The organism is Demequina iriomotensis, from assembly GCF_000971395.1.
Classification (GTDB): Bacteria; Actinomycetota; Actinomycetes; order Actinomycetales; family Demequinaceae; genus Demequina; species Demequina iriomotensis.
Genome location: NZ_BBME01000017.1, coordinates 56,980 through 114,650, shown reverse-complemented (window position 1 = coordinate 114,650; position 57,671 = coordinate 56,980). Strand labels below are relative to the sequence as shown.

The following is a 57,671-nucleotide window of genomic DNA, read 5'->3' as shown; positions in this document are numbered from 1 at the left end:
GCGAGATGGTGTACTCGTTCCCGCCGCAGTCGGTGATCACGTCCGACAACCTGGTGGTCGACATCGACACGGTCATCTACTTCCAGGTGACGGACCCGAAGTCGGCGGTCTACGAGATCGCCAACTACATCACCGGTGTCGAGCAGCTCACGGTGACGACGCTCCGCAACATCGTCGGCACCATGGACCTCGAGCAGACGCTCACCAGCCGCGACCAGATCAACGGCCAGCTGCGCGGCGTCCTCGACGAGGCGACGGGCAAGTGGGGCATCCGCGTCAACCGCGTCGAGCTCAAGTCGATCGAGCCGCCCGTGTCCATCAAGGACTCGATGGAGAAGCAGATGCGCGCCGAGCGCGACCGCCGTGCCGCGATCCTGACCGCGGAGGGCGTCAAGCAGTCGGCGATCCTCACGGCGGAGGGCGAGAAGCAGTCGGCGATCCTCAAGGCCGAGGGCGAGGCGCAGTCCAAGATCCTCAAGGCTGAGGGTGAGGCCCGCGCGATCCTCCAGGTGTTCGACGCCATCCACGAGGGCGACGCGGACTCCAAGCTGCTGTCCTACCAGTACCTCCAGATGCTCCCGGAGGTCGCGAAGGCCAACAACAACCAGATGTGGTTCGTCCCCACCGAGTTCACCGGGGCGCTCAAGGCGGTCGCGGCCGGCTTCGGCGTCACCGACCAGGCCGAGCCCCTCGAGCGCGACGCCGAGCGTGCCCGGCAGCGCACGTCGCGCATCACGTCCGCGCTCGCGGACCCGCGCGCGGCTCTCGAGGAGGCGCGGCGTCAGGCCGAGGGCATCTCGGGCGAGGCCGAGCAGGCCGGCTCCGGTTCCGGCAAGCCGTTCGACCCGGACGCCGAGAAGGGCCAGTAGGGACCACGCATGAGCCCCGGAGGAGCGATCCTCCGGGGCTCTGCCGTTCCCCGTGGCGCGTGACGGCCCGCCGCGAGGAGGTCTCTAGGGGCTGAGCAGGATGTCGTCGTCCGCGTCTGTCGCGGGGTTCGGATCCGGGCGGCGCCGCTCGCGGACCATGCGCAGCGCGACCACCACGAGCGCGACGCCGGTGACCATGACCGCGAGCCACGTGACGATCGCGTCGCCGACCAGGTGGTCGATCAGCTGCGGCACCGCGATCAGCAGCCCGACCGCTCCCGGCACGATGAGCGGCAGCAGCGTCCGCCGGGTCACGGCGGCGGCGACCATCCACGCCCCGAGCACGATCGCGAGGCCCAGCAGCCATCCGCGCAGGTCTCCCGTCGCGGCGATCTGCAGGCCCAGCAGGGAGAGCAGCCCGCCCGAGACGAGCGCGCTGCCGGTAGGGATCAGCACAGGCGTGATCGCGAGCGCGAGCCAGCCCGCGCCGAGCGCCGCCCACGCGAGGCCCATGGAGGTGCCCGCATCGTCCTCCGCCCACGGCGTGGTGACGGTCGCGACCGCGGCCGCGAGGCCGGCGAGCAGCGCGACCTGCGCCAGCGTGCGTCGGCGCAGGGCGTAGACGATGCCGGCGCACACGGCCATCGTGCCGGTGACGGCGCGGGCGAGGGGCTCGTCGGCGAGGCCCGCCGCATCGTGCAGGACCACCCAGGCGAGCCAGCCGGTGAGCGCGACCGTCGCGAGCAGCAGCACGGAGGCGAGGCGTTGCGCGGAGGGCGCGGCGAGCCGTGCCGCGCGGGCGCCCGCGAACGCGACCGCGAGCGTGAGGGCCGCGACCACGGCGATCCGGCCTGCGGTCGCGAGATCGTCCCACGTGCGCCCCAGGATGAACGCGACGGCGGAGAGCGCGAGCGCCGCGCCCAGGTAGCCGAGCACCTCGCCGACGAGCGCGAGCGTGCGTGCCTGCGGGGGCGCCTGGCCGGTGTCCTGTGCCTCGAATCGGCGCAGGTCGGCCGCGGTCTCGGGGCTGATGAGCCCCGCCTCGACCCACCGGTCGAGCCTCGTCTCGAGCTCGTTCATCGCCGCTTCCCTCCAGCGACGTCGACGCCTGCGTCGACACCTCCAGGGTACGCCGACGGCGCCGCGACGGCGCGGGCGCTGGGATGATGGGCGTCATGCCCGTCATCCATGTCGAGGATCCCGCCGACCCGCGTCTCGCCGACTTCCGCGACCTCACCGATGTCGCGCTGCGGCGCGCTCTCGAGCCCGCGCGGGGCCTGTACATGGCCGAGGGTGCGAAGGTCATCGCGCGCGCGGTGGCCGCGGGGCATCGTCCCCGGGCGGTGCTGCTGAGCGAGCGCTGGCTCGACTCGGTCGCGACGGTGCTGCCCGCCGAGGTGCCCGTGTACGTCGCCCCCGCGGCCCTGCTCGAGGACGTGACCGGCTACCAGGTGCATCGCGGCGCGCTCGCGTCCATGGAGCGGCCCGAGCTGCCCGCGCTCGCGGATCTGGTGCGCGACGCGCGACGCATCGTGGTCCTCGAGGGGATCGTCGACCACACCAACGTCGGCGCGATCTTCCGCTCGGCCGCGGGCATCGGCGCCGATGCGGTGGTGGTCGCGCCCACGTGCGCCGATCCGCTGTACCGGCGCTCGGTGAAGGTGTCGATGGGCACGGTGTTCCAGGTGCCGTGGACGCGGGCCGAGGCGTGGCCCGACGCGCTCGACGAGCTGCGCGGGCTCGGCTTCACGGTCGCGGGCCTCGCGCTCGCGGACGATGCGGCCGACCTGGACGACTTCGCCGCGCGCGCGGGTGAGAAGGTGGCCCTGGTCATGGGCGCCGAGGGTGACGGGCTCACGCGCCAGGCGCTCGCGCACGTCGACGAGGCCGTCATCATCCCGATGCATGGGGGAGTGGACTCGCTCAACGTCGCCGCGGCCTCGGCGGTCGCGATGTGGGCGCTGCGCGCGCGCTGACGCGTCCCGCCGTCGCGTCCGGTCCTGATCGGCGGTCGTGTCTGGCCCTGATCGGCCGTCCTCCCTGGTCCCGTCCTCCTGACCCCGGAATGGGGCGCTCGTGGTCGCTTGCGGCGCCCTCGCGCGCGCCAGGGGGCGCTCGCGGTCGTCCCGTGCCCGGCTCCTCACACCGTCTTGCTCACTGTCGGAGGGCCGCGTCATAATCGAACATATGTTCGAACGGATGTTCGAGCCGATGGACGATGCGGGAGGTGCGCGGCGATGGAGACGGCCGAGGCGAGGCTCGCCCGGGCGCGCGAGGCGCTCGCCGGGGTGCAGCGGCGGGTGGGCACCACGCGTGAGCGCTGGGAGGCGCCCACGCTGCCGCTCACGCCCGTGCTGGACCAGCTGCTGCCGCAAGGGCTGAGGCGCGGGCAGGTGGTCGCCGTCGCCGGCTCCACCTCGCTCATGCTCGCGCTCGCGGCGGCCGCCTCGGAGGCGGGCTCGTGGACCGCGGCCGTCGGGATGCCGTCGCTCGGGGTGGTCGCGGCGGCGCGCCGCGGGCTCGACCTCGCGCGCCTCGCGCTCGTGCCGCATCCGGGCCCGCAGGCCGCGGCCGTGGCGGGGGCATGCGTCGACGGCATGGACGTGGTGCTGCTGGGCCCGCGACTCGCGCTGTCCGAGCCGGACCGGCGCAGGCTCGCGTCCCGGGCGAGGGAGCGGGGATCCGTCATCGTCGCGGAGGGTTCGTGGACGGGAGCGCACACCACGCTGACCGCGGTCGCGTCCCGCTGGCATGGTCTCGGCGCGGGGGACGGCCGCCTGCGGGGGCGGGATCTCACCGTGCGGATCGAGGAGCGTCGGGGAGGCACCGCGCGGTTCGTCACGCTGCCGCTCGACGCGGATGCGCCGCTGCGGCGCGGAGCATCGGCGCCGGCGGTGACGTCCCGAGCGCTCGGGGGTGCGGCATGAGCGTCGTGACCGTGGTGAGGCGCGCGGTCCTGTGGGTGCCGGACTGGCCCGTCGTCGCGGCGATGACGGAGGCGGGGCTCGGTGCCGACGCCCCGGCCGCGGTGCTGCATGGGCGCGGGCTGGTCGCGGTGTCCGCCGCGGCGCGGTCCGCCGGGGTGCGGCGGGGGAGCACCCGTCGCCTCGCGCAGCGCGCCTGCCCCGAGATCGCGATCCTGTCCCATGACGAGGGCCGGGACTCGCGCCTGTTCGAGGCCGTCGCGGCCGCCGCCGAGCAGGCGGTCTCGGGCGTCGAGATCACGCGTCCGGGCCTGCTCGCGATCCCCGCGGACGGCGCCGCGCGCTTCCACGGCTCGGAGGAGGCGCTCGCGGAGGCTCTCGTCACCGCCGTGGCCGAGCACGCCGGCGTGGAGTGCGCGGTCGGCGCTGCCGACGGGCTGCTCGCGGCCGTGCTCGCGGCGCGGTCCGCGGAGCTGGTCCCCGCGGGTTCCTCGAGGGCGTACCTCGCTCCCGCCCCCATCGACTCGCTCGCGCTCGCGGTCATGGAGCGGGTCCAGCGCGAGGAGGTCGAGCGCCTCGTGAGCGTGCTGACCCGGCTGGGCATCGTCACGTTGGGGGACCTGGCGGCGCTGCCGTTCGCGGACGTGCTCGCGCGCTTCGGCCCCGTCGGGGTGTGGGCGCATCGGCTCGCGTCGGGGGAGGACCTCGCGCCCCCGGTGCTGCGCCGCAGCGAGGAGGACATCGCGGTCGAGCATGTGTTCGAGGACCCGGCCGAGCGGATCGAGCAGCTCGTCCACGTCGCCACGGAGGCCGCGAGCGCGCTCGATCGCGCGCTGCTCGACGCGGGCGTGCGGTGCGGGCGCGTGCGCATCACGGCACGCACCGAGAAGGGGCAGGAGCTCGAGCGCGTGTGGCGCACGGACGTGGGCTCCCGCGCCGGTGCGTTCGCCCGTCACATGACGGACCGGGTCCGCTGGCAGCTCGAGGGCTGGCTGTCGGGCACCGCGGGAGCCGCGGCCGCGACCGGCGCCGCGCCGGAGCCGTCGCCGCTGGTATCGCTCGGGCTCGTGGCGGAGGACGTGGTCGCGCTCGGTGCCGAGCAGGCCTATCTGTGGGGCGGGGTGTCGGGCGCGGACTCGCGCGCGCATCGTGCCCTCGAGCGCGTCCAGGGGCTGATCGGCCTCGAGGGCGTGCTCGCGGTCGCCGAGCAGGGCGGGCGTTCTCCCCGCGACAGGGCACATGCGGTGCCCTGGGGCCAGGAGGCGCCCCCCGCTCGCGCGATCGCGCATCCGTGGCCGGGACGCATCCCCGACCCGCCGCCGGCGACCGTGCCCTCGGTGGTGCGGCCCGCGCTCGTGCTCGACGCGGGCGGGAGCCCGGTCACCATCAGCCGACGTCTCGCGATCAGCGCGCCGCCCACGTGGGTGCGGCTCGAGGCGGACCCCTCCGACGAGCGCGCCCGCGCCGCGAACCGGCACCCCTCCTCCGGCCACGTCGGTCACGTCGAGAGCCCGGTGTGGGACCGTCCGCGTCCCGTCGAGTCGTGGGCCGGGCCGTGGCCGGTGTCGGAGCGCTGGTGGTCCGAGGACGCCTCCCGACGTGCGTACGTCCAGGTCGCGCTGCGAGACGAGGAGGACACCGTGACCGCGGTGCTGCTCGCCTACGGCGGCGGGGAGTGGGGCCTGGAGGCCGTCTATGACTGACCTCCCGGAGTACGCGGAGCTGCACGCCCACAGCGCGTTCAGCTTCCTCGACGGCGCGAGCCAGCCGGAGGAGATGGCCGCGGAGGCCGGGCGGCTGGGACTGACCGCGCTCGCGATCACCGATCATGACGGCCTCTACGGCGCGGTGCGCTTCGCCGGCGCGGCACGGGAGATCGGGCTCCCCACCGTGTTCGGTGCCGAGCTGAGCCTCGCGGTGGACGGGCCCGGCGGGCGGCCGGTGCTCGACCCGCCCACCGGCGTGCCCGACCCGCGCGCCTCGCACCTGGTCGTGCTGGCGCGCGGCGCGCGCGGCTACTCCCGGCTCAGCCACGCGATCGGGATGGCTCATCTCGCGACCGGCGAGAAGGGGCTGGCCCGTTACACGCTCGAGACGCTCGCCGAGGCGGGCGGCGGGGACCTGCTGGTGCTGACCGGCTGCCGCAAGGGGGCGGTCCGCTCCGCGCTGGTCGGGCCCGGCGGCGCCGCGCTCGGCGGAGGGGTCTCGCGCGAGGGCTATGCGGCGGCGACGGCCGAGCTCGATCGGCTGGTCGCGCTGTTCGGGCGCGAGGGCGTGGCCGTCGAGATCACCGATACCGGCTCGCCGTACGACTCCGAGATCAACGCCGCGCTGGCCGACCTCGCCTTCGAGGCCTCGCTGCCCCTCGTGGCGACCACCAACGCGCACTACGCGACCCCGCGCGACGCCGACCTCGCGGGCGCCCTCGCCGCCGTGCGGGCGCGGTCCTCGCTCGACGACATGGACGGGTGGCTGCCGGGATCCCCGGGCCAGCACCTGCGCAGCGCGGGGGAGATGGCCTTCCGGCATCGGCGTCACCCGCAGGCCGTCACCACCGCGGCACGCCTCGCCGCCGAGTGCGCGTTCGACCTCGACCTGGTGGCGCCGCACCTGCCTCCGTACCCCGTCCCGGCCGGCCACACCGAGGCGACCTGGCTGCGCGAGCTCACCTACCGGGGTGCGCGGGAGCGCTACGGCCCGCCCGACGCCGAGCGGGTGCCGGGGGCGTGGAGACAGATCGAGCACGAACTCGCGGTGATCGAGGCGCTCGACTTCCCCGGCTACTTCCTCATCGTCCAGGACATCGTGGCGTTCTGCCGTCGCGCGGACATCCTGTGCCAGGGGCGCGGCTCCGCGGCCAACAGCGCCGTGTGCTTCGCGCTCGGGGTCACCGCGGTGGACGCCGTCACGCACGGTCTGCTGTTCGAGCGCTTCCTCGCGCCCGAGCGCGACGGGCCGCCGGACATCGACGTCGACATCGAGTCCGACCGCCGCGAGGAGGTCATCCAGTACGTCTTCCAGCGCCACGGCCGCATCAACGCGGCGATGGTGGCGAACGTCATCCAGTACCGGCCGCGCTCCGCGGTGCGGGACGCGGCGCGAGCGCTCGGCTTCGACGTGGGCCAGCAGGACGCGTGGTCCAAGTCGATCGACCGGTGGAGCGCGCTGCGCGTGCCCGCCGAGAAGCAGGAGGAGTGGGCGGCCCAGCAGCGCGACGCGATGTGGCCGGAGCCGCCGCCGACGCAGGATCTCGAGCACATCCCCTCCACCGTGCTCGACCTCGCGGACCGCCTCATGCGCCTGCCCCGCCACCTGGGCATCCACCCGGGAGGCATGGTGCTGTGCGACAGGCCGGTCATCGACGTGTGCCCGGTCGAGTGGGCGCGCATGCCCGGGCGCACCGTCCTGCAGTGGGACAAGGACGACTGCGCCGACGCGGGCCTGGTGAAGTTCGACCTGCTGGGCCTGGGCATGCTCTCGGCGCTCAAGTACGCGTTCCGGTACATGCATGAGGTGCGCGGCGAGGACCTGGGCCTGCACTCCCTGCCGCAGGAGGACCCCGCGGTGTACGAGCTGCTGTGCGCCGCCGACACGGTGGGTGTGTTCCAGGTCGAGTCGCGCGCCCAGATGGCGACCCTGCCGCGCCTGCGGCCGCAGAAGTTCTACGACATCGTCGTGGAGGTCGCGCTCATCCGGCCCGGACCCATCCAGGGAGGCTCGGTGCATCCGTACATCAACCGGGCCCGCGGGCGGGAGGAGGTCACCTACCTCCATCCCCTGCTGGAGAAGTCGCTGGGCAAGACGCTCGGGGTGCCGCTGTTCCAGGAGCAGCTCATGCAGATGGCGATGGACACCGCGGGCTTCGACGGCGCCCTCGCGGACCAGCTGCGCCGCGCCATGGGCTCCAAGCGCAGCCCCGAGCGCATGGAGGCGTTGCGGGCCCGCTTCATGGTGGGTGCGAACGAGCGCGGCATCACCGCCGACGTCGCTCACCAGATCTTCGACAAGCTCAAGGCGTTCTCGGACTTCGGCTTCCCGGAGTCGCACTCGTTCTCGTTCGCCTACCTGGTCTACGCGTCGAGCTGGCTCAAGGTCCACCGGCCGGCCGCGTTCTACGCCGGCCTGCTCGCGGCGCAGCCCATGGGCTTCTACTCGCCGCAGTCGCTCGCCGCCGATGCGCGACGCCACGGGCAGGCGATCCTGCGTCCCTGCGTGGTCCGCTCCGAGGCGCTCGCGCGCGTCGAGGAGCTCGAGCGGCCGTTCGAGGCGCCGGGGGAGCGGCGCGAGGAGATGGCACAGCTGGTGAGGGTGGACCCGCTCCTCGGGGTGCGCATGGGCCTCGGCGCGGTGCGCGGCCTCGGGGACGATGCGGCGGCGGCCATCGTCGCCGCGCGCGCCGAGCGCCCGTTCGCGGACCTGCACGACATGGCCCGGCGGGTGCGCATCCGGCCCACGGGCGTCTTCGGCAAGGCCGGCCTCGCCCCGGAGAAGGGGCTGTCGACGGCGCAGTGGGAGGCGCTGGCCACGGCAGGGGCGCTCGAGGCGCTCGGCGTCACGCGCCGCGAGGCGCTGTGGGCCTCGGGCGTGCTGTCGCGCGAGGGACCCGACACGTTGCCCGGCACCGTGCCGGGCGCGCAGGCGCCCACGCTGCCGGGCATGAGCCTGGTCGAGGAGGCCGTGGCCGACGTGTGGGCCTCGGGGGTGTCGGTCGAGGGCTATCCGACCATGTTCGTCCGCGAGGGGCTCGACAAGGCGGGCGTGCTGCGGGTCGCGGACGTGCTCACCCACGAGGCGGAGCGCCGCGTCACCGTCGCGGGGGTGGTGACGCATCGTCAGCGGCCGGGCACCGCGCGCGGCGTCACCTTCATCTCGCTCGAGGACGAGACGGGCTTCCTCAACGTCATCTGCTCGGTCGGCGTGTGGAAGAGGTTCCAGGCGGTCGCGCGTCGCTCGCCCGCGCTCATCATCCGCGGCCGGATCGAGCGCGCGGACAACGCGACCAACCTGGTCGCCGAGCACCTGTCGCCGATGTCCCTCAAGGTGCCGTCGCGCTCGCGGGACTTCCGGTGAGCCGCAGCCCCCGACACCGCCTCATGCCTGGACGTTCGAGCGGCGCCGTGGTGACAATGCACTATGGCCGCCGGCCCGATCACGGTGACGTTGCGCTTCGCGCGAGGGGACGACCTCGACGCTGAGCGGGTCATGCAGGCGCTCGAGGACGTGGGAATCCGGGCACGCACGCGCCCCGATCACGAGTCGCCCGAGCCGCCGGATTCCTCCGCGGACGCCGACGGTCCCATCGACCTCGTGCTGTGGTCGATCATGGCCGAGCTCGATGACCGGCTCCTCATGGAGGCCCGCATCGCGCTGGCCTCGGGGCACGGGCTGGTCGCGCTCCTCGGCGACGGGGCGGAGCTCCCGGCCAGCCTGCGCGCCAGCGATCCTGTCGACCTCAGGGGCTGGCTCGACGGTTCCGATCCCCAGGGGATCGGTCGCCTGGTCACCCGCCTCCACGAGCTCGCCGCCTCGCCCGCGGAGGCCTCGTCGGAGACGCTCTCGGGGATCCTCGACGAGCTCGAGACGCAGATGGACGCGCGTGACGCGGAGCCACCCGTGATGGCCCCTCCGCTGCCGGACGCCATCGCGGTGCGGCCCGGCGCGCTCGAGCTGCTCGCGATCGCCGCGCAGATCGCACGGACGCGCGGTGATCCCGCGGTCGATCGGCTGCACCTGCTGCTCGCCGCCATCGTGCGGCCCTCCGTCACGCGGCTCGACCGCCGCAGGCTGCCCGAGGGGATCACGTACGCCCTGCACGAGGCGGCGGGCTCGCCCAGCCGGTGGCGCGCGATGCCCGAGCAGTTCGGCGTGACGATCGACGACGTCGAGAGCCGCGCGAACGTCGCGGCGACGGATCCGCTCGTCGCGCACGTCGTCGCGGAAGCGGACTCCGTCCGTCGCGAGGTGCGCGGTCAGGAGCTGTGGTCGCATCATCTTGCGGCCGTCGCGGTGAGGGACGATGCGCTCTCGAGGGACGTGCTCGCGGCGTTCGGGGTCGAGGCGGACCTGCGGACCGTGCTGTACCAGGCGCTGCTCGACAAGCCGCACCGCGAGGACCTCGTCGCCTGGGCGCGGGTGCTGAGCGTCGGGTCAGGCAAGGCTCGTGCGACCGCGACCGCGACCACCGCGGCGGACGCGCCGGCGACCGGACCCGTGACCGCCGGCTTCGCCGCGGACGCGCCGAACGCCACCGACACCCTCGGGCGCTCGCGTGCCGACGTGGAGGCCATGGCCGCGCTGCTCGCCTCGCAGGAGTGCACGCCGCCGCTCGCGGTCGCCGTGTTCGGCGAGTGGGGGGCCGGCAAGTCCTCCTTCATGCGTCAGCTCGAGTCCTCGGTGCGGGGCTACGAGGGACGCCCCGGCTTCGTGTCGCGCATCCGTCAGGTGACGTTCAACGCGTGGCACTACGCCGAGACGGATCTCCTCGCGAGCCTGCTTCACGCGCTCTGGGTCGAGCTCGCCGACGTCGACGGACTCGCGCGGCCCATCGTCCACGACGTCGACAGGCGCATCGCCGAGCTCCAGCGCGAACGGGACGACATCGTCAAGGACCCGGCGGTGCGCGTCCTGCCCGAGGTCGCGCACATCCTCGCCGGCAACGAGCACCTCAAGTCCCTCGACCTCGCGACCTTGGGCACCGAGGTCACGGGCGCGAAGGCGTTCGCGAGCCGCTGGCGGGTGCTCCGGGCGCGCGAGCGCGCCGCGCTCGTCGCCGGCGCGCTCGTCGTGGCCGCCGCCGCGACGTGGGCGATCGTCTCCGGCCTCACGCAACCCCTCGCGCAGGCCGCGGCCGGGGTGGTGGGCGCGCTCGCATTCGCCGCGCCCGTGCGTGCCGCGCTGCGCCGCGTCGGTGAGGTCAAGGAGGCGCGCGACCGACGCCTGGCGGCGATGGATGCCGAGCTCACGGCCCTCGAGCTGCGGCGCGAGAGGCTCGCTACCGCATCCGCGGTCGAGCTCGCGCGCGAGTTCATCGGCGATGCCGCGCTCGTGGACCGGTTGGGCCTGCACGCGGTGGCGCAGGATCAGCTGCGGCGGCTCTTCCGCTCGCTCGCCCGCGTGCCGGGCACCGAGCGCATCGTGCTCTACGTCGACGATCTCGACCGGTGCCGGCCGGACCGCGTGATCGAGGTGCTCGAGACCGTCCACCTACTGCTCGCCGAGTCCTCGTTCGTGGTGATCGTGGCGGTCGATCCGCGCTGGCTCGAACGCTCGCTCGTGCGCCAGTTCCCCGACCAGTTCGCGCGCGCGGGCGAGGCCGCCGCGGCCGCGACCACCGTCGAGTACCTCGAGAAGATCTTCCAGATCGCCTACCGGATCCCTGACTTCCGTGCGGTCGACGACTACGACGTCTTCGTGCGGGACCTCGTGGGGCCGCTCGTCGCCGAGGGCGAGCCCGCCACCGGCGCCGGGGAGGACTACGGCACTCCTCCCGAGGAGCGGAGGCGGGACGATGGAGGGGGCGAGGCGGCGCGCAAGGCACCGTCCGCGGCGCCTACGCGGCGCCCCAGGCGGGCGGGCGTGGACGCGGTGCCGCGCGTCCCCGCGCCGGAGCTCGCGGCGCGCGCCTTGCAGCTCACACGGCGCGAGGTCGAGGCGCTCGCCACCGTGATGCGCCACCTCGGCTCGCCTCGCAACGCCGTGCGCCTGGTGAACCTCTACCGGCTCATTCGTGCGACGGCCGACCCGAGCGGCACCGACTCGTCCGACTCCGAGCGCGGATGCCTGGTGCTGCTGCTCGCCGCTCAGGTGGCGCTGCCGGAGCACGCGGGCGCGCTGTTCGCGCGCATCGAGGCGGGAGGCGACGCCGTGACGCTCGCGGCCATCGCTCACGACCTCGCGGACGGCCCTCGCGGACTGGTGGAGGCGGCGGGCGGCGGGCGCCTGACGTGCGCCGACGCCGGTCGCTGGCTGGGCACCGTGCGCCGGTACGCCTTCCACACGGCGGGCGTCACGATGCAGGCGCCGCCGGCGTGACCAGATGCCGCACGGTCGCCATCAGCCACGTCACGCCGACCACCGCAGCGAGAGCGACCACCGCGGCGGTGGCGCCCGTGGCCAGCGCCCACACGAGCGCGGCCACAGCCACGAGGCCGAGCGCTCCGCCCACACGGTGATACCAGCGCCGGCGTCCCCTTTCGGGCTCCCACGAGTCGGCGGATCCCGTGGTGCACGCGCCCAGGCCGAAGACGAAGATCAGGGCCGCGGTCGCCCGCGCCGATCCCGTGAAGGGGAGATCCGCGGCGGTCGCGTGCGCCCAGGCGAGCGCCGCGGCACCGGCGACGAAGAAGGTCGCGAGCACGTCCCTGGTCGACGCGATCATGGTCCACCCCCTGCCGCTGTGCAGACCCCGGGGACCTCCTTTCACGCTACGCCCGCACCCTCCGCACGCGAGGGTCCAAGGTCCCCCGGGTCGCCGCGCGGGAACGCGGGATCTGAGCGACCATGGGCAGGGGGCGCGGAATACCTGGGGCGTCGCCGACGGTTGTCCCCAGTGCATGACCTGACATCGCATGTCCGATCGAAAGGAAAGAGCAATGGCCTTCATCCTGTGGATCCTCGCCGTGATCCTCGTCGTCGCGGGGATCATCCGCCTGTTCCAGAAGCAGATCCTGTGGGGCGTCGTCCTCATCGTCGTGGGGCTGCTGGTGGGACCGGGAGGCGTCAGCATCTTCACATGACGGAGGTATCACGGCGTCATACGCGAAAGTGGTCAAGAGCCGTCTCCATGCCGTGCTAAAGTTCTTCTCGCGCTGAGGAGCTCGGAAGAGCACCTCGGACCACCTGTCCGGGTGGCGGAATTGGCAGACGCGCTAGCTTGAGGTGCTAGTGCCCGTATAGGGCGTGGGGGTTCAAGTCCCCCCTCGGACACCACACGAAGGCCCCGACCGCAAGGTCGGGGCCTTCGGCGTTCCCGGCCACCGATCGCGACACCCTGGGACCGCTCGCGCCGCGCATCGTCCCCGGTAGCGCGGATACGATGCGTGCATCGCGCCTCGCCGGCGCCATCCCCTCACGCTAGGAGCGCCGTTGTCCGTCACGCACGCGAAGAGGGCTCCGTTGCCCTCGGAGTGGCTCGGGATCGCCGAGGAATGGGCGGCATCGTTCCGCGACTCCCGGCGCTCGCGGCTCGCCGTGCTGGTGCTCTACATGGTGGTCGCGACGGCGATCGTGGTGCCGGTGGTGCTGGGGCCGGGCACGGCGATGTCACGCATCGACGAACCGACCCATGCCGACTACGCGTGGCAGGCCTCGCACTTCCAGATCCCCTACGCGGGCGCGATCATCGCGCCGGAGATCCGCGAGACGTGGGCGTGCGTGGGGCAGGAGCGCTACGCGCTCCCCGCATGCGGCGCGGACGCCGACGCGTGGGAGTTCCCCTACGAGGGCCAGCAGTACAACTTCTCGCACCCGCCGCTGTACTACGTCGCGGTCGGCCTGCCGGCGCGCGCGATCGCCGCCGTGCTCCCGTCGGTGGACTTCCTCACCGCGGCGCGGCTGCTGGGCGTCCTGTGGCTCGGGCTCGGCATGCAGATGATGTTCGTGGCGCTGCGCCGGTGGCGCGTCGACCCGGCCGCGGCGATCATCGCGCCGCTGCTGCTGCCCGCCTTCCCGCGCGTGCTCCACGCGGTCACCACGGTGAACCCCGACGCGGCCTCGGTGGTGATCGGTGCGGCAGCGGTCTGGCTCGCCGCGCGCATCTTCGTCGACGACGATGCGGACTGGCGGCTCGCGGCCGTCCTCGCCGGCATCGCGGGCATGACCAAGACCATCGCGGCGATCCCGTTCATCGCGCTCGGGGCGCTGCTCGCCTTCCGCATGGTGCGCGACTGGGCGCGCAGCCGCCCGCGAGCACGCGATGCGGCGATCGTCGGCGGGATGGCCGGCGCCATCCTCGTGCCCTACGCGCTGTGGCAGGCCTGGCAGGGGGGACGGGGCGACCCGAACTGGCAGAACCCCCTCGTGGGGCTCAACACGCGCGATGTGCTGGGTCTGCCGGGCTCCGAGTGGCTCGAGACGGCCTTCAACGGCCTCAACCTGTCGTCCGACTACTACCTGCAGGAGCCGCTCAACGTCGCCCTCATGGTGTCGTGGACCCGCCTGCTCAACGTGCTCGTCATCGGCGCGATCTTCGCGGTGATCGTCGCCTGCGCGAAGGAGCCGGCCCGGCGGTCGCTCGGGTGGATGGTGCTCGCGGGGACGCTGCTGTATCCGACCGTGGTGCAGATCCAGGCGTACCTCAGCACGGCGGTGCCGCAGTACTTCCCCAACCCCACCGGCCGGTACGGCCTCGCGCTCATCCCGGGCACGGTCGCCTGCATCGTCATCGCGGCGCACAAGGCCGGCTACCGCTGGCTCGTGTACCTGCTGTCGCTCGTCGGGCTCATCGTCCTGGGTGTGGTGATCTCGAACGGCTGGATGGTGATGTGAGGCCGCTAGCCTGGTCCGCATGACCGAGTCCGACGTGGTCCGCCTCGCGCGAGACCTCATGCGCATCGACACCTCGAACTACGGCGACGCGGAGGGCCCCGGCGAGCGCGCCGCAGCGGAGTACGTCGCGACGTACCTCAGCGGCCTGGGGCTGGAGCCGGTGATCCGCGAGTCCGAGCCCGGGCGCGCCTCGCTCACCGCGCTGTGGGAGGGCGCGGACCGCACCCGTCCGCCGCTCGTGCTGCACGGCCACCTCGATGTGGTGCCCGCCTTCCCGGAGGACTGGACGGTCGACCCGTTCGGCGCCGAGGTCAAGGAGGGCATGATCTGGGGGCGCGGCGCCGTCGACATGAAGGGCGTCGACGCGATGTACCTGGCGGCGGTCGGACGCATGGTCGCGGCCGGCGTGAAGCCTGCCCGCGACGTCGTCCTCGCGTTCTTCGCCGACGAGGAGCACGGTGGCCATCGCGGCGCCAAGTGGATGGTCGAGAATCACCCCGACGACTTCCGCGGCGCCACCGAGGCGGTCTCCGAGGTCGGCGGCTTCTCGATCCAGGTCGCCGGGCGGCGCGTGTACCTGTTCCAGACGGGGGAGAAGGGCATGCAGTGGCTGCGCCTCGCGGCCTCCGGCGTCCAGGGTCATGGATCGCTGGTGCACCACGACAACGCGGTCGCCCACCTCGGCGGCGCCATGGCCCGCATCGGCGCGTACGAGTGGCCCATGGAGATCTCGCCCACCTCGGAGCACCTCCTGCGGGGCACCGCCGACCTGCTGGGGATCGACTACGCCGACGATCCGGCGACGGTCGACGCGCTGGTGGCGGGCCTGGGCGCCGTGGGCAGGATGGTCGAGGCGTCGCTGCGCAACACCTCGAACCCGACGATGATGGACGCCGGCTACAAGGTCAACGTCATCCCGGACACGGCCGGCGGCTTCGTCGACTCGCGCTTCCTCCACGGCCAGCAGGAGCAGGTGCTGCGCACCATCGAGGAGCTCGCGGGCACGCACGTCAAGGTCGAGCAGTACATCACCGAGCCGTCGATCGAGCTGCCCTTCGACGTGCCGCTGGTGCACAAGGCCATCGAGGCCGTGACGTTCGACGACCCGGACGCGATCGTGCTCCCGTACACGATGATGGGCGGCACGGACAACAAGCACCTCGCGCAGCTGGGCATCGCGGGCTACGGCTTCGCGCCGCTGCGTCTGCCCCCCGAGCTCGACTTCCCCGGGCTGTTCCACGGGATCGACGAGCGCGTGCCGATCGACTCGCTCGAGTTCGGCACCGACGTGATGGTGAGGTTCCTTGCGGACTGCTGACGTCCTGGTCGCGCGGGAGGACGATGCGCGGGTGGCGGACCGCCTCGCCGACGGTTGGACGGTGGTGGCACGCTCGTGGGGCGCGCGGCTCGATGCCGGTCGGGTGGACCTCGATGCGTTGAGGGTGCTGGCTGGTGGTGCGCGCGGCCTGGGCGACCTGCGTGAGCTCGGCCCCGGCGACGTCGACGCGGTCCTCGCGCTCGATGCGGCGACCCGCGAGGACTACCCGGGAGGCGTCGCCACCCGGCACGTGCCGCTGACCCGCGAGGCCGCAGGGATCAGCGCGGCGCGACGGGCATGGGGGGTGATCGACCCCGCGGACCGGTTGGTCGCGCTCACCTATGTGGACGTCGACGGGTCGCGCGCGGAGACCGACTTCACCGTGGTCGCCCGCGCGCATCGGGGGAGGGGGCTAGGTGCGGCGGTCAAGGCCGCATCGGTGCTCGCGCTCACGCACGACGGCGTGGCGACCTTCCGCACCGGAGGTGCTGCGGAGAACGCAGCGATCCTCGCCGCGAACGCGCGCATCGGATACCGCGTCGACGAGCGCTGGGCGACCCTGGCCCCGCCCGTCTGACCCGCGCATCGTCCCGCCGCGGGAGGACGATGCTCAGGCCGCGTCGTCGGTGCGGCGCACGTTCATCACGCGGCGGCGCAGCCACACGCGTCTTGCCCCGCCCACGAACCGTTGCGAGCGGATGAGCTCCCACCGGCCGTACTCGGCCTGCTCGGTGAGCAGCGCCCGTTGCTCCGCGCGGGTGATCTCCACCGGGATGTCGACCACGCGCCAGTCGTAGCGGCTGTCCGCCGACGGCACGCGGCGCGTCGGAGTGACGATGTGGGCGGTGCGGTGTGAGTCGTGGTTCATCTCGCCTCCCATTCAACCTGCTCCGCAGGTAACGTCATAGCCATGGACTCGAACGCGCATGAGGCGCTGAGGCTGTTGGTCGCGGCATACGAGGAGCACCTCGCCGCGATCCTGGCGCGTCGCGGCGACGAGGACGCCTCGGTCGACGACGCGTACGACGCGCTCGCGGACGCGTTCGACCGGTACGAGGCCGTCCTCGACGTGGAGTACGGCGAGACGCTCCCGATGCTGCTCGACGACGTCGAGCTCGAGGAGCCGGACGACGACGAGGACGATGCGCTGGACGCCCACGCGGGCGAGGACGAGGACGTGCTGGACGACGACCTCGACGACTTCCAGCTCCGCTGACGGTCCCCGCGCACGATCGCGCGGCGCGCGCACGGTCCGGTCTCGACGAGGCCCGTGCGCGCCGTGATCATCGGCGCTCCGGGTATCCGAGCTCGATGGCGGAGACCTCGTCGAGCGCGTCGACGATGGCGGGTGGCAGCGTGAGCGAGGCGGCCGCGAGCGACGCGTGGAGCTGCTCCGCGGTGCGGGCCCCCACGACCGCGGTCGCGATGAACGGCTGGGCCAGGACCCACGCGAGGGCGGTCTCCTGCGCCGTGACGCCGAGCCCCTCGGAGGCGATCGCCAGCGCCTCGACGATCGCGCCGGCCCGCTCGTCGAGGTAGGGCTCGACGAATCCCGACAGGTGCTCGGAGGCCGCGCGCGAGTCCGCCGGGATCGCGGTGCGGTACTTGCCCGTGAGCACGCCGCGTCCCAGGGGCGACCAGGCCATCACGCCGAGCCCGAGCGCGGCGGCCGCCGGAGCGACCTCGCGCTCGATGCCGCGCTGGAGCAGGGAGTACTCGACCTGCGTGGCCGCGAGCGACGGCCGGCGGTCGGCCAGCGTCGCGATGCGCGCGGTCGCCCAGCCGGGGAAGTTCGAGACGCCGACGTAGCGCGCGCGGCCGCTGTTGACCGCGATCTCGAGCGCGTGGAGGGTCTCGTCCAGGGGCGTCGCCGCATCGTGCTGGTGCACGAGCCATAGGTCGACGTGGTCCGTGCCGAGCCGCCGCAGCGAGGCGTCGAGGGTGTCGAGCATCGTGTCGCGCGAGGCGTCGACGACGCCGCCCAAGGCGGTGCGGCGGATGCCCGCCTTGGTGCAGATCTGCACGTCCGCGCGCGACACCGAGCCGCCGAGCAGCCGACCGATGAGCGACTCGGAGCCGCCGTCCGCGTACGACGCGGCCGTGTCGAGCAGCGTGCCGCCCGCGTCGAGGAAGGCGTCGAGCTGGCCGCCGGCCTGCTCCGCGTCGGTGTCGCGGCTCCACGTCATGGTGCCGAGCGCGACGCGGGACACCTCAAGACCCGTGGTGCCGAACCGAGCGCGCTGCATGGGGAGACGCTATCGAAGGTGCGCCGCCAGACCGGGGCGCGACGCGCGGGCGCTAGTGTTGCCGCCATGGGTTGGTGGGAAGCGGTCATCCTCGGGCTGGTGCAGGGTCTCACGGAGTTCCTGCCGATCTCCTCGAGCGCGCACATCCGCGTCATCGGCGCGCTGCTCCCTCACGGCGAGGACCCGGGAGCCGCGTTCACCGCGATCATCCAGATCGGCACCGAGGCCGCCGTGCTCGTCTACTTCTGGAAGGACATCACCCGCATCATCGCGGCGTGGTTCCGCGCGCTGCTCGACTCGACGGCAGCGGGCTGGAAGCAGCGCACCATCCTGGCGCCCGATCACGATGCGCGCATGGGCTGGTACGTGATCCTCGGCTCGTTCCCCATCGTGATCCTGGGCGTGCTGTTCAAGGACGTCATCGAGACGAGCCTGCGCAACCTCTACATCACGGCGTTCGTGCTCGCGGCCTTCGCGGCCGTGCTGTGGTTCGCGGACCGCATCGGCTCCAAGCGGCGCAACCTCGAGGACCTCACCATCAAGGACGGCATCCTGCTCGGCTTCGCGCAGGCCATGGCGCTCATCCCCGGCGTCTCGCGCTCGGGCGGCACCATCTCGATGGGTCTGCTGCTGGGCATGACGCGCGAGGCGGCGGCGCGCGTGTCGTTCCTGCTCGCGATCCCCGCGGTCCTCGGCTCCGGCGTCTTCGAGCTCCTCACCGAGTGGGACACGCTCAACGAGCCCGGCGCTGCGGGCCTGATCAACACCGCGATCGCGACCGTGGTCGCCTTCGGCGTCGGCTACGCGGTGATCGTGTGGTTCCTGCGCCTGATCTCGCACCACAGCTACACGCCGTTCGTGATCTACCGCTTCGCCTTCTCCGGCGTGATCGTGGGCCTGCTCGCGGCGGGGGCCATCAGCGCGACCTGACCCGCGCATCGTCCCGGCCCGACCGGACGATGCGGCAGGCGGCTACGCCTTGCCGTTGCCCAGATCGCGGCGGCGCAGGAACTTCTCGAACTCCGCGGCGATCGCGTCGCCCGAGGCCTCGGGCAGGCTCGTCTCGTCCATGACGGACTCGAGCTGCTCGACGTGCGCGGCGATCTCCTCGTCCTCCTCCGTCAGCTCGTCGGCGCCGTGCTGCCACGCCTCGAGCTCCTCCGGAAGATCGTCGAGGTCGATGGGCTCGCCCAGGAACCGCTCGAGCTGGGACAGGATCGCGATGGTCGCCTTGGGGCTCGGCGGGTGCGCGATGTAGTGGGGCACGCCCACCCACACCGACACGACGGTGATCCCGCGCAGCGCGGCCTCATGGCCCAGCACGCCGAGCACGCCGATCGGGCCCTCGTAGTCCGAGCGCTCGAGGTCGAACGCCTTGCCCGCGCGGTCGTCCTCCGTGGTGACGAACGTGGGCAGCGGGCGCGTGTGCGGCGCATCGACGAGCAGCGCCCCGCACGTGATGAGCGTGTGCACGTCGAGGTCCTCGGCGTAGTCGAGGATCTCGCGGCAGAACCTCCGCCACCGCATCGAGGGCTCGATGCCCCGCACCAGCGCGATCTCGCGGTCGCCCACCCACGGTCCCGTGGCGGTCGACACCACGGTGCCCGGCCACGAGATCACGCGGTCGCCGCCGCCCACCGACTGGATGGTCGGGCGGCTCACCTGGAAGTCGTGGTACTCCTCGGGGTCGAGCGTCGCATACTCCCGCGCCTTCCACATCCGCGCGAGGTGGTCGAGCGCGGAGGAGGCCGCGGAGCCGGCATCGTTCCAGCCCTCGAACGCCGCGATCATCACGGACTGGTCGGCGGCCAGGGCGGCGGGATCGCTCTCGTGCGTCATCCGGCCAGCCTAGACTCGGCCCATATGAATGAGAAGGCGACTCTCCCGGACGCCGTGCTGTGGGACATGGATGGCACGCTCATCGACTCCGAGCCCTACTGGATCGCGGCGGAGACCGAGCTGTGCCGCAGCTTCGGCGTCGGCTGGACCCACGAGGACGGGCTCCAACTCGTGGGCAACCCGCTGCTCGTCTCGGCGCAGCTGCTCATCGAGCGCGGCGTGGACCTCGAGCCCGACGAGGTCATCACGTACCTCCTGGGGCGCGTCACGGCGCAGGTGCGCGAGCGCACCCCGTGGATGGACGATGCGCGGGCCCTCCTGGACGCCGTGGTGACCGCGGGCATCCCGTGCGCCCTGGTGACGATGTCCTACTCGATGCTGGCCGACGCCTTCGTGTCGCGCGCCCCGGACGCCTTCGCGGTGGTGGTGACGGGGGACCAGGTCACGCACGGCAAGCCTCATCCCGAGCCGTACCTCACCGCGGCCGACCGCCTGGGCGTCGACATCACCCGGTGCGTCGCGATCGAGGACTCGCCCGCGGGAATCGGCTCGGCGCACGCCGCGGGCGCCGCCACCATCGGCGTGCGCCGGCTCATCCCGGTCGAGAAGCGGCCCGGGCTGTCGCGAGTCTCGTCGCTCGCCGGCCTCGACGTCGAGACGCTCGGCCGGTTGGTCGACGGTCACGTGATCGACGAGTTCGGCGCGACCGCCTGAGCCCACCCGGGACCAAGGTCCCGGTCCCTCCTCACACGTGCGGGGCGCCTGCCGATGGGGTCCGCAACGTTCACGTTGAGGGAAGGAACCACGGCAATGGCGCTCATCAAGGGCCTCTCCATCCAAGCGAGGATCCTCGCGATCGTCGCGATGATCGCGGTCGGCATGGTCATGCTGATCACGCTCGGCTCGGTGACGATCGAGAACCGCATGCTCAGCGAGCGCCAGGACGCGACCCAGCAGGTGGTCGAGCTCGCCGTGCAGATCGTCGACTCCTACGTGGGGGAGGAGCAGGCGGGGAACCTGCCTCGCGAGAAGGCGCAGGAGCTCGCCGCGGCCAAGCTGCGCGACCTGAGGTACTCCGAGGACGACTACTTCTGGATCAACGACGAGACCCCGACGATGATCATGCACCCCGTCAAGCCCGAGCTCGACGGCACGGACGTGAGCGGCATCACCGACACGGACGGCACGGCGATCTTCGTCGAGTTCGTCGACCTGGTGCAGGCGGACGGCGCCGGCTTCGTCGACTACAACTGGCCCAAGCCGGGCCAGGAGGACCCCGCGCCCAAGGTCTCGTACGTCGCGGGCGTGCCGGAGTGGGGCTGGGTGGTCGGTTCCGGCATCTACGTCGACGACGTCGAGTCCGCCGCGATCGCGGAGGCCACGCGTCTCGCCGCCTGGGGCCTGGCGATCCTCCTCGTGGTCGCGGGCCTCGCATGGCTCGTGGGACGGTCCATCGTGCGGGCGATCGGCTCCGCGACGTCCGCGCTCGCCTCGGGCGACCTCGACACACGCCTCGACACGGGCCGGGGCGCCACCGAGCTCGAGCGCCTCGCGGTCGCGCTCAACGGTACTCTGGACCGTGCCTCGGCGATGGCTGCGGGCGTGCGCTCCGCCGTCGCGGAGCTCGACGAGGCCGCGAGCTCGCTGGCCGCCACCTCCGAGGGCATGTCGCGGGACTCGCACGGTGCGACCGATCGCACGGCCGAGGTGTCCGGGGCCGCCCACGAGGTGAGCACCGGGATCGACACCATCGCGTCGGCCACCGGTCAGATGGGCAGCTCGATCGCCGAGATCGCGGAGAACGCGCAGCGCGTCGCGCAGATGGCGCACGAGGCCGTCGCGGTGTCGGAGGCCACGAGCAGGACCGTCATCGAGCTCGGCACCTCGAGCGAGGAGATCGGCTCGGTGGTCAAGGTGATCACCCAGATCGCCGAGCAGACCAACCTGCTCGCGCTCAACGCGACCATCGAGGCGGCCCGCGCAGGTGAGGCCGGCGCAGGGTTCGCCGTCGTGGCGGGCGAGGTCAAGGACCTCGCACAGGAGACCGCGCGCGCGACCGGCGGCATCTCGGAGCGCGTCCAGGGCATCCAGGCGACCGTCGAGCGTGCGTCGGACGAGATCACCCGGATCGGCGAGATCATCCGGCAGATCTCCGACTACCAGGCCACCATCGCGGGGGCCGTCGAGGAGCAGACGGCCACCACCGCGGAGATGGCGGCGAGTGCCGAGCGCGTTGCCGGCAGCAGCCGCGAGATCGCTTCGGCGCTCGAGTCCGTCAACGAGACCACCGTGCGCACCACGGCCGGCCTGCTCGAGGTCAACGCGGCCGCCGAGGCCCTCGCGTCCACCTCGCGCCGGCTGAGCTCCGCGGTCGCGGGCGTCGAGGCGTAGCGCCTACGCCGTCAGTGGCCGCACCCCGAGCGCCCGTTCGACCGCGTCCGGGTCGAGCGGGCGCTCGGCGCCGCCGAACTCGGGGCAGGCGTCCTGGAAGCTGCACCAGCCGCACAGCTTCGACTTGCGCGTGCGGAACCTGCCCGCCTCGGCCGCGGCGGTGATCTCGCCCCAGATCTCGCGGATCTCGAACTCGATCTGCTGGAGGTCGCCCTCGGTGGGCCGGATCTCGAGGCGGCCGCCGTCCTTGAGGAACAGCAGCTGCAGCAGGGCCGGGCGACGCTGGCGGAGCCGCTCGATCACCAGGGCGTAGAAGCGCATCTGGAAGCGCTCCTTCTTCTCGCCCCAGCGCGGGTCCGGCGTCTTGCCCGTCTTGTAGTCGACGATGCGGATCGCGCCGTCGGGCGCGATGTCGATGCGGTCGACGATCCCGCGCAGCAGGGGCCCGTCCTCGAGCTGGAGCTCGACGAACTCCTCGCGGCCCGCCGGCTCGAGCCGCTGCGGGTTCTCGAGGGTGAAGTAGGTCGCGATGCGGTCGCGGCCGTCCGCGAGCCACTCGCGCTCGAGGAACGGGTCGGCGTGCAGCTCGGCCAACCGCGGATCCTTCTCGAGCATCTTGCGCCACGCGGGCTCGAGGCGCGCCTGTGCGGCCTCGACCGTGCGGTCCGCGGCGGGAAGGTCGTAGAGCTCCTCGAGGACGGAGTGCACGAGCGTCCCGAGGGTCGCGGCGGCCGACGGCGGTTCCGGCAGCCGGTCGATGACGCGGTACCGGAACATCAGCGGGCACTGCTGGAAATCGCCGGCGCGGGAGGGCGAGAGGGCGGGCGGTCGAGGCATGGCCACCACCCTAGGCGGTGGGTCCGACAGCGGCCCGCGCCGTCCACAGCGGCACGATGCGCGCGTCCCGGACCTGTCGGCGGCGCGCACTACCGTGGAGCCATGGACAGGCCGCCCCCGACCCGGACCACGCGAGGCATCACCCTGGGCCGCGTGCTCGGCGCGCGCATCGTGCTCACCCCGTCGACGCTCGTGATGGCGCTCGTGCTCGCGGCGTTCTACGGGACCGGCGAGGACGGGCTCACCCGCCACGGGTTCGCTCTCGGGCTCGCCGTCGCGATCCTGCTCTTCGTGTCGGTCTTCCTGCACGAGCTCGCGCACGCCGCCGCGGCGCGCGCCTTCCGCCGCGAGGTCGAGGAGATCGTGCTCACGTTCTTCGGCGGGCACACGCAGTTCCGTGCGGCGGACCCGCGCCCGGTCGAGACGGGAGTGATCGCGGCGGCCGGCCCGGCGGCGAACGCGCTCATCGGCGCCGTCGCGATCGTCGCCGCGGGCGCGCTCGACGGCACGGCAGGCGAGGTGCTCTGGTACGCGGGCCTCCTCAACTTCCTGCTTGCGGGCTTCAACGCCCTGCCCGGCTCGCCGCTCGACGGCGGTCGCGTGGTCAACGCGATCGTGTGGGGCGTGTCCGGCGACCGCTGGAAGGGCCACCGGTGGGCGGCGCAGGGCGGCCGCATCGTCGCGATCGCCGTCATCGTCATCGCGGTCGGGTGGCCGCTCCTGCAGGGCCGCGGGGTGGATGTGGTCGCCGCGGTCTGGGCGATGTTCCTCTTCTCGGTGATCTGGCCCGCCTCGAGCGCGGAGCTGCGCGCCGCGACGGTGCTGGGCCGTCGGGAGAGCGTCACGGCTCTCGCGGTGGCATCGCCCGCGGTAGGCGTGACGTACGACGCCACGGTCGCCGAGGCGCGCGAGCTCGCGGCGGCCGCGGGCGCGCGGGAGGTGGTGGTCCTCGCGGCGGACGGGCAGGCGGCGGGCCACTTCCCGATCAGCCTCACCGACGTGGTGCCCGAGGACGCGCGCGGCACCACGACGCTCCTGTCGGTGACGATGCCCATCGTCCGCGGCGCCGTCATCCCGGCGGCGGCGACCGGCGAGGGCCTGGTGCAGGCCGTGGTGCCGTGGTTCGGACGCACCGACGTGCTCGTGGTCGCCGACGCCGAGGGGATGCCGGTCGGCGTCGCGCGCCTCGAGGATCTCAAGGCCGCGCTGAGCTGACGCGGGTCACCCTGCGAGGGCGAGCGCGGCGCCAGCACGGCCGCGTTCGGCACCAGGCGCTCGCCCTAGACTGACCGCATGACCCAGACCCCCGAGCCCGTCGGCGCGTCCGAGCGGCGTGGCCCGCTCCGCGCGGGCGACCGTGTCCAGCTGACCGACCCCAAGGGCCGCCACCACACCATCGTGCTCGGCGCCGGCAAGCAGTTCCACACGCATCGCGGCCTCTTCCACCACGACGACGTCATCGGCCAGCCCGAGGGCTGCGTGGTCCGCAACACCGCCGGCATCGAGTACCTGGTGCTCCGCCCGCTGTTGAGCGACTTCGTGCTGTCGATGCCGCGCGGCGCGGCCGTGGTCTACCCCAAGGACGCCGGCCAGATCATCCAGATGGCGGACATCTTCCCCGGCGCGCGCGTGGTCGAGGCCGGCGTCGGCTCGGGCGCGCTCACCATGTCGCTGCTGCGCGCGGTCGGCGACTCCGGCCGCCTCGTCAGCATCGAGCGCCGGGAGGATTTCGCGGACATCGCCCGCGCCAACGTCGAGTCGCACTTCGGCGGGCCGCACCCGGCGTGGACGCTGGAGATCGGCGACTTCGCCGACCGGGTGGGCGACGCGTTCGAGCCCGGCACCGTCGACCGCATCGTGCTCGACATGCTCGCGCCGTGGGAGAACATCGACGCGGCGGCCGATGCGCTGGCCCCGGGCGGCGTGTTCCTCGCGTACGTCGCGACCACCACGCAGCTGTCGCGCCTCGCCGAGGATCTGCGCGAGCACGGCGGCTACACCGAGCCGCGCGCGTGGGAGACCATGGTCCGCACGTGGCACCTCGAGGGCCTCGCGGTGCGTCCCGACCACCGCATGGTGGGCCACACCGGCTTCCTCATCACCGCGCGCCGCATGGCGCCCGGTGTCGACGCCCCGCTGCGCCACCGCCGGCCGGCCAAGGGCTCGTACCCCGCCGAGGAGCAGTGGACGCCCGAGGACCTGGGCGAGCGTGGCGTCTCGGACAAGAAGATCCGCAAGGTGCGCCGCGACGCGACCGCCGTCGCCGACATCGTCCTCCACCGCGACGGCGAGGAGGGCTGATGGTCGCCGAGGCTCAGGACGTCATCGCCCGGCTCGAGCGGCAGAACGCGGAGCTGCAGCGCCTCCTCACGCTCGCCCGCGACCAGCTGGGCGAGATGCGCACCAAGCTCGCGGAGGCGTCGCAGCCGCCGCAGACCTTCGCGACCTTCGTCGAGTGGAACGGCCGCAACGCCGACGTGGTCGCGAGCGGGCGCCGCCTGCGCGTCGCCGTGCTGCCCACGCTCGAGGTCGACCTCGCGCCCGGCGACGAGGTCCTGCTCAACGCGATGAGCGTGGTGGTCGACGTCGCCAAGCCCGAGCGCACCGGCCAGGCCGCCATCGTCCGCGAGGTGGTCGACGCCGATCGCATCCTGGTGGTGTCGCGCGGCGAGGACGAGCGCGTGGTCACCCTCATCGGCGGCGACGCCGCGCGCCGCGTCCACGAGGGCGACACCGTCATCATCGATCCGCGCACGGGCTTCGCCTCGGAGAAGGTCGAGCGCACGGGCGTCGAGGCGCTGCTCCTCGAGGAGGTGCCGGACATCGACTACTCGTCGATCGGCGGTCTCACCCCGCAGATCGAGCGCATCCGCGACGCGATCGAGCTGCCGCTCACGCACCCCGAGCTCTACCGCGAGCACGCCCTGCGCCCGCCGCGCGGCCTGCTCCTCTACGGCCCTCCCGGCTGCGGCAAGACGCTCATCGCCAAGGCCGTCGCGCACTCGCTCGCCGAGGCCGTGGGCGCGGACCGCTCCTACTTCCTCTCGGTCAAGGGTCCCGAGCTGCTCAACAAGTACGTGGGTGAGACCGAGCGCTACATCCGCACCATCTTCGAGCGGGCCCGCGCCAAGGCGCACTCCGGGGCGCCCGTGGTGGTGTTCTTCGACGAGATGGATGCGCTGTTCCGGGCGCGCGGCTCCGGCGTGAGCTCCGACATGGAGACCACGATCGTCCCGCAGCTCCTCACCGAGCTCGATGGCGTCGAGGCGCTGGGCAACGTCATCGTCATCGGCGCGAGCAACCGCGAGGACATGATCGACCCGGCGATCCTGCGCCCCGGGCGCCTCGACGTGAAGATCGAGATCTCGCGTCCGAGCCCCGCGGCGACCGCGGACATCTTCGGCAAGTACCTGCGCGCGGACCTGCCGCTCGCCGACGCCGAGCTCGCCGCCCACGGGGGCGACCGCGACGCGACCGTCCGCTCGCTCATCGACGCGGGCGTGGGGCGCATCTTCGCGCACCACGACGCGGACCGTCACGTCTCGGGCGCCGTGGTGCGCAACGTCGTCGACCGTGCCAAGACCGCCGCGATCAAGGGCGTCGTCGCGGGCCACGCGAAGGGGCTCACGCGCGAGCACCTCGTGCTCGCCGCGGACCAGGAGATCGCCGAGGCGCGCGCCGTCGCCGCGGGCACGCTCGCGGGCGCCTGATGCGCATCGTCGGGATCGAGACCGAGTACGGCATCGTCGACCCCGACGAGCCGCGCGCGAACCCCATCCTCATGTCCTCGCGCCTGGTCCAGGCGTGCCGCGCGTGGGCGGGCGAGCGCACCGCCCGCTGGGACTACGGCGGGGAGGACCCGCTCCAGGACCAGCGCGGGTTCCGCCGCTCGCGTCAGGGCGCCTCGCCCGACCTGCTCACCGATGACGCCGAGTTCGACGAGGCGGCGGGCAAGGTGACCCTGCGCCGTCGCCGCGGCTCGTGGGAGGACCCGGCGCACCTCAACGCCGTGCTCGCCAACGGCGCGCGCTTCTACGTCGACCACGCCCATCCCGAGTACTCCGGCCCGGAGGTCGCCAGCGCGCACGATGCGGTGGCATGGGACCGCGCCGGCGACGCGATCGCGCTCGCGGCGGCGGGGCGCTACGCGGAGGACGAGGGCGAGCGGGTCGAGCTGTACAAGAACAACGTGGACGGCAAGGGCGCGAGCTACGGCACGCACGAGAACTACCTGGTGAGCCGGGGCGTGAGCTTCGACGACCTGGCCCGTCGCCTCACCCCGCACCTGGTGACGCGCCAGGTGTTCGCAGGCGCGGGGCGCGTGGGCCTCGGACAGTTCGGCGAGGCCCCCGGGTTCCAGATCTCGCAGCGCGCCGACTACATGGAGGCCGAGGTCGGCCTCGAGACCACCCTGCGGCGGCCCATCGTCAACACGCGGGACGAGCCGCACGCCGCGCGCGACCGGTACCGCCGGCTGCACGTCATCATCGGCGACGCGAACCTCTTCGACGTCGCGACGTACCTCAAGATCGGCACCACGTCGCTCGTGCTCGCGGCGATCGAGGCCGACGACGAGCGCCTCGACACGCTCGAGCTCGCCGCGCCCGTCGAGGCGGTCCAGACCGTGAGCCGCGACCTCGCGCTGCGCGAGCGCCTCGCGCTCGCGGACGGCGACGCCGCGACCGCGCTCGAGATCCAGCGTGCGCTCCTCGAGATCTGCCGCACCTACGTCACCGACGCGGGGGAGGCGGCCGTGATCGCCCGGTGGGAGGGCGTGCTCGAGCGCCTCACCGGTGACATCTTCCGTGCCGCGCGCGAGGTCGAGTGGGTCGCCAAGCTGCAGCTCCTCGGGCGCATGCGGGCGCGCCACGCGTCTCCCGACGCACCCGACGGACTGGCGTGGGACGATGCGCGGCTCGCCGCGATGGACCTCCAGTGGAGCCGCCTGGGCGATGGGCTCGCGACGCGGCTCGCCGCCGCGGGCCAGGTCGAGCGCATCGTCTCCGACGAGGAGGTCGCGACCGCCGTCGCCACGGCGCCGCAGGACACGCGCGCGCGCCTGCGCGGCGGCATCGTGGCCGCGCGCCCGGACGTGGTCGACGCCGCCGGTTGGTCGACCGTGGTGCTCGACCGGGAGACGGATCACGGCCACCTCGAGGTGGTGCATCTCGACGAGCCCCACGCGTCGCGGCACCCCCTCCTCGACGCCCTGATGGACGGATAGACTCGCCGACATGGCCCAGCTCAACGCGCAAGGACAGCCCTACGAGGACGAGACCCCGGAGCCCGAGGCCCCGGCGCCCGCGTCCCAGGCGAGCGGAGACGCGCTCGACGACCTCCTCGCGGAGATCGACGGCTCCCTCCAGGTCAACGCCGAGCAGTTCGTGCGGTCCTTCGTGCAGAAGGGCGGACAGTAGGCCCCTGGCCTCGCGCCCATGATCCCGACCGACATCCCGCCGCCGCTCGACGTCGATCCCGCCCGCCGCATCTTCGGGCTCGAGACCGAGTTCGGCCTGCACCTCGACTCCGCCGCCGCGCGCGCCGTCACGCCCGAGGAGGTGGCCGGCCACCTGTTCCACTCCGTGGTGCAGTGGGGGCGTTCCTCGAACGTGTTCCTCACCAACGGCTCGCGCCTGTACATCGACGTGGGCGCGCACCCCGAGTACGCGACCGCCGAGTGCGACACCCTCACCGACCTCATCGCGATGGACAAGGCCGGCGAGCGCATCGTCCAGGACCTGGTCGCCGGGGGAGAGGAGCGCCTGCGCGCCGCCGGCGTCGAGGGTGAGATCCACCTCTACAAGAACAACACCGACTCGGCGGGCAACAGCTACGGTTGCCACGAGAACTACCTGGTGCGCCGCCGCGCGGACTTCAAGGCGTTCGCCTCCGCGCTGCTGCCGTTCCTGGTGACGCGGCAGATCGCCACCGGCGCGGGCTGCATCACGCGCACGCCGCAGGGCGCGCACTACAGCTTCTCGCCGCGCGCGGACCACATGTGGGAGGGGCTCAGCTCCGCGACCACGCGCTCGCGCCCCATGATCAACACGCGCGACGAGCCTCACGCCAACGCCGAGCTCTACCGGCGCATGCACGTCATCGTCGGCGACTCCACCATGGCGGAGCCGACCACCCTGCTCAAGGTCGGGGCGACGGACCTGATCCTGAGGATCATGGAGGCGCGTGCGGTCCTGCCCGAGCTCGCGCTCGCGCGCGAGATGCAGGCGATCCGCGACGTCGCGCACGACCTCACGGGGAAGGCGACCGTCGAGCTGGAGGACGGGCGTCGCCTCACCGCGGTCGAGGTGCAGCAGACGTACCTCGACCTCGTGCGCTCGCATCTCGACGGCGTCATCGAGCGCACCGAGGAGGTCGACGCGATCCTCGACCTGTGGCAGCGCGGCGTCGACGCCGTCCGCACGCAGGACTTCACGCTCGTCGAGACGGAGCTCGACTGGGCGATCAAGCATCGCCTCATCACCCGGTACCGCGACCGCCTGGGCTGCGACCTCGCCGATCCCCGGCTCGCGCGCCTCGAGCTCGCGTTCCATGACGTCTCGCCCGAGCGGGGCCTGTTCGCGAAGCTGCAGGCGCAGGGGCTGGTGCGGCGCATCGTCCCCGAGGACGCCATCGTCGCCGCGATGTCCCGCGCGCCCGAGACCACGCGCGCGCGGCTGCGCGGCGAGTTCGTCACGCGCGCGCTCGAGTCGGGCCGCGACTTCACGGTCGACTGGGTGCACCTCAAGATCGCAGGATCGTCCGGCACCACCGTGCTGCTCAAGGACCCCTTCCGCTCCGAGGACGCGCGCGTCGACGCGCTCCTGGACGCGCTCGCGACCGCCTGACCGGTCGTAGACTCGTCAGGTCCCGAAAGGAATCACCCCCTCATGCGTCGTCTCGCCGTGCTCACGTTCGCCCTGGTGCCCCTGGCCCTGGGCGCCTGCAGCGCGTCCACGTCGTCCGCCGAGCCCAGCGCCTCGACGGCCGGCGACATCTCCGACATCGTCATCGGCGGCTCCGACACGCTCGCGCCCTCGCTCGAGTTCACGCCGGGGCTCGACTACACCGCCGAGCAGTCCGAGCTGGTCTGGGACGGCGACGGCGAGTACCTCGCGGACGGTCAGCCGCTGCTGCTCGACATCTACGGCGCGTCGCTGGACGACGGCACGACGCTCATCAACACCTACGACGGTCTGCCGCGATCGTTCCTCCTCGCCCCTGAGGTGGTGGGCGAGGAGCTGTACGAGCGGCTCCTCGACGTGCGCGTGGGCGCGCGCCTGCTCGTGGTCGCGCCGCCGTCCTTCGAGTCCGAGTCGGAGCCGCCCATCGCCATGGTGGTCGACGTGCTGCCCGACCACGCGGTGGGGGACGAGGTCGCTCCCAACCCCGCGCTGCCCGAGGTCACGCTCGACAAGCAGACGGGCGAGCCCTCCGTCGAGATCCCCAAGGGCGCGGCGCCCGCCGACCTGCAGGTGGCGACCCTGATCAAGGGCTCGGGGGCCCAGGTGAAGGACGGCTCGTACCTCACCGTCAACTACACGGCCTGGTACTGGGCCAAGGGCAACGACGAGGACGGCAGCTGGAAGAAGGGCGACGTGCTCGACTCGTCGTGGCCCGTGGAGGCCGCGCCCTTCGAGCTGCAGATCGGCTCGGGCCAGGTCATCCGGGGCCTCGACGAGGGCCTGCTCGACCAGACCGCCGGCTCGCAGGTCCTGCTCGTCGTGCCCGCGAGCTACGGCTACGCGACCAAGGGCACGCTCGTCTTCGTCGTGGACATCCTCGACGTCTGGAACCCGGAGGGGAGCGCCTGATGGGCGTCGCGATCCGACTCATCCCGTGCCTCGACGTCGACGCCGGCCGCGTGGTCAAGGGCGTCAACTTCGAGAACCTGCGCGACGCCGGCGACCCCGTGGAGCTGGCCGCGACCTACGGCGCCGCCGGAGCCGACGAGCTCACGTTCCTCGACGTCACCGCATCGTCCGGCAACCGTGAGACCACCTACGACGTGGTGCGGCGCACCGCGGAGCAGGTGTTCGTGCCGCTCACCGTGGGCGGCGGGGTGCGCTCGCCCGAGGACGTGGACCGCCTGCTGCGCGCCGGCGCGGACAAGGTGGGCGTCAACACCGCGGCCATCACGCGTCCCGAGCTCATCTCGGACATCGCGCGGCGGTTCGGCAACCAGGTGCTCGTCCTGTCGGTCGACGCGCGTCGCGTGCGCGACGGCGTCGAGACCGCATCCGGCTACGAGGTCACCACGCATGGCGGTAAGCAGGGCACCGGGATCGACGCCGTCGAGTGGGCGCGCCGCGGCGCCGCGCTGGGCGCCGGGGAGATCCTGCTCAACTCGATGGACGCCGACGGCACCACCGACGGCTTCGACCTCGAGATGCTCGCGCGCGTGCGCGAGGTGGTCGACGTGCCGCTCATCGCCTCGGGCGGCGCCGGGACCGTCGAGCACTTCGTGCAGGCGGCGCGGGCGGGGGCAGACGCGGTCCTCGCGGCATCGGTGTTCCACTTCGGGGCGCTGACGATCCAGGAGGTCAAGGACGCGATGCGGAAGGCAGGGATCGAGGTCCGATGACATCGCGCGATCAGGCGCGCCGGTACGAGGTCTCCGGCCGCTTCTCGAAGAAGGCTGTCCAGCTGCTGGTCCACGCGGTGCGCGAGCAGCCGTGGCAGTTCGCCGTCGCCGTCGCCGCCGCGGCGGCGTTCAGCCTGCTCACCGTCACGTTCGGCACCCTCCTGGGCGACATCACCGACGAGGTCGTGATCCCCGGCGTCGCGGGCGAGCCCATCCAGGGGTTCTGGGGCGAGCGCACGCAGGACCCGTCGACCGCGATCTGGATCGCGGGAGCCGTCTTCCTGGTCATCGGCATCGCGAACGCCATCCTGGTCGGGTTGCGCAGGATGGTGCAGGGCTTCGGCGTCGCCGGGGTGGGTGCCAAGCACCGCCGCGTCGTCGCGGACGCGCTGGCCTCGCTGCCGCTCGGGTGGCACCGCGCCAACCCCTCGGGCCGCATGCTGTCCGCGATGTCCTCCGACTCGGAGACCGCGACCTCGCCCCTGCACCCGTTCGCGTTCACCGTGGGATCGTTCGTCATGATGATCGCCGCCGGCATCAGCATGTGGCGCATGGACCCGTGGCTCGCCGTGACCGGCCTCGCCGTGGTGCCCCTCATCTTCGCGATCAACGTGGTGTACGAGAAGGTCATCACGCCGCGCTGGGACCTGGGCCAGAGCCTGCGCGCCGACGTGTCGACCATCGCGCATGAGAGCTTCGAGGGCGGCACCGTGGTGAAGGCGCTCGGGGCCGAGGAGCGCGAGACGCGGCGCTTCGGCAAGGTCGCCAACGACCTGCGCGACGCCGACACCCGCGTGGGGCACACCTCCGCGTGGTTCGAGCCGATGATGGACGTCATCGTCCCGCTCGGCGCGGTGTCGCTCATGGTCGTGGGCTCGTTCCGCGCCGCCGCGGGTGCGGTCTCGGTCGGCGACGTCGTGTCGTCGATCTACCTGGTCACGCTCATGGCGGTGCCGATCCGCGGCCTCGGGTGGGTGCTCGGGCAGATGCCGCAGGCGCTCGTCGCCTTCGGCCGCATCGGCGGCATCGCGAAGGCCGCGACCGAGGTCGACGAGCCCGGCCACGTCGAGCTCCCGCGCGAGGGCGCGGGCGCGGTGCGCTTCGAGGGAGCGTCGATCGCCGCGGACGACGGCGACGGCGAGCTCGCGGTCATCCTGCGCGACGTCTCGCTCGAGCTCGCGCCCGGCACCGTGACCGCGCTGGTCGGGTCCACCGGGTCGGGCAAGTCCACCGTGGCGCTGGCCGCCGCGCGCCTCGCGCGTCCCTCCGAGGGCGCCGTCACGCTCGACGCGACCGACCTCGAGCAGATCGCGCGCCTCGGCTCGCACGTCGCCCTCGTCCCGCAGACGGCCTTCGTGTTCGCCGGCACGGTCCGCGACAACATCACGCTGGGGGAGGACCACACGGACGATGCGGTGTGGGAGGCCCTGCGCCGCGCCAACGTGGTCGACGTGGTCGAGAGGCTCGCGCGGGATGACCGCGACGGCCTGGACGCGGTGCTGGCCGAGCGCGGCATGAACCTGTCGGGCGGTCAGCGTCAGCGGATCGCGCTCGCGCGCGCGCTCGTGCGCCAGCCGCGCGTGCTGGTGCTCGACGACGCGACCAGCGCGGTGGACCCGCGCGTGGAGCGCGAGATCCTCACGGGGCTCGCGGGCGAGGACGGACCGACCGTCCTGGTCATCGCGTACCGGCTGGCGTCGATCATGCTGGCCGACCACATCGTCCACGTCGACCGCGGTCGTGTGGTCGACTCCGGCACGCACGCCGAGCTCATCGGCCGCGATGCCGGCTATCGCGAGCTGGTGCTCGCGTACGAGGAGGACTCGCGGCGCCAGGCCGCCGAGCAGGCGGGGTACGTGGGATGACCGACGAGATGACGATGCGCCACCTGTTCCGGCGCGGGATGGAGCTGAGCCCGGAGCTGCGCAAGGGGCTCGGCGTCACGCTCACCCTGGCCGCCTTCGCGGCGACGGGCCGCGCCGTGTCCCCGTTCCTCACGCAGCGCGTCACGGACCTGGGCCTCCTCGCGCCCGGTGGCGTGGACACGGGCGTGGTGCTGCGATATGCGGGCGCGGGCGCGGTGATCCTGCTGATCTCCGCGCTGCTGGCGTGGCGCGTGCGCATGCGCATGGTCACCGCCGCCGAGGCCGGGCTGGCCACGCTCCGCATCCGCGCCTTCGGCAAGGTGCACGAGCTCTCCGTGCTCACGCAGAACGAGGAGCAGCGCGGCCGCTACGTGTCGCGCGTCACGGGCGACGTCGAGACGATGCGCGATCTCATGCAGTGGACCGGCGCGGCGATGATCATCTCCGCGATGGAGTCCGGCGTGATCTTCCTGGTGATGCTCGCGTACTCGTGGCAGCTGTCCCTGCTGGTGCTGCTGGCGTTCATCCCGATGGTGATGTCGCTGCTGTGGATCCAGCCGCGCGTCCGTGCCGCGTTCCAGACCGTGCGCTCCCGCATGGCGGACCTGCTCGGCAAGACCTCCGAGCAGCTCGTGGGGATCTCGACCATCCGTGCCTACGGCGTGCAGCAGCGCATGCGCGACCAGCTGGGCGAGGAGATCGACGACATCCTCGCGGCCGAGAAGCGGGCCTCCGCCCTCGCGTCGCTCAACTTCTCCTCGACGGTGCTGGGCCAGTCCCTCGCGACGGGCATCGCGCTCATCGGCGGCACGCACCTCGCCCTCCGCGGCGACATCTCCGTCGGCACGGTGGTCGCGTTCGCGTTCCTCGTCTACATGTTCTCCGGCCCTCTCATGTGGATCATCGAGATGCTCGCGGAGATGCAGCGCGCGATCGTCGGATGGCGGCGCGTGGTCGAGCTGGTCGACGAGGACGTCACGGTCGGCGACCCCGGCGAGGACGGCACTCCCATCCCGCACGGGCGCGGCGACCTCGCGATGGAGGGCATCCGGCTCACGTACCCCGGCGGTCCCGAGGTGCTCAAGGGCGTCGACCTCCACCTCCCGGCGGGCAGGCGCCTCGCCCTCGTCGGCACCACGGGATCGGGCAAGACGTCGCTCGCGCGGCTCATGTCGCGCTTCTTCGACCCGACCGAGGGCGTCGTCCGCGTGGGCGGCGTCGACCTCCGCGAGGTGCCGATGGCGTCCCTGCGGCACTCGATCGCCGTGGTGCCGCAGGAGGGCTTCCTGTTCGACGGCTCGGTGCTGACCAACCTCGCCTACGCGCTCCCGGACGCCTCGCCCGAGGACGTGTCGCGTCGCTCGCATGCGGCCTTCGAGTCGCTGGGCCTCGAGGGCTGGGTGAAGACGCTGCCGCACGGGCTCGACACCCACGTCGGGCCGCGTGGCGAGCTGCTCTCGGCCGGCGAACGGCAGCTCGTCTCGATCGCGCGCGCCTACCTGTGCGACCCCGACCTGCTCATCCTGGACGAGGCCACCTCGGCCGTGGACCCGGCCACCGAGGTGCGCATCTCGCGCGCGCTCGAGTCGCTCATGCAGGGCCGCACCGCGGTGGTGATCGCGCATCGTCTGTCGACCGCCGAGCGTGCCGACGTGGTGGGCGTGATGGAGCAGGGCGAGCTGGTCGAGCTGGGCCACCACGACGAGCTGGTCGGCGCGGGCGGCATCTACGCGGGTCTGCACGCCGCGTGGGTCGCGCAGACGCGGGACTGACCTCACGCCGTCATGCCTGGTGAGGGCTCGTGATGTTGCTCACGCCGGGCTGACAATCGGGGTGCCGATGCGTGCCTTCCGAGGGCGCCGGTGGTTGGATATGGCTCAGGGCGTCTGGGGGTGCCCGGCTGAGGGAAGGACTGGCAGTGACAGAGTCGTTGGCGGCGAGCGTGCGCGGGCTCCGCGTGGGAGCGTTCGACGAGCACATGGAGCGCCTCCCGTCCCTCACCATCCGTGAGGTCATCGCGCTGTCGAAGGCCCGCAAGATGGGCCTGACCGAGGTGTTCGACCTCCTCGCCGACACCGACTTCCTGGTGAGCGACTGGCACGCCTCGTGGAAGGCCGCCTACGACACCGTGCAGGAGGTCTGCCTCCAGCACGGGCTCGAGGGCCTGCCGGCGGTGTGCTCCGCGGCCGCGGACGTCGCGGCGTGCCAGGGGCTCGCGCGCCTGTTCGGCTCCGATGTGCCCGTGGGCGTGCACATGCTGCTGTCGGAGCCCTGGCGGTTCGTGATGGAGCGCCACGGCGTGGTCACAACCTACGACGAGGACTGAACCCGCCCCTCCGACACGCCGCCCGCAACCCTCGCATCGTCCCTTCTCCCCGGCGTGTCGCCGCGAACTCCGTTGGCGCTGTCGGAGGGGAGGGCGTGGAAGGATAAGCCGCATGCCTCTCGACGCCGACCTCGCTGCACGCCTCAAGCGCGACCCCGCCGGACTCGTCTGCGCCGTGGTGCAGCAGCACGACACCCGCGAGGTGCTCATGGTCGCGTGGATGAACGACGACGCGCTGCACGAGACCCTCACCACGGGCCGGGCCGTGTACTGGAGCCGGTCCAGGAACGAGCTGTGGCGCAAGGGCGACACCTCGGGCAATGTCCAGCGCGTGGTGCGCGCGAGCCTCGACTGCGACGGCGACGCGCTGCTGCTCGAGGTCGACCAGCAGGGCCCGGCCTGCCACACGGGCACCCGCACGTGCTTCGAGGCCGGGGGCGACCTGGGCGCCGTGAACGGGCTGGAGCCGTGAGCGGCGCGCCCGTGCTCGAGTGGGGCCAGACGTGGCCGTCGCTCGAGGGATTCGTCGAGATCGGCGCCTCGCACCGCGTGGTGCCCGTGGTCCGCCGCCTGCTCGCGGACTCGCTCACGCCCGTCGCCGTCTACCGCGCGCTCGCGCAGGAGCGTCCCGGCACCTTCATCCTCGAGTCGGCCGAGCCCGACGGCTCGCGCGCGCGCTGGTCCTTCGTGGGCGTGCGCAGCCGCGCGATGCTCACGGTGGACGGGGACGATGCGCGGTGGAGCGGGGACGTGCCCGTGGGCCTCGCGGACGGCGCGCCACTGCCGGCGATCGCGCAGGTGCTCGCCGAGCTGCGCTCGGAGGCGATCGAGGGCCTGCCGCCGCTCACCGGCGGCATGGTCGGCGTGCTCGGGTGGGACATCATCCGTCAGTGGGAGCCCACGCTGCCCATGAAGGCGCCGCGCGAGCTCGACGTGCCCGACGTGCTGCTGCTCCTCGCGACGGACATCGCCGCGATCGACCATCGCGACGGCTCGGTGTGGCTCATCGCCAACGCGGTGAACGCCGATGCGCAGGAGACCGGCATCGAGAACGCCTACGCCGACGCCGTGACCCGGCTCGACCGGATGCAGCGCGCGCTCGCGCTCGCCGAGACCGGCCCCGTGTCCGTCCTCGTCGACGGCGACGAGCCGGAGATCGCGCAGCGCAGCGCGCCGGGGGAGTACGAGAAGGCGGTCGAGTTCGCCAAGGAGGCGATCCGCGACGGCGAGGTGTTCCAGATGGTTCCCTCGCAGCGCTTCGACGTGCCGTGCGAGGCGAGCCCGCTCGAGGTCTACCGCGTGCTCCGTACGCTCAACCCCAGCCCGTACATGTACTACTTCCAGCTCGAGGACGATCAGGGTCGCGAGTTCGCGGTGGTCGGCGCGAGCCCCGAGTCGCTGTGCACGGTCAAGGACGGCCGCGTCTCGACGTTCCCGATCGCGGGCTCGCGTCCGCGTGGCGCGACGCCCGCGGAGGACAAGGCGCTCCAGGAGGAGCTGCTGGCCGACCCGAAGGAGATCGCCGAGCATGTCATGCTGGTCGACCTCGCGCGCAACGACCTGGTGAAGGTGTGCGAGCCCACCTCGGTCGAGGTGGTCGAGTTCATGACGGTCAACCGCTACAGCCACATCATGCACATCTGCTCGACCGTGGTGGGCGAGCTCGAGGCGCCGCACGGCGCGCTCGACGCGTTCACCGCGGTGTTCCCGGCGGGCACGCTCTCGGGCGCGCCCAAGCCGCGCGCGATCGCGCTCATCGACGAGATCGAGCCGACGCGTCGCGCGTTCTACGGCGGCGCGGTGGGCTACTTCGACTTCGCGGGGAACATGGACACCGCGATCGCGATCCGCACCGCGCTCATCGAGGACGGCACCGCCCACGTGCAGGCGGGCGCCGGCATCGTTGCCGACTCGGTGCCCGCCACGGAGGCCGCCGAGACCCGCCACAAGGCCGCCGCGCTCATCCGCGCGATCGCCACGGCGTCGCGCCTGGCCGATGCCCCGGCTTCGCTAGACTGACGCGCAATTCCGTTCCGTCCCCAAGGAGAGCAACGATGTCGAGCGTGCACCTCGAGCCGCAGGACCTTCCCGAGATCGCCCCCCACAACCACGGCCGCACCACGGCCGCGTGGGTCACCAACGTGGGTCTCGTCATCGCCGCGCTGCTCGCCTCGATCGGGATCGCGATCCCGATCCACCCGCTCACCTTCGCCGGCATCGGCGTCGCGGTGGTGTCGCTCGCCGCGGGTGCCGCGCTGCGCGCGCTCGGCCACGGCCAGCCGCTGTCCTAGTCACTCTGTGCCGCAATTTGGTGCGTCCTTGGGCGCATCTTTGCGGCGGTAGAGTTGGCGCCATGGGTGGGAGCAGCGCGAGCGTTCTGGACAGCATCGTCTCGGGGGTCCTCGAGGACCTCGAGGTACGCAAGGAGCTGACGTCGATGGACGCGCTCAAGGAGCGCGCCGCGCGCCTCCCGAGCGCCATCGACGCCCGCGCGATCCTCGCGCAGGAGGAGGTCGGCATCATCGCGGAGGTGAAGCGGTCGAGCCCGTCGAAGGGCGACCTCGCGGACATCACCGACCCCGCGCTGCTCGCGACCGAGTACGCCGCCGGCGGCGCCTCCGTCATCTCGGTCCTCACGGAGCAGCGCCGCTTCAACGGCTCGCTCCAGGACCTCGACGCCGTGCGCGCCAAGGTCGACACCCCGATCCTGCGCAAGGACTTCATCGTCACGCCCTACCAGGTGTGGGAGGCGCGCGCCCACGGCGCGGACGTGGTCCTGCTGATCGTCGCGGCGCTCGACCAGCTGGCGCTCGAGAGCCTCATCGAGCGCGTCCACTCGCTCGGCATGCTCGCCCTGGTCGAGGTGCATGACGAGGAGGAGGTCAAGCGCGCGGCCGATGCCGGCGCGACCGTCATCGGCGTCAACGCCCGCAACCTCCGCACGCTCGAGGTGGATCGCACCACCTTCGCACGCGTCGCCCCGCACATCCCCGACGGCGTGCTGCGCATCGCCGAGTCGGGCATCCGCGACAGCCACGACGTGGTCGAGTACGCGCGGCTCGGCGCCGACGCCGTCCTCGTGGGCGAGGCGCTGGTCAAGGACCGCGACCCGCGCGCCACCGTCGCCGAGATGGTCGCCGCCGGTGCCCACCCCGCGCTGCGGTCGGTGCGCCCGTGACGGGATCGCTGCAGGAGGCCCCGGGGCCGTTCTTCGGCGAGTTCGGCGGGAGGTTCGTCCCCGAAGCGCTCATGGCCGCGCTCGACGAGCTCACGGACGCGTACGACAAGGCCCGCATCGATCCGGCCTTCACCGGCGAGCTCGAGCGGCTCGCGCGCGACTACACGGGACGGCCGTCGATCGTCACCGAGGTGCCGCGCTTCGCCGCCCACTGCGGCGGCGCCCGGGTGCTCCTCAAGCGCGAGGACCTCAACCACACCGGCTCGCACAAGATCAACAACGTGCTGGGTCAGGCGCTGCTCACCAAGCGCCTGGGCAAGACGCGCGTGATCGCGGAGACGGGCGCCGGCCAGCACGGCGTCGCCACCGCGACCGCCGCGGCCCTCATGGACCTCGAGTGCGTGATCTACATGGGCGAGGAGGACACCGAGCGGCAGTCGCTCAACGTCGCCCGCATGCGCCTGCTGGGCGCCGAGGTCATCCCCGTGGCGACGGGCACCCGCACGCTCCGCGACGCGATCAACGAGGCGTTCCGCGACTGGGTCACCCACGTCGAGACCACCAACTACGTGTTCGGCACCGCGGCCGGCCCGCACCCGTTCCCCGCGATGGTGCGCGACTTCCAGCGCGTCATCTCGGTCGAGTCGCGCGCGCAGATGCTCGAGCTGGGCGGCCTCCCCGACGCGGTCCTCGCGTGCGTGGGCGGCGGGTCCAACGCCATCGGCTCCTTCGACGCCTTCCTGGACGATGCGGACGTGCGCCTCATCGGCTGCGAGGCCGCGGGCGACGGCGTCGAGACCGGCCGCCACGCGGCGACGCTCACGGGCGGCCGCCCCGGCATCCTCCACGGATCGATGTCGTACATCCTGCAGGACGCGGACGGCCAGACGCAGCCGTCGCACTCCATCTCCGCGGGGCTGGACTACCCGGGCGTCGGCCCCGAGCACACGTGGTTGTCGAGCATCGGCCGCGCTGAGTACTGGCCCGTCACCGACGCCGACGCGATGGAGGCGTTCCGCCTGCTCACCCGCACCGAGGGCATCCTGCCCGCGATCGAGTCCGCGCACGCGCTCGCCGGCGCGATCCGCCTGGGCCGCGAGCTCGGCCCCGGCGCGACGCTGCTGGTGACGCTGTCGGGCCGCGGGGACAAGGACGTCGAGCAGGCTGCGCGCTGGTTCGACATGCTGCCCGAGGGCGAGGGGGACGCGTGAGCGCGCTGACCGAGCGGTTCGACGACTGCCGGGCCGAGGGACGCGTGCCGCTCGTCGGCTACCTGCCCGTCGGCTACCCCGACGTCGAGACGTCGATCGCCGCGATGCGCGTGCTGGTCGAGGCCGGCTGCGACATCGTCGAGGTGGGCCCGCCCTACTCGGACCCCGTGCTCGACGGCCCCGTCATCCAGCACGCCGCCGCGGTCGCGCTCGAGCGAGGAGTGACGGTGGACGATGCGTTCGCCGCCGTCGCCGCCGTGGCGGAGGCAGGCGCGGTGCCCGTCGTGATGAGCTACGCCAACCTCATGCTCCAGCGCGGCTGGGACCGCTTCGCCGCGGACCTCAAGGCCGCCGGGGGAGCGGGTGTCATCACCCCCGATCTCACGCCCGACGCCGCGCCCGCGTGGGTGGAGGCCGCGCGCGCCGCCGAGGTCGACACGATCTTCCTGGTCGCGCCGTCGACCACGCGCGAGCGCATGCAGCTCACGTGCGACGCCTCCACCGGCTTCGTCTACGCGACGCCGCTCATGGGCGTGACCGGCGAGCGCGCGGCGCTCGGCGACGCGGCCCAGCGTGTGGTGAGCGAGGCCCGCGCCGCGGGCGCGGAGCGCGTGTGCATCGGCGTGGGCGTCTCCACGGGCGAGCAGGCGTCCGAGATCGCGGGCTTCGCCGACGGCGTCATCGTCGGCACGGCCTTCGTGCGCGCCCTCGGCGACGAGGGCGACCTCGAGCGCCTGCGCGCCAAGGTGACGGAGCTGGCCGAGGGGGTGCGCGCAGCGCGATGACCACGTCGTTCCCCAGCCCGCCCATCGAGTGGAGCTCGTTCAGCATCGGCCCGCTCACCATCCATGCCTACGCGCTGTGGATCCTTCTGGGGATCTTCGTGGCGCTGTGGCTCACCACGCGCCGCTGGGTCGAGCGCGGCGGGGACGCCGAGGTGGTCGGCGACATCGCCTTCTGGGCCATCCCGTTCGGGATCCTCGGCGGTCGGCTCTACCACGTCATCACCACGCCCGCCCCCTACTGGGGGCCCGACGGCAACCCCTGGGACGCGCTCAAGATCTGGGAGGGCGGACTCGGCATCTGGGGTGCCGTCGCGCTCGGGGCGCTCGGCGCGTACATCGGCGCGCGCCGCGCCGGTGCGAGCTTCACGGCGTTCGCCGACGCGGCGGCGCCCGGCGTGCTCATCGCGCAGGCGATCGGCCGCATGGGCAACTACTTCAACCAGGAGCTCTTCGGCGCGCCCACCACGCTGCCGTGGGCCCTCGAGATCGACCCCGCCTTCCGTCCGGACGGCTACGAGCAGTTCGCGACGTTCCACCCCACGTTCCTGTACGAGCTGCTGTGGAACCTCGCGGGGGCCGCGCTCATCATCTACCTCGACCGCCGCCTCAAGCTCTACGGCGGCCGCGTGTTCTGGCTGTACGTCATGGTGTACGTGTCCGGGCGCCTCTGGATCGAGCACGTCCGCATCGACGATGCGGTGCACATCGCGGGCCTGCGCATCAACGAGTGGGTGTCGATCATCGCCCTCGCGGGCTCGACGGCCGCGTTCGTGGCCCTAGGATGGCGTCAGCGCAGGGCTGGCGAGCGACCGGATCGGTCGCGTCTCGCGGCACGCGCCTCTCACCCCGAGGACGCGCTCGCGCAGGACGATGACGCATCGTCCGATGTCGCCGACACCCACGGCGACGGCCCCACCGGGGCCTGACGGGGGGTTTCCCCGTCCGTGGTCGTTCGCGGTAGGCTGAACGCCCGTGTCAACACCGGGTCGAAGGCGCCCCGAAATCTACGAATGTCCCCGTGTGAGCGGGGACGCTTAAGGACGGTGTGATGGTCGCGCATCTTGGCGCCCCCCAGCCCGCAGCGGGGCTCTACGACCCCGCTTTCGAGCATGACGCCTGCGGCGTCGCCTTCGTCGCGACCCTGCGTGGCACGGCGGGACGGGACATCGTCGATGCGGGCCTGACGGCGCTCAAGAATCTCGAGCACCGCGGCGCGGTCGGCGCCGAGACCGAGACCGGCGACGGCGCGGGCATCCTCACGCAGGTGCCCGACGCGTTCCTGCGCGAGGTCGCGGGCTTCGACCTTCCCGAGGCGGGCGAGTACGCGGTGGGCATCGCGTTCCTCGAGCCGGGCGAGGAGGACGCCCAGGTCGCGATCGTCGAGGCGGCCGCCGCCGCCGAAGGCGTGACCGTGCTCGGCTGGCGCGACGTGCCCGTGAACCCCGAGCCGCTGGGCCCCAGCGCCCGTGGCGCGATGCCGACCTTCCGCCAGGCCTTCCTCGCGGTCGACGGGCTTGCGGGCATCGAGCTCGACCGCCGCGCCTACCGGGTGCGCAAGCGCGCCGAGAACGACGGCGGACCCTTCTTCGCGTCGCTGTCCTCGCGGACGCTGACGTACAAGGGCATGCTCACCACCTATCAGCTCGAGCAGGTGTTCCCGGACGTCCTGCACCCGCTGTTCGCCTCCGAGCTCGCGCTGGTCCACTCGCGCTTCTCGACCAACACGTTCCCGTCGTGGCCGCTCGCGCAGCCGCTGCGCGGCATCGCCCACAACGGCGAGATCAACACCGTGCGCGGCAACCGCAACTGGATGGCTGCGCGCGAGGGCATGCTGAAGTCGGACCTGCTGGGCGACATGGCGCCGCTCATGCCGGTCTGCACGCCGAGCGCCTCGGACACCGCGTCGTTCGACGAGGTCCTCGAGCTGCTGCACCTGGGCGGTCGCCCCATCCACCACGCGCTGCTCATGATGATCCCCGAGGCGTGGCAGAACAACGAGTCCATGGACCCGGCCCGACGCGCCTTCTACGAGTACCACTCGGCGCTCATGGAGCCGTGGGACGGCCCCGCGGCGCTGCACTTCACCGACGGCACCGTGATCGGCGCGACGCTCGACCGCAACGGCCTGCGCCCCGGTCGCTTCTGGGTGACCGACGACGGTCTGGTCGTGTGCGGCTCCGAGGCCGGGCTGCTCGACCTCGATCCCGCGCGGGTGGTGCGCAAGGGCCGCCTCCAGCCGGGTCGCATGTTCCTGGTCGACACCCGTGAGGGACGCATCGTCGAGGACGAGGAGATCAAGTCCACGCTCGCCGCCGAGCAGCCCTACGAGCAGTGGGTGGCGGACAACGCGATCCGCCTGTCCGAGGTTCCCGACCGCGAGCACATCTCGCACTCGGCACGCTCGGTTCAGCGCCGCCAGCGTGCGTTCGGCTACACCGAGGAGGAGCTCAAGATCCTGCTCGGCCCCATGGCGAAGGACGGGATCGAGCCCATCGGCGCGATGGGGTCCGACACGCCCATCGCGGTGCTGTCCGAGCGCCCGCGCCTGCTGTTCGACTACTTCGTGCAGATGTTCGCGCAGGTGACCAACCCGCCGCTCGACTCGATCCGCGAGGAGATCGTCACCGCGACCGGCGGCGCGCTCGGCCCCGAGCCGAACCTGCTCGACGCCACCCCCGAGCACGCGCGCAAGATCATCATCGACTTCCCGGTGATCGACAACGACGAGCTCGCCAAGATCCTCCACATCGACCGCGACCCCAAGCGCCGCGGCGTGTTCTCGGCGCGGAAGATCCGCGGCCTCTACCCGGTCAAGGGCGGCGCCCCCGCGCTCGACGCTCGGCTCGGGGAGATCTTCAAGGAGGTCGACGAGGCGATCGAGGACGGCGTCTCCTTCCTGGTGCTCTCCGACCGCGACTCCAACCCCGACCTCGCGCCCATCCCGTCGCTGCTGCTCACCTCGGCCGTGCACCACTACCTGGTGCGCACGCACAGGCGGACGCAGCTGTCGATGGTGGTCGAGGCGGGCGACGTGCGTGAGGTGCACCACGTCGCGCTGCTCATCGGCTACGGCGCCGGCTGCGTCAACCCGTACCTCGCGATGGAGACGGTCGAGGATCTCGCCAAGCGCGGCTACCTGGGCGACGTGGCTCCCGAGCAGGCGACCTACAACCTCATCAAGGCGCTCGGCAAGGGCGTCCTCAAGATCATGTCCAAGATGGGCATCTCCACCATGGCGTCGTACCGCGGCGCCCAGGTGTTCGAGGCGATCGGCCTGTCCAAGGAGCTGGTCGACCTCCACTTCAACGGCACCCCGTCCCAGATCGACGGCGTCGGGCTCGACGTGGTCGCGGCCGAGGTCGAGGCGCGTCACGCCGATGCGTACCCCGCCTCGGGCGAGCTGCCGCCGCACCAGCGCCTCAAGACCGGCGGCGAGTACCAGTGGCGTCGCGACGGCGAGGAGCACCTGTTCGACCCGGAGACGGTGTTCAAGCTCCAGCACTCGACGCGCACGCGCCAGTACGACGTGTTCCAGCAGTACACGGACCGCGTCGACCACCAGGCGAAGCGCGCCATGACGCTGCGCGGCCTGCTCGAGCTCAACTCGGGCCTGCCCCCGGTGCCGATCGACGAGGTCGAGCCCATCAGCGAGATCGTCAAGCGCTTCAACACGGGCGCGATGTCCTACGGCTCGATCTCGCAGGAGGCGCACGAGACGCTGGCGATCGCGATGAACCGGCTGGGCGGCAAGTCCAACACGGGCGAGGGCGGCGAGTCGGTCGACCGTCTGTACGACCCGGAGCGCCGCAGCGCCATCAAGCAGATCGCATCGGGTCGCTTCGGCGTGACGTCGGAGTACCTGGTCAACGCCGACGACATCCAGATCAAGCTCGCGCAGGGCGCCAAGCCCGGCGAGGGCGGCCAGCTGCCCGGCAACAAGGTCTACCCGTGGGTCGCCCAGACGCGTCACTCGACGCCCGGCGTGGGCCTCATCTCGCCGCCGCCGCACCACGACATCTACTCGATCGAGGACCTCAAGCAGCTCATCCACGACGCGAAGAACGCGAACCCGAAGGCGCGCATCCACACCAAGCTGGTGGCGGAGGTCGGCGTCGGCACCATCGCGGCCGGCGTGGCCAAGTGCAAGTCCGACGTGGTGCTCATCTCGGGGCACGACGGCGGCACCGGCGCGAGCCCGCTGAACTCGCTCAAGCACGCGGGAGCGCCGTGGGAGATCGGCCTCGCCGACACCCAGCAGACCCTAGTGCTCAACGACCTGCGCGACCGCATCGTGGTCCAGGTCGACGGCCAGCTCAAGACCGGCCGCGACGTCATCGTGGCGGCGCTGCTGGGCGCCGAGGAGTTCGGCTTCGCCACCGCTCCGCTGGTGGTGTCGGGCTGCATCATGATGCGCGTCTGCCACCTCGACACCTGCCCCGTGGGCGTTGCGACGCAGAACCCCGAGCTCCGCTCGCGCTTCGCCGGCAGGCCCGAGCTCGTCGAGACCTTCTTCGAGTTCATCGCCCAGCAGGTGCGTGAGCACCTCGCCGCCCTGGGCTTCCGCTCGATCGCGGAGGCCGTGGGACGGGTCGAGGCGCTCGAGACCCGCGCCGCTATCGACCACTGGAAGGCGCAGGGCCTCGACCTCACGCCGGTGCTCGCGCGCCCGCGGGAGGGTGCGGCCCTCATGAACTCGACCACCCAGGACCACGGGCTCGCGGAGGCGCTCGACAACGAGCTCATCGCCGCCGCCGAGCCGGCGCTCGAGCGTGGGGAGCGGGTCGAGATCCGCCGCGAGGTGCGCAACATCAACCGCACGGTGGGCACGATGCTCGGGTACGAGGTCACGCGCCGGTACCGCGGCACGGGCCTCGAGGACGACACGATCGACGTCACCTTCACGGGCAGCGCGGGCCAGTCGTTCGGTGCGTTCGTGCCGCGCGGCATCACCCTGCGGCTCGAGGGCGACGCCAACGACTACGTCGCGAAGGGGTTGTCGGGCGGGCGCATCGTCGTGCGACCCGCGCGCGAGTCCATGCTCGACGAGACCCGGGACGTGATCGCGGGCAACGTGGTGGGCTACGGCTCGACCGCCGGTGAGATCCTGCTGCGGGGACAGGTGGGCGAGCGCTTCCTGGTCCGCAACTCGGGCGCGACCGCGGTGGTCTCGGGAGTGGGCGACCACGGGCTCGAGTACATGACCGGCGGCACCGCCGTGATCCTCGGACGCACGGGCCGCAACCTCGGCGCGGGCATGTCGGGCGGCACCGCGTACGTGCTCGACCTGCGGCCGGAACGCGTCAACGCGCAGGCCATCGCGTCGGGCGAGCTCACGCTGAGCGCGCTCGACGCCGAGGACCAGGTGATCGTCCGCACCCTGATCGAGCGCTTCGAGCGCGAGACCCAGTCGCCGGTGGCGCGCGAGCTCCTCTCCGACTGGTCCATGACGGTGGCGCGCTTCACGCGCGTGCTGCCCGCACAGTACGCACGCGTCCGTGAGGCGCTGTCCGAGCTCGACGCGAAGGGCGGGGACCTCTCCGCTCCCGGTGCGTGGGCCGAGTTCCTGGAGGTGACGGGTGGCTGACCCGCGTGGATTCCTGAAGGTCCGTGAGCGGGAGGTCCCCGCCTACCGCCCCGTCCCGGTGCGCCTGCGCGACTGGGCCGAGGTCAAGGACGAGCTGGGCCGGGACGAGGTGGTGCTCAAGCGCCAGGCCGGACGCTGCATGGACTGCGGCATCCCGTTCTGCCACCAGGGCTGCCCCCTGGGCAACCTCATCCCCGAGTGGAACGACCTGGTGTGGCGCGACCAGTACGCCGATGCGATCGAGCGGCTGCACGCGACCAACAACTTCCCCGAGTTCACCGGGCGCATCTGCCCGGCGCCGTGCGAGACCTCGTGCGTCCTGGGCATCAACCAGCCTGCGGTCACCATCAAGAACGTCGAGGTCGAGATCGTCGAGCACGCGTTCGAGGACGGCAACGTGACGCCGCACATCGCGCAGCGCCACACGGGCAAGACCGTCGCGGTGGTCGGTTCCGGCCCCGCGGGGCTCGCCGCGGCGCAGCAGCTGACGCGTGCCGGCCACACCGTCGCCGTGTACGAGAAGGACGATCGCGTGGGCGGGCTGCTCCGCTACGGCGTTCCGGACTTCAAGATGGAGAAGCACATCATCGACCGCCGCGTGGTCCAGATGGAGCGCGAGGGCACCCGCTTCCGCACGGGCATCTCGATCGGCGAGGACATCACGTGGGACGACCTGCGCGCGCGCTACGACGCGGTGCTCATCGCCACGGGCGCGCCCGTGCCACGCGATCTGCCGCTGCCGGGCCGTGAGCTCGACGGCATCCACTTCGCGATGCCGTACCTGTACCAGGGCAACCAGGTGGTCGCGGGCGAGGAGGTCGTGGACCAGATCCACGCGGACGGCAAGCACGTCATCGTCATCGGCGGTGGCGACACCGGCTCGGACTGCATCGGCACCGCGCTCCGCCAGGGAGCCGCCTCCGTCACCACGCTCGCGATCGGCAAGAAGCCGCCGACGGAGCGGCCCGAGAGCCAGCCGTGGCCCACCGACCCGCGCGTGTTCGAGGTCTCCTCGAGCCACGAGGAGGGCGGCGAGCGCGACTATCTCGCCTCGACGGTGGAGTTCATCGGTGATGAGAATGGTCACGTGACCGCACTCAAGGTTGCCGTGACGCAATACAACGCCGACGGCTCGCGCACGCCCACCCCGGGCACCGAGCGCGAGATCCCGGCGGATCTTGTCCTCATCGCGATGGGATTCACTGGGCCTGAGGTCACGAACCTCCAGGCACAGTCCCAAGTAGCGTTGACCTCGCGCGCTCAGATCGAGCGGGCGCGCAACTACGCGACCACCCAGGACGGAGTGTTCGTGGCCGGTGACGCCGGTCGCGGAGCCTCGCTCGTGGTCTGGGCGATCGCCGAAGGACGGGCGGCCGCAGCCGCCATCGATGAATACTTGACAGGAAGCACCGAGCTTCCGGCGCCGGTGACGGCGCACACAACGGCGCTCCGCGCCTGAATACCAAGGTTGGAGAACATGCGTAACGCGAAGATTGTCTGCACGATCGGACCGGCCACCGCGCCGATCGACCAGATGCGCAAGCTCGTGGGGGCGGGCATGGACGTCGCCCGGATCAACCGCAGCCACGGCTCCGCCGAGGAGCACGAGCAGGTTTACCGCAACATCCGCCAGGCCGCCGAGGAGACGGGCCGGAACGTCGCCGTCCTCGTCGACCTCCAGGGCCCCAAGATCCGCCTCGAGAAGTTCGCGAACGGCCCGCACGAGCTCGCGGTGGACGACGTGTTCACCATCACCACGCGTGACGTCGAGGGCACCAAGGACATCTGCGGCACCACGTTCAAGGGCCTCCCGGGCGACTGCAACCCCGGCGACACGCTCCTCATCGACGACGGCAAGGTCCGTCTCGAGGTGACCGAGGTCACCGAGACCGACGTCATCACCAAGGTCGTCGTGCCGGGTCCCGTCTCCAACAACAAGGGCATCAACCTGCCCGGCGTCGCCGTCTCGGTGCCCGCCATGTCGGACAAGGACGAGGCGGACCTCCGCTGGGGCCTCAAGCTCGGCGCCGACTTCATCGCGCTGTCCTTCGTGCGCAACGCCGCCGACTACGAGGACGTCGCGCGCATCATGAACGAGGAGGGCCGCACGGTTCCCGTCATCGCCAAGGTCGAGAAGCCTCAGGCGGTCGAGAACCTCGCCGAGATCGTCGACGCGTTCGACGGCGTCATGGTCGCCCGCGGCGACCTGGGCGTCGAGCTTCCGCTCGAGGAGGTGCCGCTCGTCCAGAAGCGCGCCATCGAGCTGTGCCGCTCGCAGGCCAAGCCCGTCATCGTCGCCACCCAGGTGCTCGAGTCGATGACGCACTCGCCGGTGCCCACGCGCGCCGAGACCTCGGACTGCGCCAACGCGATCCTCGACGGCACCGACGCGGTCATGCTCTCGGGCGAGACCTCGGTGGGCGACTACCCGATCATCACCGTGGAGACGATGGCACGCATCGTCAAGAACACGGAGGAGAAGGGCTACTCGCGCATCGCGCCGTACCTCTCGACCCCGCACACCCGTGGCGGTGCGATCACGCACGCCGCCGCGGAGATCGCCGAGAACCTCGACATCAAGTACATCGTCACGTTCACCCAGTCGGGCGACTCGGCGCTGCGCATGTCGCGCCTGCGTCCGTCGACCCCGATGATCGCCTTCACCCCGTCGGCCGACACCCAGAAGCGCCTCGCGCTGTCGTGGGGCATCCAGGCCGAGCTGGTCGAGAAGGTCGACTCGACGGACGAGATGGTCAACCTGGTCGACGGCTACCTCAAGTCCTCGGGTCGCGCCGTCGACGGCGAGTACGTCGTGGTCGTCTCGGGCACCCCGGTGGGCGTGCCCGGCACCACCAACTCGATCTTCGTCCACAAGGTCGGCCAGGTGCGCGGCTAAGCACCAGCGCCCCTGAGCGAGGGCCCCGTCGGCTTCGGCCGGCGGGGCCCTTCGCTGTGTGCGCCTTTCCCCGTCGTCCTCGTCCGAAGTCACGGCTAGGGAGAACCTCGACGCCGGATCGTGCGGGGGCTCGGGCGCGAGCGGCTCGGTGGTCGTGACTTGTGACAGGGGGAGGCGGGCGGCGGCGGCGTACCCCGCCACAGGCGCGATCGAAACGATCCGACCGCACGTCTTCCTCTGCAACGATTGACAAGCGCCGCCGAACCTCGCAAAGATGCGTAACTGTGTGAACGCGCACAATTCGGCACCAACCCTCCCCACACGGACGTCGGGCGGAAGCGGTCCCCGAAAAAGTGAGCGATCACATCTCAAGGCCGGATGGCACACCATCCGGGTGCGGGCAGGTGTCGGGCGTCAAGGAGGACGTGGGCATGGACGATGCGCGTCGGGAGACCGTGCGGACCGTCGCGTGCGCGGCATCGAGGCCCCTCGGCAGACGGCGCGGTGCGCGACGGCGCGCACCAGGCGCCGTGCATCCCATCTCAGGAGGAGCACACCCATGACCACCCCCATCGAAGAGCGGCGTCGCATGCCGGCGCTGCTCGCGGCGACGTTGATCGCGGCCCTCGCGATCGCGCTTCAGTATCCGGCGAGCACGGCGCGCGCGGCCGTGTCCGCGACGCTGCTCGCGCACTACGACTTCTCCGCGACCGCCGGCACCACCGTGCCCGACGCGAGCGGCAACGGCAACGACGCCGTGATCCTGGGCGCGGGCGCGAGCATCGACGGCGACGTGCTCACGCTGCCCGGCGGCGCGAGCGGCAGCGGCGCGGCCTACGTCGAGATGCCCACCGGGATGTTCGACGGGCAGGACACCCTCACCATCAACACCTGGCTGCGGAACCAGACGGGCACCGGCTACTACGCCGCGATGTTCTTCGGCACCACCGAGAACCTCCCGAGCCAGTACTGGCTGCTCAACCCCGCGACGCCCACCGAGGGCCGCTTCAAGACGGTGATCACGGGCAGCCTCGACGCGGGCGCGCCGTGGTGGACCGAGGTCGGCATCAGCCCGACCGACGCGGCGAAGGGCGTCGCCGGTCCCGTCACCACGGCGGACTGGCAGATGTACACGACCGTCATCACCCCGACGGCCATCACGGGATACCTCGACGGCGAGAAGGTCGGCACGGTCGCGACCTCGCGCACCGTCAGCGACTTCGGCGCGGATCTGGTGGCGTACATCGGCCGCTCGTCCTACGGCGACCCGTTCTACGCAGGCGGGGTCCGCGACGTGGCGATCTACACCGAGGCGCTCTCCGAGAGCCAGGTGTCGGAGCTGTACCGGGGCGACCTCACGGACGAGGAGGCCGTGGCGGCCGACCTCGCGGCGCTCACCATCCCGAACCTCGACGACGTGCGGGGCAACATCACCCTCCCGACCGCGGGAGTCAACGGCAGCGCGATCGCGTGGGAGACCTCCGACGCGGCCGTCATCACCGCCACCGGTGAGGTCACGCGCCCCGCGCCCGGCGCATCGTCCGTCGCGGTGACGCTCACGGCCACCCTCAGCAAGGGCGAGGCCACGGACACCGCGGTGCTCGTCGCCACGGTGCAGCCGGCGCCGGAGACCGCCGACTACGAGGGCTACTTCTTCCCGTACTTCGAGGGGGAGTCGAGCACCGTGGGCGAGGAGATCTACTTCGCGACGAGCGTGGGTGACGATCCGACGTCGTGGAAGGAGCTCAACAACGCCGAGTCGGTGCTGCAGTCGACGCTCGGCGAGCAGGGCATCCGCGACCCGTTCGTCATGCGCTCTCCCGAGGGCGACCGCTTCTACATGCTGTCGACGGATCTCAACATGGTCGACCGCTACGGCAGCTACGACTTCGGCACAGCCCAGGAGACCGGCAGCCGCCGCCTCAACGTGTGGGAGTCGACCGACCTGGTCCACTGGAGCGACCAGCGCTCCATCGTGGTGTCCAGCGACCTCGCCGGGAACACGTGGGCGCCGGAGGCGTACTACGACGAGGACGCGGGGGAGTACGTCGTGTACTGGGCCTCGAACCTCTACGAGACCTCCGACACCACCTCCCGCGACTTCGCGACCACCTACAACCGCATGATGTACGTCACCACCCGCGACTTCGTGACGTTCACGGAGCCGCAGGAATGGGTCGACGTCAAGCGCGGCACCGGACGGGGCATGATCGACGCGACCGTCGTCAAGGACGGCGACACCTACTACCGCTTCATCAAGGACGAGGCGACGTTCGACGTCCGCCAGGAGCGCTCGACCGACCTCACCGCGACCGTGTCCGGCACGCTGCCCACGGAGGACTCCGAGGGATGGCAGCTGGTCAAGGAGCACATCGGCGTGGGTGAGCCCAACCCGTGGGGCGGCACGTTCACGCAGGGCGAGGGCCCGACCGTGTTCGAGGACAACGCGCAGCCCGGCCACTGGTACATGCTGATCGACCAGCCGAGCTACCACGGCGGCGAGGGCTACATGCTGTTCGAGACGTCCGACATCGCGTCGGGAGACTGGACGTCGGTGCCGTCGGCGCAGCTCCCGTCGAGCGCGCGTCACGGCACGGTGCTGCCGATCACCGCGGACGAGCAGGCGGCGCTGCTGGCGGCCTACCCGGACGATGCGCCCGCCGAGTACACGATCACGGTGGACGATGCGGCGACGGGCGCGGAGATCCCCGACAGCATGTACGGGGTCTTCTTCGAGGACATCAACTGGGCGGCGGACGGCGGCCTCTACGCCGAGCTCGTGCGCAACCGTTCGTTCGAGTTCCTCCCCATCGACAACGCCGGGTACACCGGCATGACCGCGTGGTCGACCACGTCGACGGGCGGCGGAGCGGGCGCGGCCACCACCGTGAACGACGACGAGCGGCTGGGCGAGCGCAACCGCACCTATCTCCAGGTGACGCTCGACAACCCCGACGGCGGCACGTACGGCGTGCGCAACGGCGGCTTCGACGGCGTCGCGCTCGAGGAGGGCGACCTGTACGACTTCTCCGTGTTCGCCCGCACCACGGCGCCGGACGGCACCCCGCTGACCGTGACGCTCGTGGACGCGGACGGCGCGGCGATCTCGGACACGCTCGAGCTCACCGTCGGCGACGACGGCTGGGCCAAGTACGCGGGCGTGCTCACCGCATCGTCCACCACCACGTCCGGGCGGCTCGACGTCCAGGCGGGCGGCGCCGGGACGCTGCGGCTCGACATGGTCTCGCTGTTCCCCGAGGACACCTACAAGGGCCGCACCAACGGCCTGCGCAAGGATCTCGCCGAGAAGATCGAGGCGCTGAACCCGGGCTTCATCCGCTTCCCGGGCGGCTGCATCGTCAACGTCGACAGCCACCTGGGCTACGACGAGGACTCGGACTACGAGCGCTCGCGCTCGTACCAGTGGAAGGACACGGTCGGGCCGGTCGAGGAGCGCGCGACCAACACCAACTTCTGGGGCTACAACCAGACGTACGGCCTGGGCTACTTCGAGTACTTCCAGTTCGCCGAGGACATCGGCGCGCTCCCGGTGCCCGTGGTGCCCGCGCTCATGAACGGCTGCGGTCAGTCGCTGCGTGCCGGAGAGTGGGACAACCAGGAGCTGCTCGACCGCCACATCCAGGACGCGCTCGACCTCATCGAGTTCGCGCGCGGCGACGCGTCCACCGAGTGGGGCGCCCTGCGGGCGTCGATGGGCCACCCGGAGCCGTTCGAGCTGGATCGCCTCGAGGTGGGCAACGAGGAGAACTACCCGGTGGAGTTCATCGCGAACTTCGTGCAGTTCCGGGACGCGATCCAGGCCGTCTACCCCGACGTCATGGTGATCAGCAACTCCGGTCCCGACGACCAGGGCGCCGCGTTCGACCTCCACTGGGAGCAGAACGTCGCCAACGACGTCGACATGGTGGACGAGCACTACTACAACAGCCCGAGCTGGTTCCTCCAGAACAACGATCGCTACGACTCGTACGACCGCGAGGGCCCGAAGGTCTGGGTGGGCGAGTACGCCTCTCTCGACAACCGCTGGTTCAACGCGCTGTCCGAGGCCGCCTACATGACGGGTCTCGAGCGCAACGCGGACGTGGTGCAGATGGCGTCCTACGCGCCGCTGCTCGCCAACGCGAGCCACTACCAGTGGTCGCCGGACATGATCTGGTTCGACAACGACGAGTCGTGGGGCTCGGCCGACTACGAGGTTCAGAAGCTCTTCATGAACAACGTGGGCGACCGGGTGGTCCCGACCGACGCCACGGGCGACGTCATCGAGCCGACCCCGATCGGCGGCACCGTGGGCCTGTCCACGTGGGCCACCGCGGCGCGGTACGACGACGTCACCGTCACCGATCCGGAGGGCGGAGTGATCCTCGCCGACGACTTCTCCGACGGGGATGCCGACGGCTGGACCTCGCTCGCGGGCATCGGCTCGTGGGCGGTGACCGACGGGGCGTACGTCCAGTCGAGCACCAGCGCGCTCAACACCCTGGTGTCCGCGCCGGCGTTCGACGCGGAGGACTACGACCTCAACCTCAAGGCCACCAAGATCTCGGGTGCCGAGGGCTTCCTCATCGGCTTCGGGGTCAAGGACTCGGGCAACTTCTACTGGTGGAACCTGGGCGGGTGGAACAACACCCGTCACGTCATCGAGAAGGCGACGGACGGCGCGAAGGAGACGCTCGTCGCGCAGGAGGGTCGTAGCCTCGAGACGGGCCACGAGTACGCCATCACCATCTCGGTGCGCGGCACCCACGTGGACCTGTACCTCGACGGCGTGCTCGAAGGTTCCTTCGACGACGACGCGGTGACGGAGCCGTTCGCGCAGGTCCTCACCGAGGACGATGCGACGGGCGACCTCATCCTCAAGGTGGTCAACGCGCAGCGACGCGCCGCGACCACGGCGATCGATCTGGGGGACCGCGCGGTCGCACCGACGGCGGAGATGACGCAGATCGTGGCGAAGCAGGCCGCGGTCAACACCCGCGTCTCGACGCCGGTCACGCCCGAGACCTCGACGGTCGACGGCATCGCCTCACGGTTCGAGTGGACGTTCCCGGGCAACTCGGTGACGTTCCTGAGGATCAGCACGGCGAAGGTGACGGGATTCGCCCCGCCGGTGGACATGACAGACGTCAACGTGGTCCAGGCCGGCAGCGCGGTCCCGCTGAAGTTCTCGGCGGAGCTGGGCGGGGAGGCGGTCACGGATCCGTCGCAGGTCGAGGTCGCCATCGCCGAGATGGCGTGCGGCGCCGATCCGTCCGAGGCGGGCGACGGCGTGGCCGTCGATCCGTCGCGCATCCGCTACGACAAGCGATCCGGGCAGTTCGTCCTCGTGTGGAAGACGGATAAGAAGGCGGCGGGCACGTGCTACGCCGTCACCGCGACCGTGGTGGGCGCGCCCGCCTCCGCCGGGGTCACCGCGCTGTTCGAGCTGCGTGCGAAGGGCTGGGACAAGCCCAACCCGTGCCCGCAGCACCGGCCCGGCGAGGAGGTGAATGCGCCGAAGGCGAAGGCGGCCAAGCCGAAGGCCTAGCCGCCCCGCCCGGGTGCCGCATCGTCTGGCCACGATGCGGCACCCGGCTCAGCCGTCCCGATCCTGGGCGAGGAGCCAGTCCAGGATCACGTCGTTGGCGTACGTCGGGATCCACGACTGGTGGTTGAAGCCGGGCGTCGTGTCCGCCTCGATCGTGGTGAAGAGGTGGGTGCTGCCGGTCCGCTCCGCCTGCGCGACGGCGTCCCGCGCCAGGGACTCCTGCCGGGCGTCGGGGAGCAGCCCGTCCCAGGCGGACCACACGACCGGCGTGCCCGCCGCCTGGAACGCCTGGAACGCGCGCAGGTCGGATCCCTCGGCGTCGTACGCGACCACCGCATCGTCCTCGGAGTGGACGGCCCAGATCGGGACCTCGGTGAGGGCGGCGGCCGCGGCGGCGACGTCGGCGATCCCGCCGCCGCACACGAGCACCGCTCCCGCGAACAGGTCGGCGTGGTCCTCAAGGATCGCCCACGAGCCGTACGAGCCCATCGACAGCCCGGTGAGGTAGACGCGCGAGGCGTCGACGTCCGGGTGCGAAGCGATGAAGTCCTCGATCAGCTCGACCACCGCGTCCTGCATCGACGGGTCCCACCATGCGCCCTTGGCAGGGTCGGAGGGATCCGCCTGCGGCGACAGGACGTATGCGGGTCCGGTGCGTTGCCGCGCCTCGTCGGCGAACGCGGTGGCGATCTGATTCCCGGTCAGCTGCCCGAGGTTGTCGTCGCCGCTGTCGCCGTAGCCGTGGAGCGTCACCACGAGCGGGTAGCCGTCCGTGGGCGCGGGCGTCTCAGGCGTGAGAGCGCGGTAGGGGAGCGCCGGGCCGGCGTCGCTGGCGAAGGTGGCGGACGTGAAGTCGTCGACCACCTCGTGGGTGACGTCCGCGACCGGCACCGCAGCGTCGGAGGCCGCGACCACGTGCCCGTCGCTCGACTCGAGATCGCCCACCTGGGAGATGGAGTAGCCCTCCTCGAGCGCGTAGCCGTGCGTGATCGTCGTCGACCAGTCGACGTAGGACGCGGCCGCGGTCGGTTCGGACGCCTCGAGCTCGAGGATGACGTAGCGCCCGTCCGCGGGCGCGCCCTCGGCGTCCGGCACGGCACCGGTGCGCACGGCGGTCACGGTGCGCACGCCGCTCAGCGCCTCCTCGCCGGCGGCGTCGAACTCGACCTCGACCGCGAAGTCGGAGGGCTGCGCTCCGTCGGGCGCGAGCGACAGCACCCGGTCGTACTCGAGTGCCACGGCCACCACCGTGAGCCCCTCCGGGGCGACGCGGGTGATCAGCGTCGCCTCGAGCGGCGCGGCGGACGAGGCGACGGACGATGCGCCGCCGCCGCATGCCGTGAGCGTGAGCGCCGCCGCGGCGAGGGTGGCCGTCATGGCCCGGTGGTGGCGCATCGTGCTCCTCGTCGAGTGCGCGGCCCCGACCGGGGCCGCTTCACGGAGGCTAGCGGCGCGCGGGCCGCCGGGTCCGTGGCCAGGGGCGCGATCGCACAAGCTGCGCCCCGCGCCGCACGATCGGTCGCCCGGCGGTGCCTACTCCGGGTCGCGCATGGCCTCCCAGTCGCGCGGCCCGAGGTCCGGCACCTTGCGCTCGTAGCCGTCCCGGAACAGGGGAGAGGAGATGAGGAAGTCCGCCGTCGCGACGTTGGACGCGATGGGGATGTTCCACAGCGCACCGAGGCGCAGGAGCGCCTTGACGTCCGGATCGTGCGGCTGCGGCTCGAGCGGGTCCCAGAAGAAGATGAGCATGTCGAGCGCGCCCTCGGCGATCCTCGCGCCGATCTGCTGGTCCCCGCCCACGGGGCCCGACAGGAACCGGTGGACCTTGAACCCCAGCTCGTACTCGAGCATGGTGCCGGTGGTGCCCGTCGCGTAGAGGTGGTGCGGCGCGAGCGAGCCCTTGTTGAAGGAGGCCCACTCGAGCAGCTCCGCCTTCTTGTTGTCGTGCGCGACGAGCGCGATGTGCATCGGGCGGGGAGGCGTCTTCTCGGTCACGGTCCGAGCATGGCACGTCGGGGTGCCAGGCCGCGCATCGTCGCCGCGGGGGTGCAGTACCCCGGGTGGGATTCGAACCCACAACACCGCGGGTTTGAGCCGCGTGCCTCTGCCAGTTGGGCTACCGGGGCGAGGGCACTAGGCTAGCGCCTGTGACTGATGAGAAGGACACTCCGCAGGCGGAGCAGCAGACCCAGGCCCCCAAGCGTGCGCGTCGCGCGGTCGTCGCGGAGGATGAAGCGCTCATCCGCATGGACATCGTCGAGACGCTTCGCGAGGGCGGCTACGACGTCGTCGGCGAGGGCGCGAACGGCGAGGAGGGCGTCGAGCTCGCCCGCGAGCACAAGCCCGACGTGGTCGTCATGGACGTGAAGATGCCGGTGATGGACGGCATCACCGCCGCCGAGCTCATCGCGAAGGAGCGCATCGCGCCCGTCGTGCTGCTCACGGCGTTCTCGCAGACCGAGCTGGTGGAGCGCGCGCGCGACGCGGGCGCCATGGCGTACGTGGTGAAGCCGTTCACCCCGGGCGACCTGCTGCCCGCGGTCGAGATCGCGGCCTCGCGCTACGTCGAGATCCGTGCGCTCGAGAACGAGATCGCGGACATCAACGAGCGCATGGAGACGCGCAAGAAGGTCGAGCGCGCCAAGGGCCTCCTCATGGAGAAGATGAAGCTCAACGAGCCCGAGTCGTTCCGTTGGATCCAGAAGACGTCGATGGATCGCCGTCTCACGATGCGAGAGGTTGCGGAGGCCGTGATCGAGCAGATGGGCGGAAAGTAGCGCAAACACCC

General features: G+C 72.0%; 45 protein-coding genes and 2 tRNA genes (1 of these 47 running past the window's edge). 38 read left to right on the top strand and 9 right to left on the bottom strand.

Annotated features, from left to right (window positions below; all coding sequences use genetic code 11):
• Positions 1 to 869 carry the 3' portion of an SPFH domain-containing protein gene (locus tag AOM09_RS12230; RefSeq protein WP_062388892.1) on the top strand. The gene continues 208 nt to the left of window position 1, outside the view, so 869 of the gene's 1,077 nt are visible here — the last part of the coding sequence; the start codon falls outside the window, past its left edge; the stop codon is at positions 867 to 869.
• 84 nt (positions 870 to 953) lie between these two features.
• Here the strand turns inward: AOM09_RS12230 and AOM09_RS12225 are convergent, their stop codons facing one another.
• Positions 954 to 1,949 (bottom strand): DUF2157 domain-containing protein, encoded by a 996-nt coding sequence (locus AOM09_RS12225; RefSeq protein WP_062388889.1) that lies wholly within the window; start codon positions 1,947 to 1,949, stop codon positions 954 to 956.
• A 95-nt stretch (positions 1,950 to 2,044) separates the two neighbouring features.
• On the opposite strand from AOM09_RS12225, the gene AOM09_RS12220 reads away from it, so the two are divergent.
• The 5 genes from AOM09_RS12220 (at position 2,045) to AOM09_RS12200 (ending at position 11,824) form a co-directional block, all read left to right on the top strand.
• Positions 2,045 to 2,845 (top strand): TrmH family RNA methyltransferase, encoded by an 801-nt coding sequence (locus AOM09_RS12220; protein WP_062389051.1) that lies wholly within the window; start codon positions 2,045 to 2,047, stop codon positions 2,843 to 2,845.
• Between the two features lie 261 nt (positions 2,846 to 3,106).
• Positions 3,107 to 3,796 carry a DnaE2-dependent mutagenesis accessory factor ImuA' gene (gene imuA', locus AOM09_RS12215; protein ID WP_062388886.1) on the top strand — a complete coding sequence of 230 codons (690 nt, stop codon included), beginning with the start codon at positions 3,107 to 3,109 and terminating at the stop codon, positions 3,794 to 3,796.
• The gene (locus AOM09_RS12210; RefSeq protein ID WP_228375138.1) at positions 3,793 to 5,496 is read left to right on the top strand and encodes a DNA polymerase Y family protein; all 1,704 of its coding nucleotides are present in this window, start codon (positions 3,793 to 3,795) and stop codon (positions 5,494 to 5,496) included. The genes imuA' and AOM09_RS12210 overlap by 4 nt, the downstream gene beginning before the upstream one ends.
• The gene (locus tag AOM09_RS12205; RefSeq protein WP_062388883.1) at positions 5,489 to 8,863 is read left to right on the top strand and encodes an error-prone DNA polymerase; all 3,375 of its coding nucleotides are present in this window, start codon (positions 5,489 to 5,491) and stop codon (positions 8,861 to 8,863) included. Before AOM09_RS12210 ends, AOM09_RS12205 begins: the two co-directional genes overlap by 8 nt.
• A 63-nt stretch (positions 8,864 to 8,926) precedes the next feature.
• Positions 8,927 to 11,824 (top strand): KAP family P-loop NTPase fold protein, encoded by a 2,898-nt coding sequence (locus AOM09_RS12200; protein WP_062388882.1) that lies wholly within the window; start codon positions 8,927 to 8,929, stop codon positions 11,822 to 11,824.
• On the opposite strand, the gene AOM09_RS12195 is transcribed toward AOM09_RS12200, so the two are convergent.
• Positions 11,799 to 12,170, bottom strand: a complete 372-nt coding sequence (locus AOM09_RS12195) for a hypothetical protein (RefSeq protein WP_062388881.1) — start codon at positions 12,168 to 12,170, stop codon at positions 11,799 to 11,801. The genes AOM09_RS12200 and AOM09_RS12195 overlap by 26 nt on opposite strands.
• Before the next feature lie 214 nt (positions 12,171 to 12,384).
• On the opposite strand from AOM09_RS12195, the gene AOM09_RS15385 reads away from it, so the two are divergent.
• From AOM09_RS15385 to AOM09_RS12175, 5 genes are all read left to right on the top strand, one after another.
• Positions 12,385 to 12,528, top strand: a complete 144-nt coding sequence (locus tag AOM09_RS15385; RefSeq protein ID WP_169747659.1) for a GPGG-motif small membrane protein — start codon at positions 12,385 to 12,387, stop codon at positions 12,526 to 12,528.
• Between the two features lie 105 nt (positions 12,529 to 12,633).
• A tRNA-Leu gene (locus AOM09_RS12190) sits at positions 12,634 to 12,721 on the top strand.
• Between the two features lie 156 nt (positions 12,722 to 12,877).
• The gene (locus tag AOM09_RS12185; protein WP_062388880.1) at positions 12,878 to 14,278 is read left to right on the top strand and encodes a glycosyltransferase family 39 protein; all 1,401 of its coding nucleotides are present in this window, start codon (positions 12,878 to 12,880) and stop codon (positions 14,276 to 14,278) included.
• 19 nt (positions 14,279 to 14,297) lie between these two features.
• Positions 14,298 to 15,596 carry a M20/M25/M40 family metallo-hydrolase gene (locus AOM09_RS12180; protein WP_062388878.1) on the top strand — a complete coding sequence of 433 codons (1,299 nt, stop codon included), beginning with the start codon at positions 14,298 to 14,300 and terminating at the stop codon, positions 15,594 to 15,596.
• Entirely contained in the window at positions 15,583 to 16,173 is a 591-nt protein-coding gene (locus AOM09_RS12175; RefSeq protein WP_062388874.1) for a hypothetical protein, read from the top strand. Before AOM09_RS12180 ends, AOM09_RS12175 begins: the two co-directional genes overlap by 14 nt.
• Before the next feature lie 33 nt (positions 16,174 to 16,206).
• Here the strand turns inward: AOM09_RS12175 and AOM09_RS12170 are convergent, their stop codons facing one another.
• Positions 16,207 to 16,464 (bottom strand): DUF5703 family protein, encoded by a 258-nt coding sequence (locus AOM09_RS12170; protein ID WP_228375137.1) that lies wholly within the window; start codon positions 16,462 to 16,464, stop codon positions 16,207 to 16,209.
• Positions 16,465 to 16,506: 42 nt separating this feature from the next.
• Here AOM09_RS12170 and AOM09_RS12165 point away from each other — a divergent pair, with 42 nt between their 5' ends.
• Entirely contained in the window at positions 16,507 to 16,812 is a 306-nt protein-coding gene (locus AOM09_RS12165) for a hypothetical protein (RefSeq protein WP_062388871.1), read from the top strand.
• Positions 16,813 to 16,879: 67 nt separating this feature from the next.
• Here AOM09_RS12165 and AOM09_RS12160 read toward each other — a convergent pair whose 3' ends face one another.
• Entirely contained in the window at positions 16,880 to 17,842 is a 963-nt protein-coding gene (locus tag AOM09_RS12160; RefSeq protein ID WP_062388869.1) for an aldo/keto reductase, read from the bottom strand.
• A gap of 66 nt (positions 17,843 to 17,908) precedes the next feature.
• On the opposite strand from AOM09_RS12160, the gene AOM09_RS12155 reads away from it, so the two are divergent.
• Positions 17,909 to 18,772 (top strand): undecaprenyl-diphosphate phosphatase, encoded by an 864-nt coding sequence (locus AOM09_RS12155; protein ID WP_062388865.1) that lies wholly within the window; start codon positions 17,909 to 17,911, stop codon positions 18,770 to 18,772.
• Between the two features lie 42 nt (positions 18,773 to 18,814).
• On the opposite strand, the gene AOM09_RS12150 is transcribed toward AOM09_RS12155, so the two are convergent.
• Positions 18,815 to 19,681, bottom strand: coding sequence for a PAC2 family protein (locus AOM09_RS12150; RefSeq protein ID WP_062388862.1), 867 nt, complete (start codon positions 19,679 to 19,681; stop codon positions 18,815 to 18,817).
• Positions 19,682 to 19,705: 24 nt separating this feature from the next.
• Between AOM09_RS12150 and AOM09_RS12145 the strand changes: the two genes are divergently transcribed.
• Complete coding sequence (locus tag AOM09_RS12145; RefSeq protein WP_062388859.1) at positions 19,706 to 20,395, top strand: HAD family hydrolase; 690 nt, start codon at positions 19,706 to 19,708, stop codon at positions 20,393 to 20,395.
• A gap of 96 nt (positions 20,396 to 20,491) precedes the next feature.
• A complete protein-coding gene (locus tag AOM09_RS12140; protein ID WP_062388856.1) occupies positions 20,492 to 22,072 on the top strand; it encodes a methyl-accepting chemotaxis protein in 1,581 nt (526 codons plus the stop codon).
• A 3-nt stretch (positions 22,073 to 22,075) separates the two neighbouring features.
• On the opposite strand, the gene AOM09_RS12135 is transcribed toward AOM09_RS12140, so the two are convergent.
• Positions 22,076 to 22,909, bottom strand: a complete 834-nt coding sequence (locus AOM09_RS12135; RefSeq protein WP_062388853.1) for a RecB family exonuclease — start codon at positions 22,907 to 22,909, stop codon at positions 22,076 to 22,078.
• 102 nt (positions 22,910 to 23,011) lie between these two features.
• On the opposite strand from AOM09_RS12135, the gene AOM09_RS12130 reads away from it, so the two are divergent.
• The 22 genes from AOM09_RS12130 to AOM09_RS15005 all read left to right on the top strand — a co-directional run bounded on the left by AOM09_RS12130 (position 23,012) and on the right by AOM09_RS15005 (position 54,883).
• Complete coding sequence (locus tag AOM09_RS12130) at positions 23,012 to 24,124, top strand: M50 family metallopeptidase (RefSeq protein WP_062388850.1); 1,113 nt, start codon at positions 23,012 to 23,014, stop codon at positions 24,122 to 24,124.
• A 78-nt stretch (positions 24,125 to 24,202) separates the two neighbouring features.
• Positions 24,203 to 25,210, top strand: a complete 1,008-nt coding sequence (locus AOM09_RS12125; RefSeq protein ID WP_062388847.1) for a tRNA (adenine-N1)-methyltransferase — start codon at positions 24,203 to 24,205, stop codon at positions 25,208 to 25,210.
• Entirely contained in the window at positions 25,210 to 26,619 is a 1,410-nt protein-coding gene (gene arc / locus AOM09_RS12120) for a proteasome ATPase (RefSeq protein WP_062388844.1), read from the top strand. Before AOM09_RS12125 ends, arc begins: the two co-directional genes overlap by 1 nt.
• Complete coding sequence (gene dop, locus AOM09_RS12115) at positions 26,619 to 28,133, top strand: depupylase/deamidase Dop (protein ID WP_062388841.1); 1,515 nt, start codon at positions 26,619 to 26,621, stop codon at positions 28,131 to 28,133. The genes arc and dop overlap by 1 nt, the downstream gene beginning before the upstream one ends.
• A 10-nt stretch (positions 28,134 to 28,143) precedes the next feature.
• Positions 28,144 to 28,326 (top strand): ubiquitin-like protein Pup, encoded by a 183-nt coding sequence (locus tag AOM09_RS12110; RefSeq protein ID WP_062388839.1) that lies wholly within the window; start codon positions 28,144 to 28,146, stop codon positions 28,324 to 28,326.
• Between the two features lie 18 nt (positions 28,327 to 28,344).
• A complete protein-coding gene (gene pafA, locus AOM09_RS12105) occupies positions 28,345 to 29,754 on the top strand; it encodes a Pup--protein ligase (protein WP_062388836.1) in 1,410 nt (469 codons plus the stop codon).
• Positions 29,755 to 29,796: 42 nt separating this feature from the next.
• Positions 29,797 to 30,720, top strand: coding sequence for an FKBP-type peptidyl-prolyl cis-trans isomerase (locus tag AOM09_RS12100; protein WP_062388833.1), 924 nt, complete (start codon positions 29,797 to 29,799; stop codon positions 30,718 to 30,720).
• Positions 30,720 to 31,490 carry an imidazole glycerol phosphate synthase subunit HisF gene (hisF, locus tag AOM09_RS12095; protein WP_062388830.1) on the top strand — a complete coding sequence of 257 codons (771 nt, stop codon included), beginning with the start codon at positions 30,720 to 30,722 and terminating at the stop codon, positions 31,488 to 31,490. Before AOM09_RS12100 ends, hisF begins: the two co-directional genes overlap by 1 nt.
• Positions 31,487 to 33,355 carry an ABC transporter ATP-binding protein gene (locus tag AOM09_RS12090; RefSeq protein WP_062388827.1) on the top strand — a complete coding sequence of 623 codons (1,869 nt, stop codon included), beginning with the start codon at positions 31,487 to 31,489 and terminating at the stop codon, positions 33,353 to 33,355. The genes hisF and AOM09_RS12090 overlap by 4 nt, the downstream gene beginning before the upstream one ends.
• Positions 33,352 to 35,127: an ABC transporter ATP-binding protein gene (locus AOM09_RS12085; protein WP_062388825.1), complete on the top strand. Its 1,776-nt coding sequence runs from the start codon at positions 33,352 to 33,354 to the stop codon at positions 35,125 to 35,127. Before AOM09_RS12090 ends, AOM09_RS12085 begins: the two co-directional genes overlap by 4 nt.
• A 146-nt stretch (positions 35,128 to 35,273) precedes the next feature.
• Positions 35,274 to 35,681, top strand: a complete 408-nt coding sequence (locus tag AOM09_RS12080) for a hypothetical protein (protein ID WP_156162357.1) — start codon at positions 35,274 to 35,276, stop codon at positions 35,679 to 35,681.
• A gap of 112 nt (positions 35,682 to 35,793) precedes the next feature.
• Entirely contained in the window at positions 35,794 to 36,153 is a 360-nt protein-coding gene (gene hisI / locus AOM09_RS12075; RefSeq protein ID WP_062388820.1) for a phosphoribosyl-AMP cyclohydrolase, read from the top strand.
• Positions 36,150 to 37,700: an anthranilate synthase component I gene (locus AOM09_RS12070; RefSeq protein WP_062388818.1), complete on the top strand. Its 1,551-nt coding sequence runs from the start codon at positions 36,150 to 36,152 to the stop codon at positions 37,698 to 37,700. The genes hisI and AOM09_RS12070 overlap by 4 nt, the downstream gene beginning before the upstream one ends.
• A 35-nt stretch (positions 37,701 to 37,735) precedes the next feature.
• Positions 37,736 to 37,972 carry an HGxxPAAW family protein gene (locus tag AOM09_RS12065; RefSeq protein ID WP_062388815.1) on the top strand — a complete coding sequence of 79 codons (237 nt, stop codon included), beginning with the start codon at positions 37,736 to 37,738 and terminating at the stop codon, positions 37,970 to 37,972.
• Positions 37,973 to 38,034: 62 nt separating this feature from the next.
• On the top strand, positions 38,035 to 38,859 hold the full coding sequence (gene trpC, locus AOM09_RS12060) for an indole-3-glycerol phosphate synthase TrpC (protein ID WP_062388813.1): 825 nt from the start codon (positions 38,035 to 38,037) through the stop codon (positions 38,857 to 38,859).
• Positions 38,856 to 40,070 carry a tryptophan synthase subunit beta gene (trpB, locus tag AOM09_RS12055; RefSeq protein WP_062388810.1) on the top strand — a complete coding sequence of 405 codons (1,215 nt, stop codon included), beginning with the start codon at positions 38,856 to 38,858 and terminating at the stop codon, positions 40,068 to 40,070. Before trpC ends, trpB begins: the two co-directional genes overlap by 4 nt.
• Positions 40,067 to 40,855, top strand: coding sequence for a tryptophan synthase subunit alpha (gene trpA / locus AOM09_RS12050; protein ID WP_062388807.1), 789 nt, complete (start codon positions 40,067 to 40,069; stop codon positions 40,853 to 40,855). Before trpB ends, trpA begins: the two co-directional genes overlap by 4 nt.
• Positions 40,852 to 41,781, top strand: coding sequence for a prolipoprotein diacylglyceryl transferase (lgt, locus tag AOM09_RS12045; RefSeq protein ID WP_062388804.1), 930 nt, complete (start codon positions 40,852 to 40,854; stop codon positions 41,779 to 41,781). Before trpA ends, lgt begins: the two co-directional genes overlap by 4 nt.
• A 122-nt stretch (positions 41,782 to 41,903) precedes the next feature.
• Positions 41,904 to 46,439 carry a glutamate synthase large subunit gene (gene gltB / locus AOM09_RS12040; RefSeq protein ID WP_062388800.1) on the top strand — a complete coding sequence of 1,512 codons (4,536 nt, stop codon included), beginning with the start codon at positions 41,904 to 41,906 and terminating at the stop codon, positions 46,437 to 46,439.
• The gene (locus AOM09_RS12035) at positions 46,432 to 47,898 is read left to right on the top strand and encodes a glutamate synthase subunit beta (protein ID WP_062388797.1); all 1,467 of its coding nucleotides are present in this window, start codon (positions 46,432 to 46,434) and stop codon (positions 47,896 to 47,898) included. The genes gltB and AOM09_RS12035 overlap by 8 nt, the downstream gene beginning before the upstream one ends.
• Positions 47,899 to 47,916: 18 nt before the next feature.
• Positions 47,917 to 49,335, top strand: a complete 1,419-nt coding sequence (gene pyk, locus AOM09_RS12030; protein ID WP_062388795.1) for a pyruvate kinase — start codon at positions 47,917 to 47,919, stop codon at positions 49,333 to 49,335.
• A 559-nt stretch (positions 49,336 to 49,894) separates the two neighbouring features.
• Complete coding sequence (locus AOM09_RS15005; protein WP_169747658.1) at positions 49,895 to 54,883, top strand: alpha-L-arabinofuranosidase family protein; 4,989 nt, start codon at positions 49,895 to 49,897, stop codon at positions 54,881 to 54,883.
• Positions 54,884 to 54,931: 48 nt separating this feature from the next.
• Here the strand turns inward: AOM09_RS15005 and AOM09_RS12020 are convergent, their stop codons facing one another.
• The 3 genes from AOM09_RS12020 to AOM09_RS12010 all read right to left on the bottom strand — a co-directional run bounded on the left by AOM09_RS12020 (position 54,932) and on the right by AOM09_RS12010 (position 57,009).
• Entirely contained in the window at positions 54,932 to 56,260 is a 1,329-nt protein-coding gene (locus AOM09_RS12020; RefSeq protein ID WP_062388791.1) for a PHB depolymerase family esterase, read from the bottom strand.
• A 156-nt stretch (positions 56,261 to 56,416) separates the two neighbouring features.
• A complete protein-coding gene (locus AOM09_RS12015; RefSeq protein WP_228375136.1) occupies positions 56,417 to 56,878 on the bottom strand; it encodes a methylglyoxal synthase in 462 nt (153 codons plus the stop codon).
• A gap of 57 nt (positions 56,879 to 56,935) precedes the next feature.
• Positions 56,936 to 57,009 (bottom strand) — tRNA-Leu (locus AOM09_RS12010).
• 21 nt (positions 57,010 to 57,030) lie between these two features.
• On the opposite strand from AOM09_RS12010, the gene AOM09_RS12005 reads away from it, so the two are divergent.
• The gene (locus tag AOM09_RS12005; RefSeq protein ID WP_062388786.1) at positions 57,031 to 57,660 is read left to right on the top strand and encodes an ANTAR domain-containing response regulator; all 630 of its coding nucleotides are present in this window, start codon (positions 57,031 to 57,033) and stop codon (positions 57,658 to 57,660) included.
• Positions 57,661 to 57,671 lie beyond the last annotated feature (11 nt).

Bases quoted from the DNA above. Each gene is read 5' to 3' on its own strand.
- AOM09_RS12165 (WP_062388871.1), top strand. From the start codon at position 16,507: ATGGACTCGAACGCGCATGAGGCGCTGAGGCTGTTGGTCGCGGCATAC.
- pafA (WP_062388836.1), top strand. From the start codon at position 28,345: ATGATCCCGACCGACATCCCGCCGCCGCTCGACGTCGATCCCGCCCGC.
- AOM09_RS12210 (WP_228375138.1), top strand. From the start codon at position 3,793: ATGAGCGTCGTGACCGTGGTGAGGCGCGCGGTCCTGTGGGTGCCGGAC.
- hisI (WP_062388820.1), top strand. From the start codon at position 35,794: ATGCCTCTCGACGCCGACCTCGCTGCACGCCTCAAGCGCGACCCCGCC.
- AOM09_RS12020 (WP_062388791.1), bottom strand. From the start codon at position 56,260: ATGACGGCCACCCTCGCCGCGGCGGCGCTCACGCTCACGGCATGCGGC.
- AOM09_RS12140 (WP_062388856.1), top strand. From the start codon at position 20,492: ATGGCGCTCATCAAGGGCCTCTCCATCCAAGCGAGGATCCTCGCGATC.
- AOM09_RS12130 (WP_062388850.1), top strand. From the start codon at position 23,012: ATGGACAGGCCGCCCCCGACCCGGACCACGCGAGGCATCACCCTGGGC.
- AOM09_RS15005 (WP_169747658.1), top strand. From the start codon at position 49,895: ATGACCACCCCCATCGAAGAGCGGCGTCGCATGCCGGCGCTGCTCGCG.
- AOM09_RS12225 (WP_062388889.1), bottom strand. From the start codon at position 1,949: ATGAACGAGCTCGAGACGAGGCTCGACCGGTGGGTCGAGGCGGGGCTC.
- AOM09_RS12125 (WP_062388847.1), top strand. From the start codon at position 24,203: ATGACCCAGACCCCCGAGCCCGTCGGCGCGTCCGAGCGGCGTGGCCCG.
- AOM09_RS12200 (WP_062388882.1), top strand. From the start codon at position 8,927: ATGGCCGCCGGCCCGATCACGGTGACGTTGCGCTTCGCGCGAGGGGAC.
- AOM09_RS12170 (WP_228375137.1), bottom strand. From the start codon at position 16,464: ATGAACCACGACTCACACCGCACCGCCCACATCGTCACTCCGACGCGC.
- AOM09_RS12065 (WP_062388815.1), top strand. From the start codon at position 37,736: ATGTCGAGCGTGCACCTCGAGCCGCAGGACCTTCCCGAGATCGCCCCC.
- gltB (WP_062388800.1), top strand. From the start codon at position 41,904: ATGGTCGCGCATCTTGGCGCCCCCCAGCCCGCAGCGGGGCTCTACGAC.
- AOM09_RS12145 (WP_062388859.1), top strand. From the start codon at position 19,706: ATGAATGAGAAGGCGACTCTCCCGGACGCCGTGCTGTGGGACATGGAT.
- imuA' (WP_062388886.1), top strand. From the start codon at position 3,107: ATGGAGACGGCCGAGGCGAGGCTCGCCCGGGCGCGCGAGGCGCTCGCC.
- pyk (WP_062388795.1), top strand. From the start codon at position 47,917: ATGCGTAACGCGAAGATTGTCTGCACGATCGGACCGGCCACCGCGCCG.
- trpC (WP_062388813.1), top strand. From the start codon at position 38,035: ATGGGTGGGAGCAGCGCGAGCGTTCTGGACAGCATCGTCTCGGGGGTC.
- AOM09_RS12195 (WP_062388881.1), bottom strand. From the start codon at position 12,170: ATGATCGCGTCGACCAGGGACGTGCTCGCGACCTTCTTCGTCGCCGGT.
- hisF (WP_062388830.1), top strand. From the start codon at position 30,720: ATGGGCGTCGCGATCCGACTCATCCCGTGCCTCGACGTCGACGCCGGC.
- arc (WP_062388844.1), top strand. From the start codon at position 25,210: ATGGTCGCCGAGGCTCAGGACGTCATCGCCCGGCTCGAGCGGCAGAAC.
- lgt (WP_062388804.1), top strand. From the start codon at position 40,852: ATGACCACGTCGTTCCCCAGCCCGCCCATCGAGTGGAGCTCGTTCAGC.
- AOM09_RS12155 (WP_062388865.1), top strand. From the start codon at position 17,909: ATGGGTTGGTGGGAAGCGGTCATCCTCGGGCTGGTGCAGGGTCTCACG.
- AOM09_RS12220 (WP_062389051.1), top strand. From the start codon at position 2,045: ATGCCCGTCATCCATGTCGAGGATCCCGCCGACCCGCGTCTCGCCGAC.
- AOM09_RS12180 (WP_062388878.1), top strand. From the start codon at position 14,298: ATGACCGAGTCCGACGTGGTCCGCCTCGCGCGAGACCTCATGCGCATC.
- AOM09_RS12205 (WP_062388883.1), top strand. From the start codon at position 5,489: ATGACTGACCTCCCGGAGTACGCGGAGCTGCACGCCCACAGCGCGTTC.
- AOM09_RS15385 (WP_169747659.1), top strand. From the start codon at position 12,385: ATGGCCTTCATCCTGTGGATCCTCGCCGTGATCCTCGTCGTCGCGGGG.
- dop (WP_062388841.1), top strand. From the start codon at position 26,619: ATGCGCATCGTCGGGATCGAGACCGAGTACGGCATCGTCGACCCCGAC.
- AOM09_RS12085 (WP_062388825.1), top strand. From the start codon at position 33,352: ATGACCGACGAGATGACGATGCGCCACCTGTTCCGGCGCGGGATGGAG.
- AOM09_RS12100 (WP_062388833.1), top strand. From the start codon at position 29,797: ATGCGTCGTCTCGCCGTGCTCACGTTCGCCCTGGTGCCCCTGGCCCTG.
- AOM09_RS12150 (WP_062388862.1), bottom strand. From the start codon at position 19,681: ATGACGCACGAGAGCGATCCCGCCGCCCTGGCCGCCGACCAGTCCGTG.
- AOM09_RS12160 (WP_062388869.1), bottom strand. From the start codon at position 17,842: ATGCAGCGCGCTCGGTTCGGCACCACGGGTCTTGAGGTGTCCCGCGTC.
- AOM09_RS12135 (WP_062388853.1), bottom strand. From the start codon at position 22,909: ATGCCTCGACCGCCCGCCCTCTCGCCCTCCCGCGCCGGCGATTTCCAG.
- AOM09_RS12110 (WP_062388839.1), top strand. From the start codon at position 28,144: ATGGCCCAGCTCAACGCGCAAGGACAGCCCTACGAGGACGAGACCCCG.
- AOM09_RS12090 (WP_062388827.1), top strand. From the start codon at position 31,487: ATGACATCGCGCGATCAGGCGCGCCGGTACGAGGTCTCCGGCCGCTTC.